Source organism: Mesorhizobium neociceri (genome assembly GCF_013520985.1).
GTDB classification, from domain to species: Bacteria; Pseudomonadota; Alphaproteobacteria; order Rhizobiales; family Rhizobiaceae; genus Mesorhizobium; species Mesorhizobium neociceri.
Genome location: NZ_JACDTY010000011.1, coordinates 1 through 54,782 on the forward strand (window position 1 = coordinate 1; position 54,782 = coordinate 54,782).

The 54,782-nt window shown below is 62.4% G+C and carries 58 protein-coding genes, 2 tRNA genes and 2 pseudogenes (1 of these 62 running past the window's edge); 36 read left to right on the forward strand and 26 right to left on the reverse strand.

Annotation, left to right across the window (positions count from 1 at the left end):
- The first annotated feature begins 293 nt into the window (after window positions 1-293).
- The 6 genes from rpmI to H0241_RS21130 all read left to right on the forward strand — a co-directional run bounded on the left by rpmI (window position 294) and on the right by H0241_RS21130 (window position 5,674).
- Window positions 294-497 carry a 50S ribosomal protein L35 gene (rpmI, locus tag H0241_RS21105; protein ID WP_006201248.1) on the forward strand — a complete coding sequence of 68 codons (204 nt, stop codon included), beginning with the start codon at window positions 294-296 and terminating at the stop codon, window positions 495-497.
- A 38-nt stretch (window positions 498-535) separates the two neighbouring features.
- Complete coding sequence (gene rplT, locus H0241_RS21110) at window positions 536-937, forward strand: 50S ribosomal protein L20 (protein WP_006201247.1); 402 nt, start codon at window positions 536-538, stop codon at window positions 935-937.
- A gap of 161 nt (window positions 938-1,098) precedes the next feature.
- Entirely contained in the window at window positions 1,099-2,184 is a 1,086-nt protein-coding gene (gene pheS / locus H0241_RS21115; RefSeq protein WP_181059784.1) for a phenylalanine--tRNA ligase subunit alpha, read from the forward strand.
- Window positions 2,181-2,615 carry a GFA family protein gene (locus tag H0241_RS21120; protein ID WP_181059785.1) on the forward strand — a complete coding sequence of 145 codons (435 nt, stop codon included), beginning with the start codon at window positions 2,181-2,183 and terminating at the stop codon, window positions 2,613-2,615. Before pheS ends, H0241_RS21120 begins: the two co-directional genes overlap by 4 nt.
- Window positions 2,615-5,023, forward strand: coding sequence for a phenylalanine--tRNA ligase subunit beta (pheT, locus tag H0241_RS21125; protein WP_181059786.1), 2,409 nt, complete (start codon window positions 2,615-2,617; stop codon window positions 5,021-5,023). The genes H0241_RS21120 and pheT overlap by 1 nt, the downstream gene beginning before the upstream one ends.
- A 48-nt stretch (window positions 5,024-5,071) precedes the next feature.
- Window positions 5,072-5,674, forward strand: a complete 603-nt coding sequence (locus H0241_RS21130) for a nucleotidyltransferase family protein (RefSeq protein ID WP_181059787.1) — start codon at window positions 5,072-5,074, stop codon at window positions 5,672-5,674.
- A 231-nt stretch (window positions 5,675-5,905) separates the two neighbouring features.
- On the opposite strand, the gene H0241_RS21135 is transcribed toward H0241_RS21130, so the two are convergent.
- Window positions 5,906-6,901, reverse strand: coding sequence for an aldo/keto reductase (locus tag H0241_RS21135; protein WP_181059788.1), 996 nt, complete (start codon window positions 6,899-6,901; stop codon window positions 5,906-5,908).
- Window positions 6,902-6,997: 96 nt separating this feature from the next.
- Here H0241_RS21135 and H0241_RS21140 point away from each other — a divergent pair, with 96 nt between their 5' ends.
- The 4 genes from H0241_RS21140 to H0241_RS21155 all read left to right on the forward strand — a co-directional run bounded on the left by H0241_RS21140 (window position 6,998) and on the right by H0241_RS21155 (window position 10,480).
- The gene (locus H0241_RS21140) at window positions 6,998-7,888 is read left to right on the forward strand and encodes a LysR family transcriptional regulator (protein WP_181059789.1); all 891 of its coding nucleotides are present in this window, start codon (window positions 6,998-7,000) and stop codon (window positions 7,886-7,888) included.
- 308 nt (window positions 7,889-8,196) lie between these two features.
- The gene (locus tag H0241_RS21145; RefSeq protein WP_181059790.1) at window positions 8,197-8,775 is read left to right on the forward strand and encodes a cytochrome b; all 579 of its coding nucleotides are present in this window, start codon (window positions 8,197-8,199) and stop codon (window positions 8,773-8,775) included.
- Between the two features lie 67 nt (window positions 8,776-8,842).
- Complete coding sequence (locus tag H0241_RS21150; RefSeq protein WP_181059791.1) at window positions 8,843-9,418, forward strand: YceI family protein; 576 nt, start codon at window positions 8,843-8,845, stop codon at window positions 9,416-9,418.
- Window positions 9,419-9,493: 75 nt separating this feature from the next.
- Window positions 9,494-10,480 (forward strand): Gfo/Idh/MocA family protein, encoded by a 987-nt coding sequence (locus H0241_RS21155; RefSeq protein ID WP_181059792.1) that lies wholly within the window; start codon window positions 9,494-9,496, stop codon window positions 10,478-10,480.
- An 86-nt stretch (window positions 10,481-10,566) separates the two neighbouring features.
- Here the strand turns inward: H0241_RS21155 and H0241_RS21160 are convergent, their stop codons facing one another.
- The gene (locus tag H0241_RS21160; protein WP_181059793.1) at window positions 10,567-11,430 is read right to left on the reverse strand and encodes an alpha/beta fold hydrolase; all 864 of its coding nucleotides are present in this window, start codon (window positions 11,428-11,430) and stop codon (window positions 10,567-10,569) included.
- Between the two features lie 46 nt (window positions 11,431-11,476).
- Entirely contained in the window at window positions 11,477-11,842 is a 366-nt protein-coding gene (locus H0241_RS21165) for a VOC family protein (RefSeq protein WP_181059794.1), read from the reverse strand.
- A gap of 148 nt (window positions 11,843-11,990) precedes the next feature.
- Here H0241_RS21165 and H0241_RS21170 point away from each other — a divergent pair, with 148 nt between their 5' ends.
- A complete protein-coding gene (locus tag H0241_RS21170; RefSeq protein WP_210285023.1) occupies window positions 11,991-12,299 on the forward strand; it encodes a hypothetical protein in 309 nt (102 codons plus the stop codon).
- Between the two features lie 59 nt (window positions 12,300-12,358).
- Window positions 12,359-13,249: a sigma-70 family RNA polymerase sigma factor gene (locus H0241_RS21175; RefSeq protein WP_181059795.1), complete on the forward strand. Its 891-nt coding sequence runs from the start codon at window positions 12,359-12,361 to the stop codon at window positions 13,247-13,249.
- A gap of 36 nt (window positions 13,250-13,285) precedes the next feature.
- Here H0241_RS21175 and H0241_RS21180 read toward each other — a convergent pair whose 3' ends face one another.
- A complete protein-coding gene (locus tag H0241_RS21180; protein ID WP_181059796.1) occupies window positions 13,286-14,002 on the reverse strand; it encodes a GntR family transcriptional regulator in 717 nt (238 codons plus the stop codon).
- Window positions 14,003-14,106: 104 nt separating this feature from the next.
- On the opposite strand from H0241_RS21180, the gene H0241_RS21185 reads away from it, so the two are divergent.
- The 3 genes from H0241_RS21185 to H0241_RS21195 all read left to right on the forward strand — a co-directional run bounded on the left by H0241_RS21185 (window position 14,107) and on the right by H0241_RS21195 (window position 16,449).
- Entirely contained in the window at window positions 14,107-14,646 is a 540-nt protein-coding gene (locus H0241_RS21185) for an autotransporter (RefSeq protein WP_181059797.1), read from the forward strand.
- Between the two features lie 284 nt (window positions 14,647-14,930).
- On the forward strand, window positions 14,931-15,629 hold the full coding sequence (locus H0241_RS21190) for a DUF4019 domain-containing protein (protein ID WP_181059798.1): 699 nt from the start codon (window positions 14,931-14,933) through the stop codon (window positions 15,627-15,629).
- 22 nt (window positions 15,630-15,651) lie between these two features.
- Entirely contained in the window at window positions 15,652-16,449 is a 798-nt protein-coding gene (locus H0241_RS21195; protein WP_181059799.1) for a C39 family peptidase, read from the forward strand.
- 83 nt (window positions 16,450-16,532) lie between these two features.
- On the opposite strand, the gene H0241_RS36140 is transcribed toward H0241_RS21195, so the two are convergent.
- On the reverse strand, window positions 16,533-16,664 hold the full coding sequence (locus H0241_RS36140) for a hypothetical protein (protein WP_268926426.1): 132 nt from the start codon (window positions 16,662-16,664) through the stop codon (window positions 16,533-16,535).
- Window positions 16,665-16,769: 105 nt separating this feature from the next.
- Window positions 16,770-17,423: a hydrolase gene (locus H0241_RS21200; RefSeq protein WP_181059800.1), complete on the reverse strand. Its 654-nt coding sequence runs from the start codon at window positions 17,421-17,423 to the stop codon at window positions 16,770-16,772.
- 156 nt (window positions 17,424-17,579) lie between these two features.
- Here H0241_RS21200 and H0241_RS21205 point away from each other — a divergent pair.
- From H0241_RS21205 to H0241_RS21215, 3 genes and pseudogenes are all read left to right on the forward strand, one after another.
- Window positions 17,580-18,472, forward strand: a pseudogene (locus H0241_RS21205) (LysR family transcriptional regulator).
- A 113-nt stretch (window positions 18,473-18,585) separates the two neighbouring features.
- Window positions 18,586-18,951: a VOC family protein gene (locus H0241_RS21210; protein ID WP_181059801.1), complete on the forward strand. Its 366-nt coding sequence runs from the start codon at window positions 18,586-18,588 to the stop codon at window positions 18,949-18,951.
- Window positions 18,952-19,021: 70 nt separating this feature from the next.
- Entirely contained in the window at window positions 19,022-19,723 is a 702-nt protein-coding gene (locus H0241_RS21215; protein WP_181059802.1) for a methyltransferase family protein, read from the forward strand.
- A 43-nt stretch (window positions 19,724-19,766) separates the two neighbouring features.
- On the opposite strand, the gene H0241_RS21220 is transcribed toward H0241_RS21215, so the two are convergent.
- Together H0241_RS21220 and H0241_RS21225 are read right to left on the reverse strand one after the other, a co-directional pair.
- Window positions 19,767-20,651, reverse strand: a complete 885-nt coding sequence (locus tag H0241_RS21220; protein ID WP_181059803.1) for an alpha/beta fold hydrolase — start codon at window positions 20,649-20,651, stop codon at window positions 19,767-19,769.
- A gap of 71 nt (window positions 20,652-20,722) precedes the next feature.
- Window positions 20,723-21,466, reverse strand: a complete 744-nt coding sequence (locus H0241_RS21225; protein ID WP_181059804.1) for an SDR family NAD(P)-dependent oxidoreductase — start codon at window positions 21,464-21,466, stop codon at window positions 20,723-20,725.
- Window positions 21,467-21,619: 153 nt separating this feature from the next.
- Here H0241_RS21225 and H0241_RS21230 point away from each other — a divergent pair, with 153 nt between their 5' ends.
- Window positions 21,620-22,516 (forward strand): LysR family transcriptional regulator, encoded by an 897-nt coding sequence (locus H0241_RS21230; RefSeq protein WP_181059805.1) that lies wholly within the window; start codon window positions 21,620-21,622, stop codon window positions 22,514-22,516.
- Window positions 22,517-22,846: 330 nt separating this feature from the next.
- The gene (locus tag H0241_RS21235; RefSeq protein WP_181059806.1) at window positions 22,847-24,574 is read left to right on the forward strand and encodes an adenylate/guanylate cyclase domain-containing protein; all 1,728 of its coding nucleotides are present in this window, start codon (window positions 22,847-22,849) and stop codon (window positions 24,572-24,574) included.
- 102 nt (window positions 24,575-24,676) lie between these two features.
- On the opposite strand, the gene H0241_RS21240 is transcribed toward H0241_RS21235, so the two are convergent.
- The 3 genes from H0241_RS21240 to H0241_RS21250 all read right to left on the reverse strand — a co-directional run bounded on the left by H0241_RS21240 (window position 24,677) and on the right by H0241_RS21250 (window position 27,079).
- A tRNA-Arg gene (locus H0241_RS21240) sits at window positions 24,677-24,751 on the reverse strand.
- A gap of 55 nt (window positions 24,752-24,806) precedes the next feature.
- Window positions 24,807-25,565 carry an SDR family NAD(P)-dependent oxidoreductase gene (locus H0241_RS21245; protein WP_181059807.1) on the reverse strand — a complete coding sequence of 253 codons (759 nt, stop codon included), beginning with the start codon at window positions 25,563-25,565 and terminating at the stop codon, window positions 24,807-24,809.
- Between the two features lie 581 nt (window positions 25,566-26,146).
- Window positions 26,147-27,079 (reverse strand): hypothetical protein, encoded by a 933-nt coding sequence (locus H0241_RS21250; RefSeq protein WP_181059808.1) that lies wholly within the window; start codon window positions 27,077-27,079, stop codon window positions 26,147-26,149.
- 389 nt (window positions 27,080-27,468) lie between these two features.
- On the opposite strand from H0241_RS21250, the gene H0241_RS21255 reads away from it, so the two are divergent.
- The 3 genes from H0241_RS21255 to H0241_RS21265 all read left to right on the forward strand — a co-directional run bounded on the left by H0241_RS21255 (window position 27,469) and on the right by H0241_RS21265 (window position 28,779).
- On the forward strand, window positions 27,469-27,708 hold the full coding sequence (locus H0241_RS21255; RefSeq protein ID WP_181059809.1) for a hypothetical protein: 240 nt from the start codon (window positions 27,469-27,471) through the stop codon (window positions 27,706-27,708).
- Between the two features lie 250 nt (window positions 27,709-27,958).
- Window positions 27,959-28,213 (forward strand): transposase, encoded by a 255-nt coding sequence (locus H0241_RS21260; RefSeq protein WP_181059810.1) that lies wholly within the window; start codon window positions 27,959-27,961, stop codon window positions 28,211-28,213.
- On the forward strand, window positions 28,210-28,779 hold the full coding sequence (locus H0241_RS21265) for an IS5 family transposase (RefSeq protein WP_235984407.1): 570 nt from the start codon (window positions 28,210-28,212) through the stop codon (window positions 28,777-28,779). The genes H0241_RS21260 and H0241_RS21265 overlap by 4 nt, the downstream gene beginning before the upstream one ends.
- A 220-nt stretch (window positions 28,780-28,999) precedes the next feature.
- Here H0241_RS21265 and H0241_RS21270 read toward each other — a convergent pair.
- Both H0241_RS21270 and H0241_RS21275 read right to left on the reverse strand, forming a co-directional pair.
- Window positions 29,000-29,076, reverse strand: a tRNA-Arg gene (locus H0241_RS21270).
- A 148-nt stretch (window positions 29,077-29,224) separates the two neighbouring features.
- On the reverse strand, window positions 29,225-30,742 hold the full coding sequence (locus H0241_RS21275; RefSeq protein WP_181059811.1) for an ATP-binding protein: 1,518 nt from the start codon (window positions 30,740-30,742) through the stop codon (window positions 29,225-29,227).
- A 324-nt stretch (window positions 30,743-31,066) separates the two neighbouring features.
- Between H0241_RS21275 and rpmH the strand changes: the two genes are divergently transcribed.
- The 4 genes from rpmH to H0241_RS21295 all read left to right on the forward strand — a co-directional run bounded on the left by rpmH (window position 31,067) and on the right by H0241_RS21295 (window position 34,318).
- Window positions 31,067-31,201 carry a 50S ribosomal protein L34 gene (gene rpmH / locus H0241_RS21280; protein WP_008833937.1) on the forward strand — a complete coding sequence of 45 codons (135 nt, stop codon included), beginning with the start codon at window positions 31,067-31,069 and terminating at the stop codon, window positions 31,199-31,201.
- Window positions 31,202-31,217: 16 nt separating this feature from the next.
- Window positions 31,218-31,571 (forward strand): ribonuclease P protein component, encoded by a 354-nt coding sequence (gene rnpA / locus H0241_RS21285; RefSeq protein WP_181059812.1) that lies wholly within the window; start codon window positions 31,218-31,220, stop codon window positions 31,569-31,571.
- Between the two features lie 14 nt (window positions 31,572-31,585).
- Window positions 31,586-33,400 carry a membrane protein insertase YidC gene (gene yidC / locus H0241_RS21290; RefSeq protein WP_181059813.1) on the forward strand — a complete coding sequence of 605 codons (1,815 nt, stop codon included), beginning with the start codon at window positions 31,586-31,588 and terminating at the stop codon, window positions 33,398-33,400.
- A gap of 351 nt (window positions 33,401-33,751) precedes the next feature.
- Window positions 33,752-34,318 (forward strand): fasciclin domain-containing protein, encoded by a 567-nt coding sequence (locus tag H0241_RS21295; protein ID WP_181059814.1) that lies wholly within the window; start codon window positions 33,752-33,754, stop codon window positions 34,316-34,318.
- Between the two features lie 146 nt (window positions 34,319-34,464).
- On the opposite strand, the gene H0241_RS21300 is transcribed toward H0241_RS21295, so the two are convergent.
- From H0241_RS21300 to H0241_RS21310, 3 genes are read right to left on the reverse strand one after another with little or no spacing between them, the layout of a single operon-like run.
- Window positions 34,465-36,012 (reverse strand): DHA2 family efflux MFS transporter permease subunit, encoded by a 1,548-nt coding sequence (locus tag H0241_RS21300; protein WP_181059815.1) that lies wholly within the window; start codon window positions 36,010-36,012, stop codon window positions 34,465-34,467.
- A complete protein-coding gene (locus H0241_RS21305; protein ID WP_181059816.1) occupies window positions 36,009-37,298 on the reverse strand; it encodes an HlyD family secretion protein in 1,290 nt (429 codons plus the stop codon). Before H0241_RS21305 ends, H0241_RS21300 begins: the two co-directional genes overlap by 4 nt.
- A complete protein-coding gene (locus tag H0241_RS21310) occupies window positions 37,291-37,521 on the reverse strand; it encodes a hypothetical protein (protein ID WP_235984398.1) in 231 nt (76 codons plus the stop codon). The genes H0241_RS21305 and H0241_RS21310 overlap by 8 nt, the downstream gene beginning before the upstream one ends.
- 219 nt (window positions 37,522-37,740) lie before the next feature.
- On the opposite strand from H0241_RS21310, the gene H0241_RS21315 reads away from it, so the two are divergent.
- The 3 genes from H0241_RS21315 (at window position 37,741) to yihA (ending at window position 39,366) form a co-directional block, all read left to right on the forward strand.
- Window positions 37,741-37,962 carry a hypothetical protein gene (locus H0241_RS21315; RefSeq protein WP_235984399.1) on the forward strand — a complete coding sequence of 74 codons (222 nt, stop codon included), beginning with the start codon at window positions 37,741-37,743 and terminating at the stop codon, window positions 37,960-37,962.
- A 109-nt stretch (window positions 37,963-38,071) separates the two neighbouring features.
- Window positions 38,072-38,710, forward strand: coding sequence for a CatB-related O-acetyltransferase (locus tag H0241_RS21320; protein ID WP_181059817.1), 639 nt, complete (start codon window positions 38,072-38,074; stop codon window positions 38,708-38,710).
- Entirely contained in the window at window positions 38,707-39,366 is a 660-nt protein-coding gene (gene yihA / locus H0241_RS21325; protein ID WP_181059818.1) for a ribosome biogenesis GTP-binding protein YihA/YsxC, read from the forward strand. The genes H0241_RS21320 and yihA overlap by 4 nt, the downstream gene beginning before the upstream one ends.
- Before the next feature lie 9 nt (window positions 39,367-39,375).
- Here yihA and H0241_RS21330 read toward each other — a convergent pair whose 3' ends face one another.
- On the reverse strand, window positions 39,376-40,119 hold the full coding sequence (locus H0241_RS21330; RefSeq protein WP_181059819.1) for a TetR/AcrR family transcriptional regulator: 744 nt from the start codon (window positions 40,117-40,119) through the stop codon (window positions 39,376-39,378).
- A 146-nt stretch (window positions 40,120-40,265) separates the two neighbouring features.
- On the opposite strand from H0241_RS21330, the gene H0241_RS21335 reads away from it, so the two are divergent.
- Together H0241_RS21335 and H0241_RS21340 are read left to right on the forward strand one after the other, a co-directional pair.
- A complete protein-coding gene (locus H0241_RS21335; RefSeq protein ID WP_181059820.1) occupies window positions 40,266-41,450 on the forward strand; it encodes an HlyD family secretion protein in 1,185 nt (394 codons plus the stop codon).
- Window positions 41,451-41,472: 22 nt separating this feature from the next.
- Window positions 41,473-43,074: a DHA2 family efflux MFS transporter permease subunit gene (locus H0241_RS21340; RefSeq protein ID WP_181059821.1), complete on the forward strand. Its 1,602-nt coding sequence runs from the start codon at window positions 41,473-41,475 to the stop codon at window positions 43,072-43,074.
- 106 nt (window positions 43,075-43,180) lie between these two features.
- Here the strand turns inward: H0241_RS21340 and H0241_RS21345 are convergent, their stop codons facing one another.
- The 5 genes from H0241_RS21345 to H0241_RS21365 form a co-directional block, all read right to left on the reverse strand.
- Complete coding sequence (locus tag H0241_RS21345) at window positions 43,181-44,716, reverse strand: FAD-dependent monooxygenase (RefSeq protein WP_181059822.1); 1,536 nt, start codon at window positions 44,714-44,716, stop codon at window positions 43,181-43,183.
- A gap of 155 nt (window positions 44,717-44,871) precedes the next feature.
- The gene (gene msrB, locus H0241_RS21350; protein WP_181059823.1) at window positions 44,872-45,366 is read right to left on the reverse strand and encodes a peptide-methionine (R)-S-oxide reductase MsrB; all 495 of its coding nucleotides are present in this window, start codon (window positions 45,364-45,366) and stop codon (window positions 44,872-44,874) included.
- Window positions 45,367-45,581: 215 nt separating this feature from the next.
- Window positions 45,582-46,139, reverse strand: coding sequence for a fasciclin domain-containing protein (locus tag H0241_RS21355; RefSeq protein WP_181059824.1), 558 nt, complete (start codon window positions 46,137-46,139; stop codon window positions 45,582-45,584).
- A gap of 224 nt (window positions 46,140-46,363) precedes the next feature.
- The gene (locus H0241_RS21360; protein WP_181059825.1) at window positions 46,364-47,089 is read right to left on the reverse strand and encodes an anti-sigma factor; all 726 of its coding nucleotides are present in this window, start codon (window positions 47,087-47,089) and stop codon (window positions 46,364-46,366) included.
- Entirely contained in the window at window positions 47,086-47,625 is a 540-nt protein-coding gene (locus H0241_RS21365; protein ID WP_181059826.1) for a sigma-70 family RNA polymerase sigma factor, read from the reverse strand. The genes H0241_RS21360 and H0241_RS21365 overlap by 4 nt, the downstream gene beginning before the upstream one ends.
- A 146-nt stretch (window positions 47,626-47,771) precedes the next feature.
- Between H0241_RS21365 and H0241_RS21370 the strand changes: the two genes are divergently transcribed.
- Together H0241_RS21370 and argB are read left to right on the forward strand one after the other, a co-directional pair.
- A complete protein-coding gene (locus tag H0241_RS21370) occupies window positions 47,772-49,268 on the forward strand; it encodes an amidase (protein WP_181059827.1) in 1,497 nt (498 codons plus the stop codon).
- Between the two features lie 110 nt (window positions 49,269-49,378).
- On the forward strand, window positions 49,379-50,272 hold the full coding sequence (gene argB, locus H0241_RS21375) for an acetylglutamate kinase (RefSeq protein WP_013528489.1): 894 nt from the start codon (window positions 49,379-49,381) through the stop codon (window positions 50,270-50,272).
- A gap of 28 nt (window positions 50,273-50,300) precedes the next feature.
- On the opposite strand, the pseudogene H0241_RS21380 reads toward argB, so the two are convergent.
- From H0241_RS21380 to H0241_RS21390, 3 genes and pseudogenes are all read right to left on the reverse strand, one after another.
- A pseudogene (locus H0241_RS21380) lies at window positions 50,301-50,714 on the reverse strand (RidA family protein).
- Between the two features lie 164 nt (window positions 50,715-50,878).
- A complete protein-coding gene (gene bchE / locus H0241_RS21385) occupies window positions 50,879-52,426 on the reverse strand; it encodes a magnesium-protoporphyrin IX monomethyl ester anaerobic oxidative cyclase (protein WP_181059828.1) in 1,548 nt (515 codons plus the stop codon).
- A gap of 112 nt (window positions 52,427-52,538) precedes the next feature.
- A complete protein-coding gene (locus H0241_RS21390; protein ID WP_181059829.1) occupies window positions 52,539-53,015 on the reverse strand; it encodes an Lrp/AsnC family transcriptional regulator in 477 nt (158 codons plus the stop codon).
- 139 nt (window positions 53,016-53,154) lie between these two features.
- On the opposite strand from H0241_RS21390, the gene phhA reads away from it, so the two are divergent.
- Complete coding sequence (gene phhA, locus H0241_RS21395; protein WP_181059830.1) at window positions 53,155-53,991, forward strand: phenylalanine 4-monooxygenase; 837 nt, start codon at window positions 53,155-53,157, stop codon at window positions 53,989-53,991.
- 73 nt (window positions 53,992-54,064) lie between these two features.
- Here phhA and H0241_RS21400 read toward each other — a convergent pair whose 3' ends face one another.
- On the reverse strand, window positions 54,065-54,469 hold the full coding sequence (locus H0241_RS21400) for a VOC family protein (protein ID WP_181059831.1): 405 nt from the start codon (window positions 54,467-54,469) through the stop codon (window positions 54,065-54,067).
- A gap of 102 nt (window positions 54,470-54,571) precedes the next feature.
- Between H0241_RS21400 and H0241_RS21405 the strand changes: the two genes are divergently transcribed.
- A protein-coding gene (locus H0241_RS21405) for a TetR/AcrR family transcriptional regulator (protein ID WP_181059832.1) crosses the window boundary here: on the forward strand, window positions 54,572-54,782 show its 5' end (the start). 422 nt of this gene lie beyond the right edge of the window; only the first 211 of its 633 coding nucleotides appear in the window; its start codon is at window positions 54,572-54,574; its stop codon lies beyond the right edge, outside the window.

Consider the following 54,782-nt stretch of genomic DNA (forward strand, 5'->3'; position numbering starts at 1 on the left):
CCGAAACTTCCGCATTCTCCGGTCCTGTAGCCATGCTGCCCGTCTCATCCCCAGCCTCCGTTCGCTGGCGATAAAACCGGACAACTCATCTGCTACCTAATCCGGACAACTCGTGTGCTTACGACACGCAGCGCCTGAGGTGTTGCGCGCGCGCCTGCTTTGACGTATAGGACCGCGTTCCAAAAAACCGCCCGGCAGGGCATGCCGTGGCGGTTTCATTTGCTTTTCGGGCTTTTGGTCCGCCCGAAGCGAACAAGAAGCGCGATTGTGCGCCACCAATACGGAGTAGCAAAATGCCCAAGATGAAGACCAAATCGGCCGCCAAGAAGCGGTTCAAGATCACAGGTACGGGTAAAGTCCTGTCGGCTGCGGCCGGCAAGCGTCACGGCATGATCAAGCGTTCCAACAAGTTCATTCGAAATGCCCGCGGCACGATGGTTCTGGCTGAACCGGACGGCAAGAAGGTCATCAAGAATTTTCTGCCGAACGGCCTCTGAGCATTCGGTCGGAACAGCGTTTTTAAGGAGATCATGACATGGCACGCGTAAAGAGAGGCGTCACCTCGCACGCCAAGCACAAGAAGGTCCTGAAAGCCGCGAAAGGCTTCTACGGCCGCCGCAAGAACACCATCCGCATCGCCAAGCAGGCGGTCGAAAAGTCGCTGCAATACGCTTACCGCGACCGCAAGAACCGCAAGCGCTCGTTCCGCGCACTGTGGATCCAGCGCATCAACGCCGCGACCCACGAACATGGCCTGACCTATGGCCGCTTCATCGACGGCCTCAACAAGGCCGGTATCGAGATCGATCGCAAGATCCTGTCCGACATGGCCATCCATGAGCCGCAGGCTTTCGCCGCTCTGGTCGCCAAGGCCAAGGTCGCGCTCGAATATCTGAAGAACACCACGCCGAATGCTTTTGAAAGCGCTGTCGCCTAAGACCAGCGCTTCCCAAGCTATTCAACACTTGATTTGGGGAACCCGCGCTGGCACGGCTGGCGCGGGTTTTTCTTTTGCCTAGAGCGTCTTTGTTTTTGCGCAATTCCGGACGGAAAACCGTTTCACACTTTTCCTGGAATTGCTCCAATCGGATCCGGAACATGAGTGACATGGATACTCTCGAAAACTCCCTGATGGCCGACATCGCATCGGCCGGCGACGAGGCGTCGATCGAGGCGGTTCGCGTTGCCGCACTCGGCAAGAAGGGCTCGGTCTCCGAAATGCTGAAGACGCTGGGCGCGATGAGCGCCGAGGAACGGCAGGTCAAGGGCCCGGCGATCAACGGCCTGAAGAACCGCGTCACCGAGGCGCTAACGGCACGCAAGGCCGAACTGAAGGACGTGGCGGTCACTGCCCGGCTCGCCGCCGAAACGGTCGACGTAACGCTGCCGGTGCGGCAGTCACCGGCCGAGCGCGGCCGCATCCATCCGATCAGCCAGGTCATCGACGAGATCGCGGCGATCTTCGGCGATCTCGGCTTCGCCATCGCCGAAGGCCCTGACGTCGAGAGCGACTATTACAATTTCACCGCGCTGAATTTCCCCGAAGGGCATCCGGCGCGCGAGATGCACGACACCTTCTTCTTCCAGCCGGACGAGAAGGGCGAGCGCAAGCTGCTGCGCACGCACACCTCGCCCGTGCAGATCCGCACCATGGAGAAGCAGAAGCCGCCAATCCGCATCGTCATCCCCGGCAAGACCTACCGGCAGGATTCGGACGCCACCCACTCGCCGATGTTCCATCAGGTCGAGGGGCTGGTGATCGACAAGTCGGCCAACGTCGCCAACATGAAGTGGGTGCTGGAGGAGTTCTGCAAGGCGTTCTTCGAGGTGCCGCAGGTGAAGATGCGCTTCCGGCCGTCCTACTTCCCGTTCACCGAGCCGAGCCTCGAGGTCGACATCCAGTGCGACCGCTCGAAGCCGGGCGAAGTGCGCTTCGGCGAAGGCTCCGACTGGATGGAGATCCTCGGTTGCGGCATGGTGCACCCCAATGTTCTGCGCGCCGGCGGGCTCGATCCCAACGAATATCAGGGCTTTGCCTGGGGCATGGGCATCGACCGCATCGCCATGTTGAAATACGGCATGCCGGACCTGCGCGCCTTCTTCGACGCCGACGTGCGCTGGCTGTCGCATTACGGCTTCAGGCCGCTGGACATGCCGACACTGTTCGGAGGGCTCTCCGCATGACGGCGCCACACACCGGTGGTTGCCGCTGCGGCGCGGTGCGGTTCGAGGCTTCGGCCGAACCGCACCATGTCAGCTATTGCCATTGCGGCGATTGCCGGCGGGCCAGCGGCGCGCCGGTATCGGCCTTTGTCGGCTTTCTGACCGAGCAGGTGGCTTTCACCGGCAAGGCGCTGAAGATGTATGAGAACGGGCCGGTGACGCGCTCGTTCTGCGGCATTTGCGGCTCGCCGATCGCCTATGTCGATGAGCGGCTGGAAGACCATATCTATTTCATGCTCGGCGCCATGGACATGCCGGCCTATTTCCGGCCGACGCACCATGCCTATGTGCGCGAGCAGCTGCCTTTCCTGCATATGCCCGACGACCTGCCGCGCCATTTGAAGACAAGCGTACCCAGACCTGACGGGTACAGACAAAACGGAACACAGTGATGAAACTCACCCTCTCCTGGCTCAAGGATCATCTGGAGACCGACGCCACGCTCGCCGAAATTGTCGAGCGGCTGACTTCGATCGGCCTCGAAGTCGAGCATGTCGACGACAAGGCCAGCCTGAAGCCCTTCGTCATCGCCAAAGTGCTGACGGCCGTCCAGCATCCCGATGCCGACCGGCTGCGGGTGCTAACGGTCGACACCGGTGACGGCAAGGCCCCTGTCCAGGTGGTATGCGGCGCGCCGAATGCCCGCGCCGGCCTGATCGGCGCCTTCGCCGCGCCTGGCACCTATGTGCCCGGCATCGATGTGACGCTGACCGTCGGCAAGATCCGCGGCGTCGAAAGCCGCGGCATGATGTGCTCCGAGCGCGAGCTGGAGTTGTCCGACGAGCATAGCGGCATTATCGACCTGCCCGCCGATGCGCCTGTCGGCACCAGCTTCGCCGCCTATGCGCATCTCGACGATCCGGTGATCGAGATCAATCTGACGCCGAACCGGCCGGACGCGACAAGTGTGTATGGCATCGCCAGGGATTTGGCGGCAAGTGGCCTTGGCCGTCTCACCGGCGGTGGGATCATGCCGCATGTCGGCGACGGCTTGTGTCCTGTCAAGGTGACGATCGAGGCGCCGGAGCTCTGCCCGGGCTTCGCGCTAGCGCTGGTGAAGGGCGTCAAGAACGGCCCGTCGCCGAAATGGCTGCAGCAGCGGCTGATCGCCATTGGGCTGAGGCCGATCAGTGCCCTGGTCGACATCACCAACTACGTCACCTTCGACCGCGGCCGGCCGCTGCATGTGTTCGATGCCGCGAAGGTCGCCGGAAACCTCACCGTGCGCCGCGCGCGGGACGGCGAGAAGGTGCAGGCGCTCGACGGGCGTGAATACACGCTGACGCCGGAAATGTGCGTGATCGCGGACGACGACGGCGTCGAATCGATCGCCGGCATCATGGGCGGCGAACATTCCGGCTGCGACGAGAACACCACCGACGTGCTGATCGAATCGGCACTTTGGGACCCGATCACCACCGCGCGCACCGGCCGCACGCTCGGCATCATCACCGATGCGCGCTACCGTTTCGAGCGCGGCGTCGATCCTGAGTTCATGGTTCCAGGGGTCGAGCTGGCGACCAAGCTGGTGCTCGATTTCTGCGGCGGCACGCCGAGCGAGATCGAGGTCGCCGGCTACGCTGGCCATAGCCCGAAGATCGTGTCCTTGCCGCTGTCGGAGGTGAAGCGGTTGACCGGCATCGAGGTGCCCAGGGCGGAAAGCCTCGACATCCTGTCGCGTCTCGGCTTCGCGCCGCGGGGTTCGGGCGATATTGTCGACGTCAAGGTTCCGTCGTGGCGGCCGGATGTCGATGGCAAAGCCGACCTTGTCGAGGAGATCATGCGCATCCACGGCGTCGACAACATCGCACCGCAACCGCTGGGTGCCCATGACGCGGTCAATTCCAAGATTCTGACCACGCTGCAGGTCCGCACCCGCACCGCCAAGCGCTCGCTTGCCGTGCGCGGCATGATGGAGGCCGTCACCTGGTCGTTCATTCCGGCCAGGCACGCCGAACTGTTCGGCGGCGGCCAGACGGCGCTGAAGCTCGCCAATCCGATCGCCGCCGATATGTCGGATATGCGGCCTTCGCTGCTGCCGGGCCTGATTACGGCCGCGCAGCGCAATGCCGACAAGGGCATTGGCGACGTCGCGCTGTTCGAGGTCTCCGGCACCTATGAGGGCGACGGCCCCGACCAGCAGCGGCGCGTTGCCGCCGGCGTGCGCCGCGGCACGGCAAAGCTCGACGGCTCCGGCCGCAGCTGGGCCGGCAATTCGGGCCCGGTCGGCGTGTTCGACGCCAAGGCCGACGCGATTGCCGCGCTCGAGGCCTGCGGCGCCCCGGTCGACCGGCTGCAGATCGAGCCCGGCGGCCCGGCCTGGTATCATCCCGGCCGCTCCGGCACGATCAAGCTCGGGCCGAAGACGGTGCTGGGCACATTCGGCGAATTCCATCCGAGGACGCTGGAAGTGCTCGACGTTTCCGGGCCACTCTGCGGCTTCGAGGTCTATATCGACGCCGTGCCGGAGCCGAAGGCCAAGCCGACGAAGACCAAGCCGAAGCTGGAGCTTTCCGCCTTCCAGGCGGTGAAGCGCGATTTTGCCTTCGTCGTCGACAAGACGGTGGAAGCCGGCACGCTGGTACGCGCGGCTTTGGCCGCCGACAAGAAGCTGGTCACCGGCGTTTCGGTGTTCGACGTCTTCGAAGGCGCATCGCTCGGTGCCGCCAAGAAGTCGATCGCCATCGAAGTCTCGATCCAGCCGGTCGAAAAGACGCTGACCGACGAGGATTTCGAGGCGCTGGCCAAGCGCATCGTCGACAATGTCGGCAAGCAGACGGGCGGCGTGCTGAGGACGTAGAGCGGCGAAGGGATTGCCGAGCAATGGCGAATCGCCCTCCAAAGGGCGATGGACCATTTGCGCTATTCCGGGCTGCCATTCGAAACGCAACGGGCCGCTTTTTTCGATATCGTGTCGGCCGACCCGCTGGTCCGCGACGCGCTGACGCGGGCTCGCGCGCTCAACCTGCCGGACTGGCTGGTGGTGTCCGGCGCGCTCTACAACAGCGTTTGGAACCATCTGACCGGCAAGCCTTCGGGCTACGGCATCAAGGACGTTGATCTATTCTACTTCGATGACAGCGACCTGTCCTACGAGGCCGAGGACGCGGTTATCCGCCGGGCGGCGCCGCATTTCAAAGGGCTGGCGCTGCCGGTCGAGGTGCGCAACCAGGCGCGGGTGCATCTGTGGTATCCGCAGAAATTCGGGCAGCCCTGCCCGCGCTATACGAGTTCCAGCGAACCCATCAGCCATTTTGCCTCGAAGACGCATGCGGTCGGGGTTCGATACGATGCCGGCGGGCAGCTGGAGCTGGTGGCGCCGTTCGGGCTGGATGACCTCTTTTCGTTTCGCATCACACCGAACCGGGTGACGGATAATCAGCGCACGCATGAGGCGAAGGGGGCGCGGGCGAAGGAGTGCTGGCCGGAGATTACGGTGGTGCCTTGGTAGGGGGCTCGGAGATAAGAAATGTCGGCGCGAGGCGCCCCCCTCTGTCCTGCCGGACATCTCCCCCACTTGGGGGGAGATTAGCGGCTTCGGCGCCCCCGCCCATTTCTCCAACGTCGGCGATTAGCGAAAGCCGGGGCGACATCCAATCTCCCCCCTCGTGGGGGAGATGTCCGGCAGGACAGAGGGGGGCGCTGTCCCGCCAGCGTCTCAACGCAAGCTGATGTTGAAGGCCTAGCCATTCACCAGCGCCAGCAACTCCTCCGGGTAGCGCTTGCCGACCACCTTGTCGGGCGACAGCGCATCGCCGATCGCCGCCACTTCAGCCGCGCTCAGTTCGATCCCCGCCGCCGCCGTGTTCTGCTCGAGATGGCGGATTTTCCGTGCGCCGGGGATCGGCACGATGAAATCGCCCTGGTGCAGCACCCAGGCGAGCGCCAGCTGCGCCGAGGTCACGCCCTTTTCCGTTGCCAGCTTTTCCAGCGTCGCGATGGCCTTGGCATTGGCGGCCATGGCGTCTGCCTGGAAGCGCGGCAAGGTGCGGCGCCAGTCGTCGTCGCTCAAGGTTTCTGGCTTGGCGATGGTGCCGGTGAGCAGCCCGCGGCCGAGCGGGCTGTAAGGGACGAAGCCGATGCCGAGTTCGCGGCAGACATCGAACACCTCGTCTTCGGGGTCGCGGCTCCACAGCGAATATTCGCTCTGCACGGCAGCGATCGGATGCACGGCGTGCGCCCGGCGGATGGTGGCGGCACTGACCTCCGACAGGCCCAGCGCCCGCACCTTGCCCTCGCGCACCAGTTCGGCCATGGCGCCAACCGTGTCCTCGATCGGCACGTTGGGATCGACGCGGTGCTGGTAGTAGAGGTCGATGACATCGGTATCGAGCCGCTTCAGCGAGGCTTCCGCCACCGCCTTGACGTGCTCAGGGCGGCTGTCGACGCCGACCATGCGCTCGATGCCTGAGCCTTCCTCGGAAATCTTGAAGCCGAATTTGGTGGCGATCGTGACCTTGTCGCGCACAGGCTTCAGCGCCTTGCCGAGCAGAATCTCGTTCTCATAGGGGCCGTAGACTTCGGCCGTGTCGAAGAAGGTGACGCCGATGTCGACGGCGCGGCGCAGCGTGGCGATTGCGTCGGCCTCTGCCTGACCGCCATAGGCGAAGCTCATGCCCATGCAGCCGAGGCCGACGGGATAGACCTTCAATTCTGTTCCTAGCTTGCGGGTTTGCATCACGTGTCTCCTTGTTGCGATGCGACTGAGGTAATGCCTTGAACCATGTTCGATAATCGCCTCTTATTCGTACAGGCTGTTCCAAGAGATAGATCAATGAATCGCGCTCATCTTTCGCAACTGGCGGTGCTGGCCACCGTCGCCCAATGCGGCAGCTTTCGCGGCGCCGCCAGGGAACTGGCCATTGCGCCATCGGCGGTCAGCCATGCGGTGTCCAGCCTGGAGGCGCGGCTTGGCGTGCGGTTGCTGGCGCGCAGTACGCGCAGCGTAGCGCCGACCGAGGAGGGTGCGCAGTTGCTCGAGCGGCTGCGGCCGGCGCTGTCGGAGATCGATCTGGCGCTGGAAACGGCGATCGAGGCGCGCGACCAGCCGGCCGGCAATCTCAGGCTCAGCGTGCCGCGCACCGCCGCCCATCTGGTGCTGACACCACGGCTCGGCGCCTTTGCATCGGCCTATCCCGATATCGTGCTGGAAATCGTCATCGAGGATCGCTTCACCGATGTCGTCGAAGGCGGCTTCGATGCCGGCGTGCGGCTCGGTGAGAGCCTGCAGCGCGACATGATCGCGGTGCGCATAGGACCAGACCTTCGCGGCGCCGTGGTCGGCGCGCCGTCCTATTTCGCGACCATGCTTAGACCGCAGCATCCGCGCGATCTTGCCGATCACCGCTGCATCCGCTTCCGCTTTTCCAGCGGCATTCTCTACCGCTGGGAATTCGAAAAGGATGGCGAAGCGATCGAATTCGCCGCTCAAGGGCCGCTGATCCTCGACGAAGACCATCTGATCGCCCAGGCAGCGGTCGACGGCGCCGGGCTCGCCTTCGTCTTCGAGGATTATGTCCGCGCGCCGCTCGCCGACGGCCGGCTGATCCGCGTTCTGGAAGACTGGTGCCCGCCCTTCGACGGTTTCTTCGTCTACTACCCAAGCCGCCGCCAGATGCGCCCGGCGCTGCGGGCGTTTGTCGATTTCTTCAGGGTCGGTGGATGAGAGCGAGTAGGAGCGAAATGGTCGCTTCGGCTTGAACTCACACAGCCGACGTCAGCGCTGCCCCTCACCTGCCTGCCGGCATCCTCTCCCCGTAAACGGGGCGAGGGACGCTCTCCTCGATGATTTCGCCAATCACCAGCGTTGCAGAAAGAGCGGTGCCGGGGCAGCTCTGCTTCTTTCTCCCCGTTTACGGGGAGAAATGCCCGGCAGGGCAATGAGGGGCGGCGCCGGCATCGGAAATTGTCTCGCCTCATAGACGGTCGCCGCCTCACACGGAAGAAAGGCCACCTGCCATTCGTTTATTTGCCATGCAGGCATCGATCACCAACAACGCAACCCGCTACGGCTGGGCGGCCATCGTCCTTCACTGGCTGATCGGTATCATCTTCATCGGCCAGTTCGCGCTCGGCTTCGTCATGGTACGATTGACCAGCCAGCGCACCGCGTTCGAGCTCATCCAGCTGCACAAATCCTTCGGCTTCCTGCTGCTCGGCCTCATCATCCTGCGCATTGCCTGGCGGCTCGGCAATGCGGCGCCGGCACTGCCGGCCTCGGTCGGAGGCCTGGAGCGCCGCACCGCGCCGCTGGCGCATCTGGCGCTCTATGCCTTCCAGCTCGCGCTGCCGCTGTCCGGCTGGGCACTGGTTTCGGTGTCGATGCTGGAGATCCCCAGCATGCCGTTCAACCTGTTCGTGATGCCCAATCTGCCGCTCGTCGAATCGGATGCCGCGGAAAGCTTCTGGGCAGCCGCGCACTGGTATCTCGCCTATGCCGGCATTGCGCTGGTCGCGCTGCATGCGCTGGCGGCGCTGCGCCACCATTTCTGGCTGCGAGACAGCGTGCTCACGCGTATGATCACGCCTTCGTCAGATGGCGATGTGGAATAGGGCACGCCGCGTATTCGTTCATGGAGGAAAGACGCAGGACTTTGCCTGCCCCAGAAGGACAAAACCCATGTATGCGCGCATCTTCGGATTGGCGGCGGTTGCCGCTTGCCTTGCCATGCCTGTCCTGGCCGCGGTGGACCTTAACGACGCCGCCGGCAGCTACACGGTCAATCCAGCCAGCTCCAGCATCCGCTTTTCCATCGGCAAGGTCGGCGGCGGCGGCCTCGACGGCGCATTTGGCCGCTTCAAGGGCTCGATCCGCATCGACAACAGCGATGTCGGGCGTTCGCAGGTCAACTTCACTATCTATCCCGAAAGCGTCGGCACCGGACAGGGCCGCATCGACGCCTTCCTGCGCTCGGACGCGGTGTTCGACGCCGCCAACAGTCCCGAAATTCAGTTCCGCTCGACCAGCGTCACGCGCACCAGCGATACCACGGCGCTGGTCAGCGGCCGGCTGACGGCGCGCGGCAAGACGTTTGCGGAAAAGTTTACAGCCGAACTCGGTGGGCTGAAGGGCGGCACGATCAAATTCCACGTCACCGGCAAGGTGCTGCGCTCTCGCTACGGCATGGATGTCGGCACGCCGATCTATTCGAACATCGTCGACTTCGACATGACGCTGACGGGGAAAAAGGGCTAGCGCGCCTGTCGCTAATTGGCTTTTCCCCCAAATTCGGGCAAACCTCCTCGCCTATAAATCGATAGGAGAAGCCTGATGTTCCGATGGGGTGTTTTGTCGACGGCCAAGATCGGCCGCGAGCAATTGTTGCCGGCAATCGTCGAGGCCGAGAATGGTGTTCTGTCGGCCATCGCCAGCCGCGACCTGTCGAAGGCCAAGGCCTTGGGCGAGCGGTTCGGCGCCAAACATGCCTTCGGCTCTTATGAGGAACTGCTGGCGTCGAAAGAGGTCGACGGCGTCTACATCCCGCTGCCGACCTCGCAGCATGTCGAATGGACCGCCAAGGCCATCGAAGCCGGCAAGCACGTGCTGGTGGAAAAGCCGCTGGCGCTCGACGCCAAGGATATCGCGCCGCTGATCAAGCTGCGCGACGCCAAAAAGGTGCTGGTGTGCGAAGCCTTCATGGTCATCTACCACCCGCAATGGATCAAGGTGCGCGACCTCATCGCCGACGGCGCCATCGGTCGGCTGCGCCATGTGCAGGGCGCTTTCTCCTATTACAATGTCGACCCGACCAACATGCGCAACCAGCTCGATCTCGGCGGTGGCGCGCTGCCCGACATCGGCGTCTATCCGACCGTGTCGACGCGCTTTTGCACTGGCAAGGAGCCGCTGCGCGTGCAAGCGACGATCGAGCGAGACAAGAAATTCGGCACCGACATCTACTCCTCGATCCGCGCCGATTTCGGCGATTTCGAACTGTCCTTCTATCTGTCGACGCAGATGGCGGCGCGGCAGGTGATGGTGTTCCACGGTGAGAAGGGTTTCATCGAGGTGTTCTCGCCGTTCAATGCCGGGCTCTACGACCATCACCGCATCGAACTCCACAACCAGAACCACACCGAGGCGCAGGTGTTCCGCTTCCCCGGCACGCAGCAATACCGGCGCGAAGTCGAGACTTTTGCGCGCGCGGCACAGGGCGGCAAGGAACGCGTCTTCACGCTGGAGGAATCCGTGCTCAACCAGAAGGTCATCGACGCCATCTTCCGCGCCGGCGGCAAGGAAGGCTGGGAGACAGTCTGATCCTGACGTATTTAGCCGGTTAATCTCATGGAAGAAGGGCGCCCGCATCATGCATGCGGACGCCCTTTGCTACTGAACTGACTATCTCACGCGCCGCTGAGCGCCAGGTGCAAGGTCTCGGCGAAGCGGCCTGGATAAGGGGCAAAGCCCATATGGTCGCCGGGAAAGGCTGCGCGCTTGGTGCCGAGCCTCTCGGCCAGCGCCTTACCCATGCCGTCGATCGGCTGGCCGATGGATTCTTCTCCGATGCCGACCACGACAGGACGGCCGCGCAGCGCCTCGACATCGGGCCGGTAGAGCGACAGCGGAATGACGCCATGCGCCAGCCAGTATTCGAAATTGCCGCTGACCCTGGCAAAGGTCTCGGCCTCTTCGGGTGACGGTTCGAACGAAGGCGGCCCGTCCTGCGACCCGGCATCGTGCGACCCGGTGTCGACGTGATCCGGCCCTTCCGACAGGCCATTCTCGCTAAAGAACTTCTGCATCGCCGCCTCGACGCTGTGGCTGCGATAGGTGTCGTGGAGGTCGCGCATTCCGGCCAGCGCCGGCGACGGGTCGTCGAGCAGCATCATGCTGGGCGGCTCATGCGCCACCAGCGCACGCACCCGGCCGGGATGACGGGCGGCGAGGTTGAGGCCGATCTGGGCGCCGCCGCTGGTGCCGAACACATAGGCCGGCCCGGCGCCGAACGCCTCGATCAGCCGCGCCGCATCGTCGCCATGGACGTCGAGGTCCTGTTCTTGCGGCTCCCCGTCGAAGGTGCTGCGCGAATTGCCGCGCGGGTCGTAGGCGACCACCGTGTAGCGGTCGGCGAGGTGGTGCGCGACATCGGCGAAGACGCCGGCGTCCTGCGGTCCGCCGGGGATGATCAACAGCACGGGGCCGGAGCCGCGCATCTCATAGTAGAGACTGGCGCCAGGTACTTTCAGCGTCGACGATTTGTATGTCATGTCCATCTCTCCTGTTGGTTTTCGGAATCGGTCTGGCGCGCGCCGCTCATTTGCTGGCGACAACCATGCGATTGCCCTCGCTGTCGCGGAACTCGGCGACGGTGCGGCCCGGCTGCCAGGGCGCTTCCTGCGGCTCGGTGATGATTTCGACGCCGCGCGCCTTCAATGCAGCGATCGTCGCCTCGACATTGTCGTCGACCAGCACCAGAACCGGCTCTGTGCCCGGCGCGTCATCATCCCGCTTGGTGAAATGCAAATTGGTGACCGCGAAGGGGAACGCCAGTTCGATCCAGCGCCAACCGCTGTCGCCCATAGGCTGGTCGGCTATGAGCTGGCAGGCAAGGTGTTCGGTGTAGAAGGCCTTCGCGCGGTCCTGGTCGATGACAGGCAATTCGGCAAACTGGATGTGCATGATGGTCTCTCCTTGCTCCTGCTGGCTGCCGCGCAGCCGTCCACGGGGGAAAGACGATATGGACGATCGAAAAGATTCGCGGCGGTGAGAATCTTTTCGACGCCGCAGAACGTCTTCTCCATGCAGACTTGAAAAACAGGAGACGACAATGGGCTACAATCTCATCCGCTACGGCGTGAAGGATGAAAGCATCGCCGAGAACCGTATGCTGGTGGCAAAGGTGTTCGAGGCGCTCGACGAAACCAAGCCGCAATCCGTGCGCTACCTCGTGCTGGAACTGGAGAATGGCGAATTCGTCCATCTTGTCAGCCAGGACGGCGACGGCCTGACCGGGCTCGCCGCCTTCAAGGCCTTCAGCGCCGACCATGCCGGGCGCCGCTCGACGCCGCTTGCCAGATCGCCGGCAAAGATCGTCGGCAATTATCGTATGCTGGCCGGCGAGGTCGTGCCGGCCTGATTGCAACCACAGGCACGGCGTTGGCGCCGTGCCAGAGCGGCCCTCTTGGGGATGACGGGATGAACGCAGCAAAACTCGACCGGCCGGCACTGGAGGCGATGCTTCGCGACTTGCGGCCGAAGCTGCACCGCTACTGCGCCCGCATGGCCGGCTCGGTGATCGATGGCGAGGACATCGTCCAGGAGACGCTGATCAAGGCGCTGCAGGCCATTGACGGCGACGCCTCTGTCGAGCGGCCCGAGCAATGGCTGTTCCGCATCGCCCACAATGCCGCGCAGGATCATCTGCGCCGGCGCCAGCGGGAGCAGGCGCGCATGAGCGAGACCGACATGACGACGATCGAAGACCCCTCGGCAAACGCCGATGCCAGGCTCGCCACCGCCGCCAGCCTGCGCAGGTTCATGCAGCTGGCGACGGCGCAGCGCAGTGCCGTGATCCTGGTCGACGTGCTTGGCCTCAGCCTGCACGAGACCTGCGAGGTCTCGGGCGCGACGCTGGCCGCGACCAAGGCGGCGCTGCATCGCGGGCGGGCGCAGCTGCGACTGCTGGCACTACAAGATGAACAGACGCCCGCCCCAAAGCTCGACGCCGAGGACGAGCGGCGCCTGCGCCGTTATGTCGACCTGTTCAACGCGCGCGACTTCGACGCCGTACGCGCCTTGATTGCCGAGGACATCCAGCTCGACCTCGTCAACCGCACCCGCATGCGCGGCAAGGCGCAGGTTTCCATCTATTTCGGCAATTACGACCGCGCCAGCGACTGGGCGCTGTCGCTCGGCTTTGTCGACGGCAGGCCGGCGATCCTGATCCGCAACCCGGAGACGCCGGAAAGCGGTGTGCGTGGCTTCATGCTGGTCGATTGGCAGGACGGAAAGGTTAGCGAGATCCGCGATTTCCGCTATGCGCCCTATTGCCTTGCCGACGCGGAAATCCGCGTCATCGACGAATGAGCGAAGCGGCGGCTGGAGAGCATAGGCCTCACAGCTTCAGGCGAAGCTTTGCAGATTAGCGTCCTGCAGCTTGGAGCCTGCGAGCAAAGCTTCGAGCACCTGCTTCTTGAGCGACAGGCACTGCGAACGGGCAAGCTTTGCGATGGCCGAGACCTCGGCCACCTCGCAGGCAAGCACGAGTTCCTTCTGCTGGCCGATGATCGCTTGCGTGAAGTCGCGCGATTTGAAGCCGAGATGGAGAACGCGCTCCGACTGGTCGAGGATCTGGTCGAGCAGCCGCGCCAGCCGCAGGTTTCCCGAAAGCTCGGCCAATGCCAGGCGAAAGGCGCGATCGGCGGCAAGGAAGGCGACATGGCTGCGCAACGTCTCCGGCTTTAGAACCTTTTGCGCCGCCAGCCTGATATCGTCGAGCCCACGCTCGGTGAGGTTTGCCGCGGCCACCCGGAACACTTCCGGCTCGATCAGGCTGCGAACGTCAAAAATCTCGTTGACGTCGCGCAGGCTGAGCGGTGCGATGACATAGCCCCGCCTAGGCTCGCTCTTGATCAGCCCTTCCTGCGTCAGCCGGGCAAGTGCCGAGCGGATCGTCGCCTTTCTGATCTGGTAGCGATCGCCGATCTGCTTTTCGGTCAGGCTTTCGCCGGGGCGCAATACGCAGGCGACGATGTCGCTCTTCAGCTGCTCATAGGCCTCCTCGCTGCGCAAAATATCGGCGGTCGAGGGTGATGCGGCTGCGGATTTCGGGGCGATCATGTCAGGTCTTCCGTTCGGGCGATCCAGTTGACGCTGGTTCCGGCATTCGCTAGCCTGAGCATCTCAGTCATAAGTATTAAGCTTCTTAAGAGGGATAACTGACAATGCCTCTTGCCGCCAACTCGCCTCTCTACGCCGTAACCGCCGATATCGTCAACGCAGCCAAAGGTCCTGATGCCTTCGATCGAGTGAAGGCGGTGTTGCGCGAGCACACCGACCGTTTTCACGCCTCGGGCGAGCTTGCCCATGAAGAGGAAGACGATGAGGTGCTGCTGCACGCCAGCCCCGACTTGACCATCTACCACATCACGCTGTCGCCCGGCCTGCAGTACCCGGCGCACAACCATCTGATGGATGCGCTGATCGGCATCTACAAGGGCAGCGAGACCAACTTCATCTACCCCGTCGACGGCAGCGAGATCGATACACCGGAACGCCAGGACATCGCAGCGCCCGCCGTGGTGCACATGACGCCGGACACGGTGCATGCCGTCGCCAACACCGGCAGCGCCCGCTCCGGCGCGCTGCATGTCTATCTCGGCAATCTGACGGAAACCCACCGCCATATGTGGAGCCCGGACAGCACACAGGCCGAACCGTTCGACAATGAGCGGTATCTGGCTGGGGCGAGACCGATCGGGTAGGCAACGTTGAAGAATTGCCAATTATGGCTCTTCGCCGTTTCTGGCGAAATATTTCGATGCCTACTGCATAGGCCTAACAAAACTTGGAACTTGGTATCCTTAAACCATTCTTGAGCCAAAAACTTTTACTTGCGTATTAACTATACAGAGCTGCCTCATTTTCTGGTCGCAATTTCATCCAGGAATACACCTCGCTCTTTATCCAACAAATCCCAAGTAGGCTATTGTAAATCTACTACGAAACGCTATCGTCCTGCATATTCAATAGCACCGGGGGGTGTATTTTGGTTGAGGTACGCGCGCGCGCGCCACGCCGTTTTGTCAAAGGTCAAATAACCATCGACATCGCCATCGCTTTCGCGTTTGGCGTTGCTTTCCTTTGTATAATGCTCACTTTTGCTGTCTTTTTTCCAAACCCAGAACCATTCCAAGCAAGAGTTTTCATTACAACGCTCGCTTTAGCCGCTGGCGGCGTTGGCGCGATGCTCCCCGGATCCATCGAGGTTCGGTTCAAGGGCGTGCTCCGCGCAGGAGGGGCCTTGGCGCTAATGGCTTTGGTATATTCTCAAGAACCGGCGATCACTCGCTCCGCTGTGACGCTCATTGAACCTAGCGCTGACGCCAAACCTCTTGCGCTTTCATTTGTCGCCGACATCGACAGTGGAGATGTAACTGGTTCCTGGGCTGAAATGGATCAGGAAGTGATCGGCAAGTCACCTGCTGATTTTGAAAACTGGAAAACAATCTACGAGAACTTTCGAAAGCCACTTGGCGCCGTAGATTCACGTGTCTTGGTGGGAACGAACCGGGCTGAATCACCGCAGGGATACCCAGTTGGTCTGTATCAATCCTATCTCTTCAGAACTAGATTCCATGTTGATACACAGTGCCGTAGCGAGCAAGTCGTCTTGCGGGCGACCCAAAACAAGACGTGGACAGTCACCAGCTATCAAATCAGCCCAACGACTATACCGTGCCAATAGGTGTTTTATGAGCCGGCTTTTAATGCTTGCAACGATCGTGGCAATGTTCGCGCTACCCGCTCGAAGCGAAACGCTCCCGATTGATCCGGTAGCGCAGGAAAGCCCAGTCTGGTGCTGGATCGCTGTGACGGAAATGCTGATGAAGCACTATGACGTTCCGAACGCGAATGGCGGCGGCGACTATCAGTGCGGGATTGTAGGTACAATTGCATTTGGCACACGTGCGCAGATGTGCGTGTCGAATTGCGCTCTTTGCCAGGTACCCGCCGGCAGTGCCCAAACACTGGTTGAAGCAATTGAAGCATATCCTAAGCGCGTTAGAGCGCTCCTAGGGTTGAATGCGGACGACGTTTCCGCAACCCATCGAGCACGTGCATTGACAGAAGACGAAGTGGTCGAGGAAATAGACGATGGAAACCCGATGATTGCTGGCATATCGCCGTCTGGAGGCAGTCCCGGCGTCTCTCAACACGTTGCCCTTATTGTAGGCTATGATGACGATGGCGCTACCTTGATCGTCAACGATCCTTTTCCTTTTGACCCATCTCATAATCCTTACCTCGCGGCCGGAGCGAACGAGTTGGAGCCTGGCCAGTATGAAATCAGCAGGACGACTTACAAAAGTGCCCTCCGCTGGAGGGAGACGATACTTGTTAAGAGTTCGGCACCAGGAGAAGACACGCAATCCCCTCCCCATTTTTGCTGTACCGCCGCAGGGCGTCTCGGACCTTATCCAAATGATGGGAGCACTCTGTCTGGAGGCGCTTGCTTCGGCACAAACGCATTCGGAATAGCCTTTCAGGGTACCGCCTGCCTCTGAGGCTCGTCGTACCAGCAACGGCGAGAAGCAAGCGTGCAATGAGCGGTATTGGCTGGGGCGAGACCGATCGGGTAGGACGGTTCCTAAATCGAGAAAGGGCGAGAGTGCCGCGCCGATCTCGGCCTGCTCTCGCGCGCCGGGTCGATGCGTTGCGCGGGATCGCGCTCGCCGAAGACCCGTTCGAGGTTGGACTGCACGATCGTTTCGTAGTCCATCGGTGTCTTCCTGAAGGTGGGACTGCAAAACGTCCGGGGATGACTTGGTCCGACAAGAGTCGCGAGCGCTTCAAGCCTGTCGGGCCCCCGCCATGCCCGCTCAGATCAGCCTGCGGCGCTAGGCACCGGCGTGTTGAGCAACTGCTGCTCCCAAAGATACGCGACGCCGCTGCCGCCAAAGTGCTGGATGAGAATCTCGGTCAGCTCCTCGACATGCTCGGTGCGCGCCCAATCGCGTTGCCATTCGCCAGCGAGCGCCATCACGGTCATCACGTTCGCGCCGGCCGCGATCATGCGCTGGATGGCAACTTCGTGAGACTCTTTCGAAATCCCACCCGACGCGTCGGTGATCACGGTCACGTCCCAGCCTTCGCCGGCGGCCTGGATGGCAGGCATGGCGACGCAGACCTCGGTCCACAGGCCGGCGATGATCAGCTGCTTGCGGCCGGTCGCCTTGACGACGTTCACCACATTCTCGTCCTGCCAGGTGTTCACCCAGGTGCGATCGATGACTTCCTGGTCCGGAAATACGTCGGTGATCTGCTTAAAGAGAAGTCCACCGCGCGCCGCGATCACGCTGGTCAGAATGGTCGGAACATTGAAGGCTTTTGCCAGCTTCGCCAGCGCGGTCGTGTTGTTGACCACCATGTGCGGGTCGTGGCTGTTGAGGTTTGCGAGTTGATAAGGCTGGTGGTCGATCAGAACGAGGACCGAGTCTTCAGGACGAAGAAGCGAATCAAGGCCGTTACGAGGGGTCATCAAGACTTCCTTTCTCTGCCGCCATGGGCGGCAATGGGTTTCACGGAAGACATGCGCCGGCAGGCGACGTTGCCTGAGGCGCAATTTGCTGTTCCTCTTGGCGATGCGGTAGTGCCATAATCAAGCAAGCTGTGTCGCGAAACGAGGAACGCCCAATTGGACATCGAAGATCTGCAGACATTCGTCGCTGTGGCCGATGCAGGAGGCGTATCGGCCGCCGCGCGCCGGCTCGGCGTCTCCAAGTCAATCGTCAGTCGGCGCTCTTTCGGGTTGAAGCGGAGCTTGGCGTCCAGCTTCTTGCACGAACGACCCGCGGCGCCGCGCTTACGGAAGCGGGGATCACGTTCAGGGATCACGCAGCCCGAGCCACCGCCGAGATCGACACGGCCAGGGAAACGATCCTCCCCACCGGTGATCTGCGCGGTCGTCTGAGAGTTGCCATGCCGCTTTCTTTCGGCCCGACCCACTTCGCCCCGGTGCTTGCGGAAATGGCGCATGAGCACCCGCAGCTCCAGATCCATACCTCCTACAGCGATCGCTTCGTTGATCTCATCGCAGAGGGCTTCGACTGCGCGATCCGGGTCGGGTACCTTCAGGACTCCAACCTGATCGCCAAGCGCGTCGGACCGATCTATGGAAAGCTCGTCGCAAGTCCGGATTATATCAAAACACAGGGTTCACCTCAGACGCCAGATGAACTCGTCACCCATCAGGCACTCATGCAGGGGACGGAAGCCTGGCAGTTCATGGATGGTGACAAGATCGTCACGGTTCAGCCGCAGGGCAGGTTCAAGGCCGACAACGCCACGGCGCTCGCCGCCGCCGCAGTGGCAGGACTCGGTATCGCTTGGCTCCCCGATTGCATCACGTATGAACATGTGGCCTCCGGCGCGCTCATTCCAATCATGACACGCTATCCACCACCTTCGGCAGGTGCGTATGTCATCCGCCCGCCTGGTCAGCATCCCGCGCGGAAAGTACGAGTTCTCACCGAGATGCTGATCAAGAGCTTCGAACTGAATCCATACCTTTGGGGGCTCAGCCGCTGAACGCGACGACATCGACGGCGCGTCCAGGGGCTCTGCGCGATGTGAAGGGGCGGCAGGCCTTTGGTAGGAACTGAATATACCGTCGCGGGTTATCGGAGACGGGAGGAGTTTGAATGATTTCCGTCCGATATATCGTTGCCGACGTCGACGAGGCGGTCGACTTCTATCAAGACAATCTCGATTTCAAGGTCGACAAGCACAATCCGGGCAAGTTCGCTGCGCTGTTGCGCGACGAATTCACGCTATATCTCAGCGCCCCAGGCGCGGGAAGCGGTGGTCAGGCGGGCGGCATTCCGAGGCCTGGCGGGTGGAACCGGTTCATGATCGTTACGAACGAGCTCGACGTTCTGATTGAGCGGTTGCGTCGGGCTCATGCACGATTCCGCGGCGATATAAGCGACGGCGGCGCCGGCCGTGCCATCTTGCTCGAAGATCCATCGGGCAACGTCATCGAGCTATTCGAATTCAAGAAGGACTGAAGCTGCAGGCGCGGCTGACGCTGCGATTGACAGGACTTGGCTGGGATAGAATTCTCCACCGGCAAGGAGAATGGCCATGGCCGATGTCTCGCGCGGCGCCTTGATCCAGGCGGTTGTGTCGCTTGCGGTGACCCTGCTGCTGATGGGCGCGGCGCTGTTCCTGTCCGCCGGCACGCTGCAATGGCCGCATGGCTGGTGGTTCATGGCGGCGTTTCTCATATTGACCATCATCTCCATGATCTGGCTGTGGCGCGTGAACCCCGAAATCTTCGTCGCCCGCAGCCGGCCGACCGGCAAGGGCACCAAAAGCTGGGATATTCTGCTGCTGTGGATCCTGCTCGCCAGCTTCCCGGCGATCCTGATCGTGGCCGGCCTCGACGACGGCCGCTTTCGCGGGGCGCCGGCGCCGACATGGGCTGTTGTGCTTGGTCATTTGCTGCTGATTGTCGGCTATCTCGGCACCGGATGGGCGCAAGCGGTCAACCGGCATTTCGAGCCAAGCGTGCGCATCCAGTCCGACCGCGACCACCATGTGGTCACCACCGGTCCATATGCTTATGTCCGCCACCCCGGCTATGTCTTCGGCACAATTCTTTTCATCGGTGTGGCGCTGGCGCTGGGCTCGCTATGGGCGCTGGCGCCGGTCGCACTGGCAACGCTCGTCCTAGTGATCCGCACCCGCCTCGAGGATGCGACCTTGCAGTGCGAACTGCCCGGCTACGCCGAATATGCGGCGCGCGTGCGCTACAAATGGATACCGGGCGTCTGGTAGCGTCCTTTGCCGGCGACGAGGGCGCGGCGGCCTTGATGAACAACTACGCGGCACTACGCTCTTCGGTTGGAAACGGAACCTCGGCGTTCAGGAAACGCGTCACGTCTGCGACAAACAACGCCGGATATTGGAACAGAGAGCCGTGTGCCGAGTCAGGGTAGATGATCAGCTGGGCATTGGGCAGGTTCTGCTGCAGGATGTAGGAGTTGATCGTATAGATGATGACGTCGTTGCTGCCGTTGATGACCAGGGCAGGCTGTTTGATGTCCTTCAAGTAATCCCAGGCGTTTTCGCGCTTGGCGCCCCATTTGGCGATAGCGGCGCGCTGTGCCAGCGCAGCGATCTCGGCGACCTGAGGATCGCGATCTTCGGTGCGGAGCTGAGAGCGTTTAAGAAACCGACGTCCGGCAGCCTGGCTCGCTTGCGAAGGCGTAAAGTGAACACGAAGCCACAGGTCGTCAGGGTTCTCATAGGTCGCACCGAATATCTGGGCGCCTTCGGGCGTACCGGTATCCATGCTCTCGCCGCTTCGTGGTCCAGTGCCGACCAATACCAGTCGGCGAACGATATCCGGGGCCTGTAGCGCAATTTCCTGGGCGACCAGCCCTCCGATGGAGAAGCCAAGCACATCGGCCTGCTTGAGCCCGAGCGCTCTGATGAAGGCAATCGCGTTGGCACCCATCTCGGCAAACGTCTCCGGAACATCGCCTGAACTGCTGGAGACGCCGGCATTGTCGAACAGGATGACTTCGCGCTCCTTGGCAACACCATCTGTCACCGCCGGATCCCAATGGTCCATCGTGCCCATGAAATGCATGTTGAAGACAAGCGGAACGCCGCCTGGTTTGCCGAAGCGGCGGTAGGCGAAGCGGATGCCGCCGACTTCCACGATCTGGGTCGGCGCGGTTTGGTGAGTGTATTGGGTCACTGGGATTTACCTCATAAAGCAGTGCGATGTCGCCAGCCGGGCGCGGAGCAACTTCCGCGCCCGGGACAGGATCAGCGGGACTTGCCGCCGTCGACGTTGAGGACATGGCCGGTGATGAAGGAGGCTTCGTCCGATGCGAGGAAGACGATCGCGTCGGCGAGTTCCTCGGTGAGGCCGAGACGACCCATCGGAACGGTTGTCACCAGAGCCGCCTTGTTCTCCGGGGTGCCGGTGAAGCGCGTCAGCATGCCGGTGTCGGTTGGTCCGGGCGCCACAACGTTGACACGGATACCCGCGTTGGCGATTTCGAGCGCCACCGACTTGGTGATGCCTTCGACGGCGTGCTTGCTGCCGACGTAGACCGACGCCCCCTGCGCCCCCTCATGTCCGTAGGTAGAGGAGATGTTGATGATGCTGCCGCTGCCCTGTTCCTGCATCACGCGCACTTCGTGCTTCATGCTCAGGATGACGCCGAGAACATTCGTGTCGAACGTCGCGGCATAGCTTTCGGCGGTCTGGTCTGTAATCGGGCCAACCTGGCCTTCGGTACCGGCATTGTTCACCGCAACATCGAGACGACCAAACTTTGCCACGGTCTTGTCGACCAGGGCGCGGACATCATCCTCCTTGCGGACGTCGGCGTTGATGAATTCAGCTTCCGAACCGAAGGAGCGCAACTCCTTGGCGAGCGCCCTGCCGGCCTCATCGCGCCGGCCGGCGACGACCACCTTCGCACCCTTCCTGGCGAAGGCGACGGCGGCGGCGCGTCCGATACCTGTCAGTCCACCTGTGATCAAAACAACGGGGTTGGTCATATATCCAGTCCTTTGAGATATGGCGTCCGTGTAAGGCGGATGCCTGATTGGGAAGCGAAGATCGTTTTCTTCTCCGCTGATTTGGGTTCTGCTGGCGTGACTGAAAAAGACTTTGTAAGTTGCGGCCCATGCCTCTGAGGCATGGGGTCCATCATGGAATTGAGACATCTTCGTTATTTCGTCGCCGTCGCCGAGGTGGGCAGCCTGACGGTCGCGGCAAAGCGCCGGCTGCACACGGCGCAGCCGTCCTTGAGCCGTCAGATGAGTGATCTGGAGTATGAGGTCGGCGCCCAGCTCATGGTCCGCACGGCACGAGGCATAGAACTGACTGCCGCCGGCCGCGTCTTCCTCGACCATGCCCGGCTGGTGCTGGCCCAGGTCGAGGCGGCCCGTGAAGCGGCACGTCGCGCCGCGGAGCCTTCCAAGCCATCCTTTGCCGTGGGCTTCCTGACCGGACAGGAGATGGACTGGCTGCCCGAAGCCATGCGCATTCTTCGCGATGAGCTTCCCAACATGGAGGTCACCGTTTCCAGCCAATATTCGCCGCAACTCGCCGACGCGCTTATGCGAGGCAGACTTGACGTCGCCTTCATGCGGCCGGAGGCACAAACGCCTGATCTGGTCTACAGGCTGGTCACCAAGGAGCCGCTGGTCGCCGTCTTGCCTGACGATCACCGCCTCGCCGCGCGCGATGTTATCGACCCGCGCGACATTGTCGGCGAGACGTTTGTCAGCGTATCGAATACGGCGCCGGCGCTGCGGGTCGTCATCAACGACTATCTGGAGCGATCCAAGCTGAATATCACGCCGGATCACGAGGTGGACAATCTGGCAATGGCCATGTCCCTGATCGCCTCGACGCGGGGCGTGGCGTTCTTGCCGGCCTATGCTCGGAACTTCATGCCCCGGTCCGTGGTCAGCCGCCCCCTGAAGGGCGATGCACCAACGATTGATCTGGTGGTCGGCTATCACAAAGCCAACGCATCGCCGACCCTCAAGCTATTCCTGTCAAGAGTGGACGAGTTGATCACTCGCGGTCGAAGAAGCTAGGGGGATCTGTCGGAGTGCGCGCATCGCTCGCTATGGGTGCCGGCCGCGCCGGCCACCTAGCCCGGTTGCGCAACAAGCGACGATGATTAGCTCAGCGGCTCAGATGGCAGAGTGACCGATCTCGATCATGATCTGAAGCGTCACAGCGGGCAAAGGTTCAAATCCTGTCCCCGCACTCAAGGTGCTAGCGGCGGGATCGCCGCCAAAGTCGCAAGTGCGCGAATTCCGGACTTTTACCTGCGATCCCGCGAAAGCAAGATCTCGACTTTCAGACACCAAGAATAGCTCGTACAGTCTAACTTTCCTCAGCACATCGACTGTGGGATCGGTATGGCGGAACAGCAGACGACGCGCCGGCTATCGGCCATCCTCGCAGCCGACGTTGTCGGTTACTCCAGCATGATGGGAACCGACGAGGCAGGTACCGTTGCGGCGCTGCGGGAGGTTTGGCAGGAGACCTTCAATCCCGCTGTCACCGCGCGTCACGGCCGCATCGTAAAGATGATGGGCGACGGAGCGCTAGTCGAATTTCCAAGTGTGGTTGGCGCTGTGGAATGCGCAGCGGCGATCCAACGTGCGATGACGCAGCGCAATCTCGTCGCTGGCGTCCCAATTCAGTTCCGCATCGGCATCAATCTTGGCGACATCATCGTTGAGGGCGATGACATTTTCGGTGAGGGCGTGAACATCGCGGCGCGAATCGAGGCCATCGCCAAGCCCGGTGGCGTGTCGGTGTCCGCTTCTGTTCGTGAAAATGTCGGCAACAAGCTCGAACTGGCTTTCGACGATACCGGCGAGCACGGCCTCAAGAACATCGAGCAGCCGATACGCGTGTACAATGTCGTTTTGGACGCTGTGTTGCCCAAGGCCGCCGCCAGCGTGCGCGGTTCGGGGACGCGGACCAAAGGCAGCGTAGCCGTGCTGCCCTTCTCCAACATGGGAGGAGATCCGGAGCAGGATTATTTCGCTGAAGGCATCGCGGAAGACATTCTGACTGAGCTCTCGCGTTTCAGAAACCTGTTCGTGATTGCCCGGAATTCATCTTTCTCATTCAAGGGGAAGAACCTTGGTACTCAGGAGATCGCAAAGGCACTGAATGTCGAATATATCGTAGCTGGCGGCGTGAGGCGCATTGGCAAACGCGTCCGCGTGGCGGCACAACTTATCCATAGCACTACTGGTCAGGAACTCTGGGCCGAACGCTATGATCGCGAAGTTGAAGATATCTTCGTCGTCCAGGACGAAGTTGTCCGGACCATCGTTGTCACGCTCGAATCGCGACTTCAGTTGGCAATAGCCAATGATGCGAGCAAGCGGGACCTCCCGAGCTTGGCGGCCTACGAATGCGTTCAATTGGCAAAAAAGTATGTTGCCCTGCACGACGCTCCACGGGCGATGCCATTTGTGGAGAGGGCTCTCCAACTAGATGCTGAATATGCCGTTGCTCATGCTATGCGAGCCGCCACGTTCTACGTGCAATACCTCGGAACCGCGCGAGCGGACACACTCGACGAAATGGCGGCCGCCGCTCGAACCGCAATTGGCTTGGATGACGGCGACTCCTCTGGCCATGCGCTGCTCGGAATGGCGCTGATTCTCAAGCGGCAATACGAGTTGGCAGCCTCCCATTTGGAACGTGCCATCAGCCTAAACCCCGCCAATGCCACTGCGATGGCATACCAGGCAGAGTTGTTTCTTCGAAACGGTGATTTCGCGATAGCGCTCAAGACGATGGATGAGTTGCTTCAACGCGATCCAATTCCGGCGACATGGCACTGGGAAATTCGAGGCATGGTTCTGCTAATGCTTCGACGATATCAGGAAGCGATCTTGGCATTTTCTCGGCAGGCCCACCCGTTTTGGTACATTCATGGCTATCTGGCGATGTGCCAGGCACGCCTTGGGCATCTAGGTGAGGCGAAGGCTGAGATACAGAAGCTACTATCCGAGATGCCCGAGATGACCATTGGCCGGTATCCCGAGATCGAGCCATTTCGAAAACAGGAGGATCGCGACTTTATGGCTGAGAGCCTTCGGCTGGCTGGACTGCCGGAGTAGCGATGCCAAGGTTGGCGCGACCACTCGCAATGTCGTCTAGGTCAAACCTTCCCGCTCGACACGGCGCTGTCTTAGGTGGACGATTTTCGTTGATACTGGATCGGCTCCCCGAAGAGATTCGAACTCCTGACCCCCAGATTCGTAGTCTGGTGCTCTATCCAGCTGAGCTACGGGCGCGCAACAGGCCATGACTTGCATGAACCCCATCGTGAACGACCGGTCGTTTTCGCATTCAGCCCTTGCGCTCCTGAAGGCTGTTGCCGCCGTCGACCACCAGCAGGGCGCCATTGACGTAGCTGGCGCCTTCCGATGCCAGGAACACCACCGCTGCGGCAACCTCGTCGGGCCGCCCGGCCCGCGCCGGTGGCGTGTGCAGGGCAGCTTGCCGCTCCATTGCGCTCGACGAGCCCGTTTCGATCCAGCCGGGGGCCACGGCATTGGCCGTGACGCCGCTTTTTGCCGCTTCGAGCGCCAGCGTGCGCGTCAGGCCGACCATGCCGGCCTTGGCGGCGGAATAGGCGGCGGTGCCTTCGAAAGACACCAGCGGCCCGGTAACCGACGCCACATTGACGATGCGCCCATAGCCTGCCTCTACCATCGCCGGCAGAAACGCGCGGGTGACCAGGAACGCGGTCTTCAGGCTGACGTCGATCCCCTGGTCCCAGTCGGCCTCGGTCATGGCGAGAAACGCCCTGTCAACCGAGGGCGATGCCAGCGAGCCCATGCCGGCATTGTTGACCAGGATGTCGACAGCGCCGACATCAGCCCGCAGCCGCGCGACTTCGGCTGCGATGGTGAGATCGGCGACCGCGGCTTTGGCATTGATGCCTTCGGCGCAAAGCTCGGCGGCGCGGTCGAGTACACGCGCGCTGGCACCGTTCAGGAAAACGGCATGACCGGCAAGGCCGAGCTGCCGCGCAATGGCAAAGCCGATGCCGTCGGCAGCACCCGCCCCGGTGATCAGCGCACGCTTGGTGGGAGAAGAAGGCATGGTCAAATCAGGCTCCGCTGGTTCCGCCGTCGCGGTCTTACCACGCACATTGAGCGATGACGCTGCGAAGATTTACTCTGCAACATTCCGCTCCGCTCTACGTTCTCGAAATGCGGAAGTCGGGGGCGTTGGTGCATCGCGGTCGGTCAAGTGATATCTACCAGCGGTTTGTAGCGTAGCCGGCACGCTCACCGCCGGACATTGTCATCCCGCCGAGGGAGCCATCCATCCCCGACAAGGGCGATCCACATGGCGGAAGCGAGCGCGAACTGCACGCCGCCGAGATCGCTCTCCACGGTCGAATGGCCTGGCAGAAGCGACACGGTTACGGCAGGCGCTCCCTTGTCGAAACGGCAATCTCACGCATCAAGAGGATCAACGACGGACGCCTGAAATCCCGGACCTTCGGGCCTCAGCAGAACGAGATCGCCATCCACATCAAGATTGCCAACCGCAACATGATCATTGCGAGGCCGCTCTCCGAGCGCGTCCGCTGACACCGCTACAAAGTCAGACGATTATCCGGTTGCCTCTGCGCACCAAAGTCGTCGCCGTCGAGAGCTTGTCAAGTTCGCGCGCTTTTAGCCCGCGTGCTGCAGCCAATGGCGGTCGAACACGTCGAGGATGGCGCGGTATTCGGACGGCGGGATCTGGTTGACGCCGCCGTCGCTGTCGGCACCGAGGAATTGGCCGAACTGGCGGTCGACCGCTTCCGGGTGCTCCATGACGATGCCGAGACTTGCTAGGTCGGCGGCGATCGAGATGCCGGGCGGCAGGGGCCCGCCCCATTGTTCGGCGGCGGGCGCATCGCGCAGGCGCACCAACAGGATCCTGGTGGCCGAGGGCTGCGCTTCCGGGGCGAAGATGGCGGTGCCGACCATATAGCCGCCGAGCACGCTCACCGGCTGCGTATGCGGGAACAGGCAAAGGAAGGACTGCGCCTCGCCGCCCACCTCCTTCAGATGCAGATAGAGGCTGCGCTTTGCCGGCGTGACCGGCCCGGAGAGCTGCAACTGCCCGGTCGGCAATGTCTCGCGATATGTGGCGGTGAAGGCATGCGCACCCGGCCCCGCCTCGATCGCCAGGCGGCCCCTGATGAGTTGGCCGCGATAATAGGGCGACCAGGCGCGAGAGTACCAGGCATAGGTCCCGGCGAGCGCCAGTCCGATGCCTTTGTCGTCATGCCCGGGCGAGGCAGCGGACTGCGCGTGGGCGCGGCGTTCGAGCTCCGCCGCGTCGATGCCGTGGCGGGCGGCGATCGCGGCCGCGAAGCTCGGCAGATCGCTCTCGGCGATCCAGGCGCCGGGCTGCTCGATGCGCAGCACTTTCGCCCAATCGTCGTAGACGCTGTGCTCGCGAGGCTGTGCGCGGCCCTGCAGCCATTTGTCGGCGCGCCCAACATCGAAAGCCGTCTTCGGGTTAACGGCGCGGAACGCCGCCGCCAGATCCTTGCGGCTGGCGGTTCCCAGCACGACCGAGGTCATTCGTAACTTCTGCGCGATGTTCAGTGCCATCCGGCTGCACCTGTTCCATCCCGATGGAATCGGGATTGGCTTCTTGTTCGAGCGAAGATCATGCTTTCACGCTCCCCGCTGCAACCTGAGCAAGCAAGCCATGTCGCAGGCTCCACGTCCGGTCGCTTTATTTCTACTGGCTAATATTCCAGGAATTCCAGAGAATTCCATGCCGTTCCGCACGTAGCCCCTTTTCGCGCCATCGACCAGCGCTAAGCTCGACATGGGCAAGGGGCAGATCGTCAGGAAGAACGCGCTGAATGTGGGGCTTGAGTTCCCCTTCCTTCGTAGGGCTGTGACACGCTCGATGTCGAGCAACGGCGAAACCCGGCTGCGAAGACCGGGAACAACCGAACCGTAATGCCACCTCATCAAGAAGGAACTACCAGATGACCTCAACCGCCTCTTCCAGACTCACCTTCGTTATGTTCACCGCAGGATGCATCGCACTGGCGCTGCTTTTTGCAAACGCGCCGGCCGGAGGATTTCCGTCGAAATATGTCAAGGCGCCCGCGCCGCAGGCCCTCCAGCCCACGCGTATCGCGGTGGACAACGAGGCGCACGCGATACGCTTCTATATCGACGGCAAGCAGGTCGCCCTGCTCGACGCGTCCGGTTTCAAGCAATGAGGAGGCAGCAGAGCCAAGAGGGAAAACCGTCGGCGTTGGTGCATCGCGGTCGGTCAAGTGATATCTACCAGCGGTTTGTAGCGTAGCCGAGTTTTTTCATGCCGTTCAAGTTCCATGATCCGCACCGTCATCGCGTGCCGAAGGCGCGGTATAGGGTTCGAAATTGGAGCGAATACGATCGCGGCCTTGTGGCGCGCGGCGATGTCCGGATGTGGATATCGGCGGATGCAATTGACGCCTGGAAGGCCGCATGCCGAACACGCCTGGCGGGCAGAGACGCTTCTCCAACCTGGCGATCGAGACCGTTCTTGTAATGGGATCGCTTCACAAGATGGCGCTTCGCCAGACGGAGGGATTTGTCCGCAGCGTCATTGAGTTGATGCGTCTCGATCTGACTGTTCCTGATCATACGACACTGTCGCGGCGACGAAGAACTGTTGCGGTGACCGACTTCCGCTGGCCGCGCAAAGGCCGGTTGACCTTGTTATCGACAGCACCGGGCTGAAATTCTACGGCGCAGGCGAATGGGCAAGGCACAAACACGGCGAAACACGCCGTTCCTGGCGAAAACTGCACATTTCGGTCAACCCGGATGACAATGAGATCATCGCCTTTGAGTTGACCGACGATGATACCTCGGATGCGTCGATGATCGGCGAACTCGTCGCCAATTCCGGCGGTAACATTCGTCGCGTCATTGCCGATGGAGCTTATGACGGTGAGCCAACATATAAGGCGATCCGCGCTGCCCGCCCGGCACGCTCACCGCCGGACATTGTCATCCCGCCGAGGGAGCCATCCATCCCCGACAAGGGCGATCCACATGGCGGAAGCGAGCGCGAACTGCACGCCGCCGAGATCGCTCTCCACGGTCGAATGGCCTGGCAGAAGCGACACGGTTACGGCAGGCGCTCCCTTGTCGAAACGGCAATCTCACGCATCAAGAGGATCAACGACGGACGCCTGAAATCCCGGACCTTCGGGCCTCAGCAGAACGAGATCGCCATCCACATCAAGATTGCCAACCGCAACATGATCATTGCGAGGCCGCTCTCCGAGCGCGTCCGCTGACACCGCTACAAAGTCAGACGATTATCCGGTTGCCTCTGCGCACCAAAGTCGTCTGGTTCGATCGCTAGCTGGCGGCCAGAGCGAAAGCCTGAAGGTTCAATATCCGCCGAGCGAAGCGGTGACGAAACGGTCGCAGGATGTCGGCAAGCATCCGATTGAACGGATCGCACATTTGAGCGTCTATCGGCAGCGCCGAGGTGGCGTGGAAAAGCGTAGATTTTGGCGCGCCCGAAGAGATTCGAACTCCTGACCCCCAGATTCGTAGTCTGGTGCTCTATCCAGCTGAGCTACGGGCGCGCAACAGGCCATGACTTGCATAGCCCCGCGATCCGATCCTGGCGACCGGCCGCGACGAGACGTGTTCCCTAACGACTGAATTTCCGAAAAGCAAGCCGATCCGGCAAAAGTTTTGTCGCAGGCAGATCGAGGTGTGTTGCGATTCGGCTCAGGCCGGGCGGCGCAGGCCGGTGCGGGCCTGGTCGAGGCGGACCGGCTGGTCGGGGATGGTGACGGCGAAGGTGGTGCGGCCGCCGATCGATTCGACCAGCTCCACCGTGCCGCCATGGGCGCGGATCAGCTCGTGGGCGATGGCAAGGCCAAGGCCGGTGCCGCCGCTGCGGGCCGAACCGCGAAACGCCGCGAACAGGTTTTCGCGCGCCTTGGGCGGCAGGCCGGGGCCGGAGTCGGTGACGATGATGCGGCTGACGCTGCCGATACGCTCGGCCGATACGGCGAGCCGGCGCACCAGCGCGCTCTCAGAGTCCGCCGCCATCGCCTGCACGGCGTTGCGGCACAGATTGGTGAGCACGCGAAACAGCTGGTCGGAATCGGCATCGACCTCGAAAGCGAGCTCGACAGCGTTGACGAATTCGATGCCGTCCTCGATGTCGAGCAAGCCGTGGACGTCGTCGACCAACTGGCGCAGCCGCAAGCGTCGGCGCGAGGGCGCCGGCTCCTGGGTGCGGCCATAGGCCAGCACACCTTCGGAATAGGACACGGCGCGGTCGAGCGCCCGCAAAAGCTTTGGCGCGAAGGCCTGCACGGTCGGGTCCTTGACCAGGCGCAGACGGTCCGACATCAGCTGCGCCGAGGCCAGGATGTTGCGCATGTCGTGGTTGATCTTGGAGACGGCGAGGCCAAGATCGGCAAGGTGCTTCTGCTCGGCCAGCATCTTTTGCAGCCGTTCCTGCATTTGCGACAGTTCGCGTTCGGCGACGCCGATCTCGTCGGCGCGGGCGGCCGGATGGATGATGCGCGAGGGATCGTCGGGCGCCTCGGAGAAGGACAGCATCGAGCGCGTCATGGTGCGGATCGGGCCGATCATAATCAGGTCGATCGCGGCATAGACCAGCATGGCGGTGAACAGCGAGATCAGCAGCGAGACGAAGGCGACGTTGCGCGAATAGCGCAGCATGGCGTTGCGCAGGGAATAATCGGGCATGATCAGCTCGAATTCCTTGTCGCTGTCGCCGACCGGGCCGAAAACCCTGAGCATGCGCTTGCCGCCGAAGAACAGCGTGTCGAGCGCCCCGGTCATGCCCTTGATCATGCCGACATTGGCGATGTCGATATGCTCGTCGACCTGCGGCGGCATTTCGGCCACCACCAGCAGGCGCGAGACGCCGCCGTCGCGCACCGCGATCGCCTTGGCGCCGATCGCCATCAGCACGTCGTTCTGGGCGGCGCGGGATAGCGAATTGGGCTCACCCTGCACCAGCACGATCGACACCGCGGCAGCGGTGCTCAGCCTCTCCTTCAGCCAGGCCAGGCGGTAGCTGGCGATCCAGGGCAGGAAAATAAGGACTTCGGCCAGGAGCACGAAGACGATGGTAAGCAGCAGCAGCTTGGTCGACAGGCCGCGCGCCAAGGATACCGAGCGGCTTGGAACTGGGCGAACGGTTGCCGGGCTGGCGTCGGCTTTCGCCGGGCCGGTCCCTTCATCCGCTGAGGCAACTTCGCTCATTAAGGCCTGTCTTCACAAACGCTTGATCGGTTCAGATTAGGCGATTGCGGCTTTTTTGCCAATTTCATCCTTCGTTGGACGATGGTACCAGCCAGTAAAACCGCCTCGAACTGGTCGTTCGCGCCGCGACGAACTGTTGGTTCGCGCCGCGACGAACTCATAGTTCGCGCTGGATTGACTCCCAAAGACCTTCTTTCTATAAGCCCGCTCACGCTCGGGCCATTCGTCCCGGCGCGGTTTCGATCGCGCCAATACCGGCCCGGCAAAGCTCCTGTTACACAGTGACAGAATCAAGAAGGGCCGCACCCCGCGGTATTAAAACAAATGAAGCGTACCTACCAACCGTCCAAACTCGTCCGCAAGCGCCGGCACGGTTTCCGTGCTCGCATGGCCACCAAGGGTGGTCGCGGCGTCGTCGCAGCTCGCCGCAACCGCGGCCGCAAGCGGCTCAGCGCCTGAACGGAAGACGAGATCGTTGCCCGCAACCGGCAAGCCAGTGGGACCAAACCCCAAGCGGCTTCTGAAACGTGCGGAATTTCTGGCCGTCCGCCGCGGTGAAAAGCGGCGCGGGCGGCTTTTTCTCGTTGAGGTTCTCGACCGCAATGACGGCCTGTCGCCGCGTGTCGGCTTCACCGTCACCAAGAAAGTCGGCAATGCAGTCGTGCGCAACCGCGTCAGGCGGCGGCTGAAAGAAGCCGTGCGCACCCATGCCGCAAGTGACATGGCGCCCGGCAATGACTATGTCATCGTCGGGCGTGAAGACGTGCTTACCATTCCGTTCGGCCAGTTGAAGGCCGAACTCTCCCGCCGTCTCAGCGGATCACGATAGGCCAAGGGCTTTCGATGGAAAACAACCGGAACTTCTACATCACCATCGTCTTGTCGGTGCTGATCCTCGGGCTGTGGCAGATTTTTTACGTCATGCCGCGCAGCGAACAGCAGCGCGAGGCGGCCCGCATCGAAGAGCAGCGGGTGGCGGAGCAGAAGAAGGCGGCCGAGGCCGCTAATCCCGGCGGCACGACGGCGCCGGCGGCGCCCGGCGCCATCCCGAACGCGCCCGGAACCTATGTCACGACACCGGAAGGCCGTGCGCAGGAAGTGGCCAAGACCGCCCGCGTCAACATCGATACGCCGAGCCTGTCGGGCTCGATCAACCTGACCGGCGGGCGCCTCGACGACCTCAAGCTCAAGCACTACACCGAGACCGTCGACAAGACCTCGCCGCAGATCCAGCTGCTCAACCCGCAGGCGCTGCCCACCGGCTATTATGCCGAGATCGGCTTTGTTGGCAGCGACACGACCGGCGCGGTGCCGGGCCCGGAAACCGTCTGGAGTGTCGACGGCAATGCGACCCTGACGCCGGCGACGCCGGTGACGCTGACCTTCACCAACGACAAGGGCCTGACCTTCAAGCGCACGGTTTCGGTCGACAACGACTACATGTTCACCGTTTCCGACGCGGTGCAGAATTCGGGCTCGGCCCCTGTCACGCTGTCCAACTACGGCCGCGTCATCCGTTTCGACAAGCCGGCGATTGCCAGCTCCTATGTGCTGCATGAAGGCCTGATCGGCGTCACCGGCACGGAAGGCCTGCAGGAGCACAAATACGCCGACATCGAGAAGAACAAGCTCTACACGCCTGGTAAGTCGACCGACGGCTGGCTTGGCATCACCGACAAATACTGGGCGGTCACCCTGGTGCCGACCGAGAAGCAGCCGTTCCAGCCGCACTATGCCTATTACGACAATGGCCGCCCGCGCTACCAGTCGGACTTCCTCACCGACCCGATCACCATTGCCGCCGGTCAGTCGGCGACGGTGGAGACCGAAATCTTCGCCGGCGCCAAGGAAGTCAACAAGATCAATGCCTACGCCCAGGACCGCCAGATCAGGCTGTTCGACCGGCTGATCGATTGGGGGTGGTTCATCTGGATCACCAAGCCGATGTTCTACCTGATCGACACGCTCTACAAATTCTTCGGCAATTTCGGCCTGGCCATCCTGGCCACCACCGTCGTCGTCAAGACCATCTTCTTCCCGCTCGCCAACAAATCCTACGCGTCGATGGCGAACATGAAGAAGGTGCAGCCCAAGATGCTCGAGATCCGCGAGAAATACGCGGACGACAAGATGAAGCAGCAACAGGCGATGATGGAGCTGTACAAGACCGAGAAGATCAATCCGCTCGCCGGCTGCTGGCCGGTGGCGCTGCAGATCCCGGTGTTCTTCTCGCTCTACAAGGTGCTCTACATCACCATCGAGATGCGGCACGCGCCGTTCTTCGGCTGGATCCAGGATCTGGCGGCGCCCGATCCGACCTCGATCTTCAACCTGTTCGGCCTGCTGCCTTTCGCGCCGCCGGCCTTCCTGCCGCATATGGGCGCCTGGGCGGTGGTCATGGGCATCACCATGTTCCTGCAGATGCGCATGAACCCGACGCCGCCGGATCCGACCCAGGCGCAGATCTTCACCTGGATGCCGGTGATCTTCACTTTCATGATGGGCAGCTTCCCAGCCGGCCTCGTCATCTACTGGGCCTGGAACAACACGCTGTCGATCCTGCAGCAGGGCGTGATCATGAAGCGCCAGGGCGCCAAGATCGAATTGTGGGACAATCTGGCGGCACTGTTTCGAAAGAAACCATCGCCGGCTGAGTAGCCGGCGCCCCTTCTGGCCAACTCGAAAAGCCCCGGTTCGTCCGGGGCTTTTTTGTTGGGCGACATGTGCATCACGTTCCCGTGAGGCGCGAAACTTGAAGCACGTGAAGGGCGTGTCTCATCCTGTATCCCCCAGGACGTTCAGGACGGATCACCCTTCATTCGAAAATAGCTTCGCTGGAGCCGCATCCTCTTGGCTTAGGTCGCGGGGACATTGGTTCCGGGCGGCCGACTTGTCTTTAAGTATTTGTTTATATTATATTTTCACGATCGTTTCGAAACTTTCCCTCCGCCGCCGCGTAACTCTCCCCGACAATCGAATCAACAATTGTCGCAATGGAAGGGTTCTCCAATGGCACAGTCCATCCTCAAAGCTCTCTGTATCTCGGCCGTCCTCACGGTCTCCGGCCTCACCGCCACGAGCGTCTACACGTTCGCCAATCCCGCCGTCGGCGGCGCCGCGATGTCGACCACGAAGAACATCGTCGAGAATGCGGTCAACTCGCCGATCCACAAGACGCTGGTCGCAGCCGTCAAGGCAGCCGGTCTTGTCGACACGCTGCAGAGCGCCGGTCCGTTCACCGTGTTCGCGCCGACCGATTCCGCCTTCAAGAAGCTGCCCGCCGGCACCGTCGCCACGCTGGTGAAGCCCGAGAACAAGGACAAGCTGACCAAGATCCTGACCGCACATGTCGTTTCCGGCAAGATCTCGGCCAAGGAGATGATGACCAAGGCCAAGGCGATGGGCGGCAAATATGAAATGAAGACCGTTTCCGGTGACACGCTGACCGCTGAGGTCAAGGGCGGCTCGCTCTACATCGTCGACGAGTCCGGCGGCGCCGCCAAGGTGACGATCGCCGACGTCAACCAGTCGAACGGCGTCATCCACGTCGTCAACAAAGTGCTGTTGCCGAAGTAACGGCTTCCGGAAAAGGGGATGTCGGCAAGTCCGCGACGGCTTTCTCGGCTTGCCATCCCGCCTCATGACGAGGTGCCATGTGTTGCGGAAGCCGCCTTCGACACGACCGGGGTCCTGCTTGTCCTTCGCGGGGCCCCGGTTTCGTTTTACTCGACGACGGCGCTGTGGTCGATCTTGGCCGGGGTTGCCGGCTTGCGCAGCAAGAGCACCAGCGGGATGGCCGCCAGCGACAGGATCATCATCAGCTTGAAGTCGTTCATGTAGCTGATGATCGTTGCCTGCAGCGTGACCACGCCGTCGAGCGCGGCGCGACCTGCAGCGCTGTAGGGGTTCATCGCCTGGAATATCGCCGGATTGCTGAACGCCTGGTTGTAGGGCGTGACATAGGTGGCGATGTTGGCGTGGTTGATCTGCACATTCTGCGTCAACAGCGCGGTGACGACCGAGATGCCGACGCTGGAGCCGATGTTGCGTGAAAGATTGTAGAGGCCGGTGCCTTCGGCACGGCGCTCCGGCGCCAGCGTGGCGAAGGTGATGGTGGTCAACGGCACGAACAGGAAGCCGAGGCCCGCACCCTGGATGAAGCCGGTGCTGATGATCGTCCATTGCGAGACATCGGGGGTCCAGCCGGTCATGTCGTACATCGCCCAGGCGGTGATCGCGAGGCCGGTGAACAGCAGCCAGCGCGTGTCGACCTTGCCGACCAGCCTGCCGACCAGGAACATGCAGGCCATGGTGCCGAGGCCGCGCGGCCCCATGACGATGCCGGCCGTGACGACGGGATAGCCCATCAGCGTCTGCAGATAGGGCGTCATCAGTGCCAGCGAGGCGAGGTAGGTGATGCCGATGATGAAGATGAAGACCATGCCGACGGCAAAGTTGCGGTCGAGGAACAGCCGCGGGTTCACGAAGCTGTTGCGGGCGGTGAAAGTGTGGACGAGGAAGATGTAGAAGGCCGACGCGCAGATCAGCGCCTCGACGATGATCTCGGATGACGAGAACCAGTTGAGCTGCTCGCCCCGGTCGAGGAACATCTGCAGCGCGGCAATGGTGATGCTAAGCGCCCCGAAGCCCAGCCAGTCGAGCCTGGCCTTGAGGTCCATCTTGGTTTCCATGACGAACATCGACACGCCGGCAAAAGCCAGCGCCCCGATCGGCACGTTGATGTAGAACACCCAGCGCCAGCTGACATTTTCGGTCAGCCAGCCACCGATGACCGGGCCGAGCACCGGGCCGACCATGACCGAAACGCCGAACAGCGCCATCGCCGAGCCGCGCTCCTCGACGCTGTAGATGTCGAGCAGGATGCTTTGCGACAGCGGCACCAGAGCGGCGCCGAACAGGCCTTGCAGCAGCCGGAAACCGACGATCTGCGGCAGCGACTGGGCGAAGCCGCACAGCACCGAGGCGACGACGAAGCCGGTGATCGAGGTCAACAGGATGCGCTTGCGGCCGAAACGGTTGGCGAGATAGCCCGAAGGCGGCGTCATGACGGCGGCGGCGACGATATAGGAGGTCAGCACCCAGTTGATCTGGTCGGCGCTGGCCGAGACGCTGCCCTGGATATAGGGCAGCGCAACATTGGCGATGGTGGTGTCCAGCGCCTGCATGATGACAGCCAGGATCACGCAAGCGGTGATGGCGCCGCGGTTGGCGACCACCGGCGTGGCACCTGTCGCGGCAGCGCTGCTCATGACTTCTGCTCGAACCGGTTGATGAGGTTGGTGACGAAGTCTGGCAGACCGCGCGCATGGCCGGTGTCGACGTCGACGACGACGCTCATGCCGCCGCGCAGCGGCGGCTTGCCGGCGAGATCGTCGACTGTCACCCGCATCGGGATGCGCTGCACGACCTTGACCCAGTTGCCGGTGGTGTTCTGCGCCGGCAACAGCGAGAAGCTCGACGACGAGGCCGGGCTGATCGAGGCGACCGTGCCGTGCCACACAGCGCCCGGATAGGTGTCGACGCTGATCGTTGCCGTCTGCCCCGGCCGGACATAGGTCAGTTCAGTTTCCTTCGGCTCGGCCTCGATCCACAGATCGGTCGCCGAAATCAGGCTGAAGGCCGGCTGCGAGGCCGGCAGGTACTTGCCGACCTGCAGCGCGTCGACATTGGTGACGATGCCGTCGAACGGCGCCTTGACGGTTGCATCGCCGAGGTTGCGCTCGGCGTCGTCGACCGCCGACTGCGCCTGCAGATAGAAAGGGTTCTTCTCCACCGGCTGGCTGGCATCGCCGCCAAGCTGGGCAAGGGTCGCCTGCGCCGTCGCCTTGGCCACCGACACTTTCTGGCGGGCGGCGACGAGATCATGCTGGGCGCTGTCGAAGCTTGCCTTGGAGGCTGTCGAGGTCTTGAGCAGATCCTGCTGGCGCTGGAAGGCGGCCTCGTAATAGGGGATGTCGGCTTGCGCCTGGTCGATCTGCGACAGCGACTGCTGGTAGCTCGCCTGCAGGGTCAGCACCTGGTTGCGCACTGTGCCCAGCTGCGCCTGGGCGGCAGCAAGCGCGGTCTCGAAAGAGGCAGGCCGCAGGCGGAAGAGCACATCGCCCTTCTTCACCGCCTCGTTCTCGTGCACATCGATCTCCTGCACGGTGCCGGAGACGTCGGTGGAAACGCCGAGCGACTGCGCCTGGATGTACGCATTGTCGGTGGTCATGACCTGGCCGCCGATGACGTAGTAATAGCCGCCGACGATCAGCGCGATCGGCAGCAGGGCAAACAGGACCGGCCGCGTCAGGCTGCGCTTCGGCTTGACTGGGGCCGGCGGCGCGGCAATGACCGGAGCCGGCAGCGGTTGCGGCTCCCTGGTTGGCGCCTCGAGCGCTGCCGGTTCAAGCGCAACCGGCGTTTCCAGCTCGCCATCGTCGATGACCGCGCCGGCGCGCCTTTGTTCGCGCTCGCTGTCCAGCCGGATGATCTGGTCGCGCGGCCGATCCGTGGCGTCTTCCGCCGGTTTCTTGGGTGATGTCGATTCAGCCATGGGTTTTCTCCCGGTCGACGGCTGGCTGGGTACAAGCCTCGAGCAGATTGGATTGGATCAGGGTCAGGGTTTGCAGCCGGGGCTGCCCGATATTGGACGGGCGCGAACGCTGCTCAGGCCGCCGCCTGCGAAACAGGCGCGCGGCATCGTGCAGCACGAAGCTGATGTTGGGTGAGGAGGACATGGAGGAGATCAGGGTCTGCGGGCAACTTTTCGTGAGCATGCTTATTATCATCATGCACATAATCCTGCTGGACGCCGTGCGCAAGATGGATTAGGCCGCCTGGAGCAAATGTCCCATCGGCGTGGCGCAACAGAAGGACCGGCACGAGCCGGTGAAACAATGACGATAAATTGGCTCCGGATCGCTGCTGTGGCTGTCCTGTCGGGATGCGCGTTTCCGGCCGCCGCCAAGGACGCCGTCAGCTGTGGCGGAGCCGCCATGCTGGGCGGTGCGCAACTGAACTGCAGCCATGTCGAAGCCAAGGCGCCGCCGCAATTCTGCAGCTTCAGCTGGGCTTTGCACATGGCGACCGGCGATCAGAAGATCGTCGAAGGCAGCTTCCTGCTGCCGCCTGGGGCCGCGAATGTCCAAGTCTATCAGGGCGGTGGTTTCGACCGCGCGATGTCCGATCCGATCGTCATCTGCCGCGGCACGAAGTGAACGTCGAAGCCCTGCAGGGCTCGCTCATCGGGCGATTAGTGCTATAGGGCGGATCACGCTATTTTGAACGGCGCACGCACCCGGCTGCCACTTCTCGACGGACCTCGCCATGGACGGACCCAACCCAGACATCAAGCACCCGATTCCGATGCACACCCGCGTCGGCTTCCTGAAGCCGCTGGTCACCGCGCCGAATATCGAGATCGGCGACTTCACCTATTATGACGATCCGGACGGACCGGACAAATTCGCCGAGCGGTGCGTGCTGCATCATTATCCGTTCATCGGCGACAAGCTCATCATCGGCAAGTTCTGCGCCATCGCCGAGGGAGCGCGCTTCATCATGAACGGCGCCAACCATGCCATGTCCGGCTTCTCGACGTACCCGTTCAACATTTTCGGCCATGGCTGGGAACAGGGCTTCGATCCACAAACGTGGTCGCAGGAAGTGCGCGGCGACACAATGGTCGGCAATGATGTATGGATCGGCATGGATGCGGTGATCATGCCAGGCGTGTCGATCGGCCATGGCGCCATCGTGGCAGCGAAATCGGTGGTGACGCATGACGTGCCGGCCTATGCGATCGTGGCCGGCAATGCGGCAAAGGTGGTGAAGATGCGCTTCGACGACAGGACCGTGCGGCGGCTGCTTTCGGTGGCGTGGTGGAATTGGCCGGTGGACAAGATCGGCCGTAACCTCAATGCCATCAGGGGCGCCGATATTTCCAGGCTGGAGGCAGCGGTTTGAACGCGTTGGGCAACACTGTTATCGGCGTCGAGCTGTTCACCAAGGGTTGGATCTTCATCCGCGGCGTGCCGGCGATGAAATTCCTGCCGCCGGAAGGGCCGCCGGAAATCGCTTTCGCCGGCCGCTCCAATGTCGGCAAGTCATCGCTGATCAATGCATTGGTCGGTCATAACGGGCTGGCGCGCACCTCCAACACACCAGGGCGCACGCAGGAGCTCAACTATTTCGTTCCGGGGGGGGTTTCCGGCGAAGGCACCGACCTGCCGCCAATGGCGCTGGTCGACATGCCGGGCTACGGCTATGCCAGCGCGCCGAAGGAGAAGGTCGACGACTGGACCAAGCTGGTCTTCGACTACCTCAAGGGCCGCGTGACGCTGAAGCGGGTCTATGTGCTGATCGATGCCCGCCACGGCATCAAGGCCAAGGACGACGAGGTGCTGTCGCTGCTCGACAAGGCGGCGGTGTCCTACCAGATCGTGCTGACCAAGACCGACAAGATCAAGGCGGCGGGCGTGCCGCGGCTGATCGAAGAGACGCTGCTGAAGATCAAGAAGCGGCCGGCGGCGTTTCCATTCGTTCTGGCGACGTCGTCGGAAAAGGGCGAGGGTCTGGACGAGCTACGGGCGGCGATCGTGCTGGCCGCCAATGGCGGCTGAACAAGCCGACTAGGCCTTTACCTTGGCCTTCGCTTCCAGGGCGATCAGCTGGTGGCTTTCTTCCTCGGCAAGCTTTTCGGTGCCGTAGTACTTCAGGAACACGTCGACGCCCGACCGCACGATGTGGTCGATTTCATCCTGGCTCGGCGCCTTGGTGCGGTAGGCGAAGATGCACTGGCGAAACAGGCCGGCCAGGCACAGTTCGGTGAACTGATAGGCGGCAAGGTCGACATCGTCGATCTTGAGCAGGCCGCGGTCAACGGCGGCATTGAGGAACTGCGCCACCTTGTCATGGCCGCGTTTGGGGCCACGCTCGTAAAACCGCGCGCCCATGTCGGGTATCCTGTCGGAAGCGCCGATCACCGTGCGTTGTGCCTGGATCACCTTGGCCGAGGTGATCTTCATCGACAGCACCTTGCCGAACTTCACCAGAGTCTGGCGCAGATCGTCGGCGCGGTCGAGCATGTCATACATGTTCTTGAAGATGGTGCCGCGCTCTTCCTCGATCAGCGCCTCGAACAGCTCTTCCTTGTTGGCGAAGTAGACATAGATCGTGCCCTTCGACACGCCGGCCTCGCGGGTGATGTCGTTCATCGACGCCGCTTCGAAGCCCTTGTCGATGAAGACGCGGCGCGCGCCCTCGATGATCTGGCTGCGCTTTACCGGATCCTGGCCCGCTGCCGGGCGGCCGCGACGCGCGCTGTCCAGCACATCGCACGGATCATTTTCGGCGTCGGCTAACGTGTCGGCCATAAAAGTCACACCTCGCAAAATAATTCGAACCGATCGGTTCGATTGCCCTTGATATGGGCCCACTTTGACGCTATGTCAACGTCCACATCGAACCGAACGGTTCAGTATAACACGAATTCCTTATATAGCGACAGTAGCGAGATATCATGTCCTCGAACACCCCAACCACGACCGCTGAAGTCCGGCCTTTTCCCACCGCCAAGGTCTCGCCGGTCATCGAAGCTCCGGAAGCGCCTCCCAAGCCTGCCGCCGAAGTTCTGGCCGAGACCCCCGCCAAGAAGAAGCGGTCGGCGCGATCGCTGATGCTGCCGATTATCGGCCTGGCGCTGCTCAGCGCCGGTGCCTGGTATGGCTATAACTACTGGACCGACGGCCGGTTCCTGATCTCGACCGACGACGCCTATGTGCAGGCCGACATGTCGTTCGTGTCGCCGAAGATTTCCGGCTATGTCGACCAGGTCAAGGTCTCGGAGAACCAGCAGGTGAAGGCCGGCGACCCGCTGCTGACGATCGATGACGGCGACTACAAGATTGCCGTCGCCCAGGCCGAGGCGCAGATCGCCACGCTGGCCAAGACGCTCGACCGCATCGACGCGCAGACCAAGGCCGCGCAGGCCTCGTTGCAACAAGCGCAAGCACAGAAGGTCGCCGACCAGGCCGCCGCGGATAATGCAGCACGTGCGCAGCAGCGCGCGGCGCAACTGGTCAAGACACATGTCGGCACCCAAGCGCAGCTCGACGACGCCCAGACCGCTCTCGACCAGGCCAACGCCGCTCTTGTCGGCGCCGACGCGCAGATCGCCGCCGCACAGGCCAATATCGGCGTGTTCGAGGCGCAGCGCGCCGAATCCGCCAGCACGCTGGCCTCGCTGCAGTTGAACCGCGACAAGGCCGCGCGCGATCTTTCCTTCACCGTGCTCAAGGCGCCCTATGACGGCGTCGTCGGCAACCGTTCGGTCGAGCAGGGCGATCTCGTCAGCCCCGGCCAGAAGCTCGCCGTCGTGGTGCCAATGGACAAGCTCTACATCGTCGCCAACTTCAAGGAGACGCAGCTGGCCAAGCTGGTGCCCGGCGAAAAGGTGCGGGTCTCGGTCGACGCCACGGACGGCCATGATTTCGAAGGCACGGTGTCGTCGTTGGCGCCGGCGTCGGGTGCGGTGTTCTCACTGCTGCCACCGGAAAACGCCACCGGCAACTTCACCAAGGTGGTGCAGCGCGTCCCGGTTCGCATCGAGGTGCCGGCCGATGTTTTGAAGGCAGGCAGGCTGCGTGCCGGCCTGAGCGTCATCGTCGCCGTCGACAGCCGCACGGCTCCGGCCGCGGCGAACTGAGCGGCCGCAAGGGGATAACGCCATGGCAACTGCAACCATAACAGCAGGAGCGGCGCCGGCGCCTGCCATGCCGGCGGTGCCGACCACCATCTCGACGCGCCGCCTTATCGCCTTCCTGGCGATGGTGTTCGGCATGTTCATGGCGATCCTCGACATCCAGATCGTGTCGGCCTCGCTGGCCGAGATTCAGGCCGGCCTGAGCGCCAGTTCCGATGAAATCCCGTGGGTGCAGACCGCCTACCTGATCGCCGAAGTGGTGATGATCCCGCTATCCGGCTTCCTCAGCCGGATGCTGTCGACGCGCGTGCTGTTTGCAGGTGCCGCGGCGGGCTTCACGGCGGCAAGCGCGCTGGCCGCGACCGCCACTAATATCGACCAGATGATCGTCTACCGCGCTATCCAGGGCTTTATCGGCGGCGGCATGATCCCGAGCGTCTTCGCCGCTGCCTTCACCATCTTCCCGCCGTCGCGCCGCGCCATGGTGTCGCCGATGATCGGCCTGGTGGCGACGCTGGCACCGACCATCGGCCCGACGGTCGGCGGCTATATCAGCCACGCCCTCTCCTGGCACTGGCTGTTCCTGATCAATGTCGTGCCCGGCATTCTGGTAACGGCCGCGACCTGGTCGCTGATCGATTTCGACAAGCCCAATCTCGGCCTGTTCAGCAAGTTCGACTGGTTGGGCCTTGCCGGCATGGCGGCTTTCCTCGGCTGTATGGAATATGTGCTCGAGGAAGGTCCGAACCATGACTGGCTGCAGGAGCAGGCAGTGTTCATCTGCGCCATCATCATGGTTGTCGGCGCGGTGCTGTTCTTCTGGCGCGCCTTTACCGCCGAGGAGCCGATCGTCGATCTCAGGGCCTTCACCAACGTCAACTTTGCCTTCGGCTCGCTGTTCTCGTTCGTGATCGGCATCGGCCTCTACGGTCTGACCTATCTCTATCCGGTGTTCCTCGGGCGCATCCGCGGCTACGATTCGCTGATGATCGGCGAGGCGTTGTTCGTCAGCGGCCTGGCGATGTTCGTCACCGCGCCGATTTCCGGCATCCTGTCGAGCAAGATGGATTTGCGCGTCATGATGATGGTCGGGCTGCTCGGCTTTGCCGCCGGCACCTGGTGGATGACGCATCTGACGGCCGACTGGGACTTTTATGAGCTGCTCATCCCGCAGATCCTGCGCGGCTGCTCAATGATGCTGTGCATGGTGCCGATCAACAACATCGCGCTCGGCACCTTGCCACCGGACAGGCTGAAGAACGCGTCAGGCCTGTTCAACCTGACCCGCAACCTCGGCGGCGCGGTCGGCCTTGCCGTCATCAACACCGTGCTGATCGACCGCAACGCCTTCCACTATGCAAGGCTGGCCGAGCATGTGGAATGGGGCAGCGCGGCGGCGCAGCAGAAGCTGCAGAACATGACGCTCGACTTCCAGCAGACCCCTGGCCTCGACGCCACCAAGGCGGCGATCTCCAAGCTGTCGGGCATGGTCCAGCAGCAGGCGTCGCTGCTGTCGTTCATGGATGTGTTCACCATGCTGACCGTGCTGTTCGCGACCATGGCTCTGTTCACCCTCGTCATCGCCAAGCCGGCGCCGCCGGCGGGCAGTGGCGGCGGAGGCCATTGAGCGCGCCGGACCCCCCGCCTGGCGCCCTCATACATGACCCTGGAAATCACCCCCGATTTCCGGGGTCATGCTTAAGCATCAAACGATATCAATGCTTTGAATGCAGCTATGCCGCAGCTGGCGGCCCGAACCATTTGGCCAACGCATCTGTCAGTCCCGCCGACGTCGGCCCACCAACCCATGCCACATAACCGTCAGGCCGGACCAGCACGGCGCCGGGTGCTTTGACCTCGCCCAGCACCGGAAGCTCCCATGGACCATCATGGCTGGCGTCGACCAACCGAACCCGGTCCGCCCATGGGCCGATGTCGAAAGCGCCCGGTTTTCCGAAGTTGAGCAGCAGCGGTCGCGCGTCGTGCAGCAGCGCAAAGACCCGTTGCGGGCCGTCTGCGGTGACGAGGTCGAGATCCGCCATGCGACGCCCCAGCAGTTCGTGCCCTTCGCCAAGATCGTAGTGTATGTCCAGACCGGACATCATGCCTGCAAAGCGCTTGCGCGGCTCCTCCATGGCGAGAAGCTCGGACATCGTGTCTCGCAGCGCCTTGGTGCGCTCGTCTTCACGACGCAGCACGACCGCAGACATGGTGTTCTGCAATACCCGGGCAGCAACCGGATGACGCTCAGCGTGATAGGTATCGAGCAGGCTTTCCGGCGCCGTTTTTCTGACCACCTGGGCGAGCTTCCATCCCAGGTTCACCGCGTCCTGCACGCCAAGCTGCATGCCCTGTCCGCCGTCCGGCGGATGTACGTGCGCGGCGTCGCCCGCCAGCAGTACCCGTCCCTTGCGGTATGACGCTGCCTGCCGGGTCATGTCGGTGAAACGGGACAGCGATGTCGGATTGTGGACGCCGTAGTCGGTGCCGAAGACTGCAATGAGCGCGTCGCTCAGATCGCGCAGCGTGGGCGGTGCGACAGCCCCGACCTCGCGTTCGGTCACCATCACCCGCACGGTCCCGTCGTCCAGCTTGCTGAGACCATGAATGCCTGTTGCATCGCGGTGGATGCCCCATTTCGGCTCCTCTGTTACCTCGACCTCGCCAATCAGGTTGCTGGTCGTCGGATCCGAACCCGGGAACTCTATGCCCAATGCCTTGCGCACGAGACTTCTGCCGCCGTCGCAGCCGACGAGGTAATCGGCACGAAGCGACCGACCATCGCTCAGCGCGACGTCGACGCCGCTGTCGTCCTGCACGAAAGCCGTCACCTCGCAGCGACGGTAGATCGTGACGCCAAGCTCCTCTACCCAGTCGGTAAGGATGCGCTCTATGTGCTTCTGCCACAAAGCGAGCCCGTAGTTGTGGCGGGTGGGAAAGTCGCTGATATCGAGGGAAACGCCGGCAAAGCCCGCGACCTGGGCAATCCGCCCTTGCGCCAGAAACCGGTCTGCAATGCCGCGCTGGTCGAAGATTTCGATCGTGCGTGCGTGCAAACCGCCTGAGCGCAGCCCTTCGAGCTCTTGTCCAACGCGCCGCTCGACGATGGCGGCATCGATGCCGGCCAAGGAAAGCTCGCCGGCCAGCATCAGTCCGGTCGGCCCGCCTCCGACGATCACGACAGGATGGGAGATTTGCGACCGGTCGGCATCAGCACGACCGGTCGATTTGCGCTCGCCCTGGCGAGCCTGTTCTTGCACTCGTTGCATAGGTTCTGGCCCTCTCATTAAGGGCTGCGGAATCTACGCATAAAAAGCCGTCTGCCAATTCTTGAAATTAAGTGTTTTCGCCCCATTTCAAGAGGTAGGAGGCAGTTGTAACGCCGCCTCCCAAATCCCCGACATTGCAGAGAGACGCTGAACGGTCAGGCAGTCGCCGGCTTGAAGGTCAGCGCGACGCCGTTGATGCAGTGGCGCAGGCCGGTCGGCGCGGGGCCATCGTCGAAGACATGGCCGAGATGGCCGCCGCAGCGGCGGCAGTGGACCTCGGTGCGGGTCATGCCGAGCGAGCGGTCCTCGGTCTTGCCGACGGCGTTGGCGATCTCCTGCCAGAAGCTCGGCCAACCGGTGCCGGAATCGAACTTGGTGTCTGAGGGGTAGACCGGCAGGTCGCAGCCGGCGCAAGCAAAGATGCCCTTGCGGTGCTCGTTGAGCAGCGGGCTGGTGCCGGGATATTCGGTGCCTTCCTTGCGCAGCACGTTGAAGGCTTCGTCGGACAGGATGGCGTGCCATTCGGCGTCGGTCTTGGTGACCTCGAAGGTTTCGGCAGCTCTGGCCGGCCCGCCCATACGCAGCGTTGCCACCGCGCCGGCGACGGCCGCGAAGGCGACGCCGCTGAGAAGTAAATCGCGACGGTTCATGACAGAAATCCTCCTGCAGTTTGTTTTGCCAAATTTTGCCGCCACAGCAAAATCAAAAGCCGGTGACGGTTGCCCTGCAAACGAACGCTCCACACCGGTTCCGCGCCTGTCGCGGACGGAATGGAGCGCTCGGTCGTTTGCGCGGCCCACGGGGGCGTGAGCCGCGCAATCTTCAGGGAGCCTTGACCAACTGTTCGTCGGCGGCAGGCGCTTTGTTACATCTTCGGCAGCAGGACCTTGTCGATGACGTGGATGACGCCGTTGGACTGCTCGACATCGGCGATCGTCACATTGGCGACATTGCCGTTTTCGTCGGTGACGGTGACCTTGCCGCCATCGGCCTTGAGCGACAGCTCGCAGCCGCCGACCGTCTTGACCTTGTGGGTGCCGCCGTCGGCCTTGGCCATCGCGGCGACATCAGCGCCCATCGCCTTGGCGCCGATGACATGGCAGGTCAGGATCTTGGTGAGCTTGTCCTTGTTTTCGGGCTTGAGCAGCGTTTCGACCGTGCCGGCCGGAAGTGCGGCAAAGGCTTCGTTGGTCGGCGCGAAGACAGTGAACGGGCCGGCGCCCTGTAGCGTCTCGACCAGGCCCGCAGCCTTGACGGCGGCGACCAGCGTGGTGTGGTCCTTCGAATTGACGGCGTTCTCGACGATGTTCTTGTTGGCGAACATGGCGGCGCCGCCAACCATCGGATTTTCGGCATAGGCAGCGGTGGCGAGCGCGGAGACGGCAATCGTACCGGCGAGCAAAAGGGTGGCGAGTTTACGCATAGTGTTCGGACTCCTCGGGTTATTGTTCCTCTTTCGGGAACACAAGGAGATACGGAACAGAACTGCTTGAGTTTCCGCGCGACGAGAAAAATTATTCTTTATTTTGTCGGCGAATTAAGTTTTCGGAGATCGAACCCACAACTTCCAACCGCATGGACAAAACGACAACAGCGGAAGATGCACTTCCGCTGTTCTTCATGATCACGTCATGGCCTTGAGGTCTATCAGATGCCCTTCAGATCGCCCGCGGCAACGACCGGCCCGGTCGGCTGTCCGGTCGGCGAACCGCCCGTCGGCTCGACGCTGACGGCGAGCACGGCGCCTTGCGCCAGCTTCTGCTGCACGGCCGGTGTCACGGCGATGTGCGTGGTCTGGCCGGTGGGAATGACACCCATCGAGACCGGCGCATTCTTGCCTTCGATCATCCACAGCTCGAAGTCCTTGCCGGCGGCACGCTCGCCCGAAACCAGCGACAGGCCGACATCGCGGCGTCCGGCGTCGTAGACGACGAGATATTTGACATCGCTGCCATCGGCAGCCAGCGAGGCGACAAGGCGCTCCTGCGGCACGACGACCGGCGGCCTGAGGTAAGGCACGGCGACGTAGAGGACCAGGGCGGCGAGAGCCGCTGCGGTGAGGCCGCGCCAGAAGGCAAGGCTCGCCCACAGGCTGCCGCTCGGCGCCGCAGTAGTCGACGCCGCGGTGGAGGAGAACAGCCGGCGATCGATAGCCGGCTTGACCGTGGCTGGCGGCTCTACTTCCGCATAAGCAGCGGCCATCGGCGAAAGGTGAACCTCCCAGGAATCGACGAGACGGGCAAAGCCGGTCTCCGCGTCGATGCGTCCGGAGGCTATCTGGCGTTCGTCCGCTGGCAGCACGCCGAGAACGTATTCGGCTGCGAGCAGGTCGTCGCCTCCACGTTCCGGTCCATTTTCTTCTGCCAGGGTCATCTTTCCAGACATTCTCTAAGTTTCAACAGGCTGCGCCGCAGCCATGTCCGCATCGTGTTCAGCGGAACCTTGTGACGTTCCGCCAGGTCGGCATAACTCTCGCCGTTCAAATAAGCGCCCCGGACGGCTTGCGCCCGGTCTTGTTCCAACTCTTCGAGGCACTGGTAGATGCGCTCGGATTCACCGCCCGCAACAACCATGGCCTCGGGCCCCGGACCCGGGTCAGCCACGTCGAGCGCGGCACCGATATCGGCAGCAGGCTTGCGCCGCGATCGGATGCGATCAATCGCATGATTGCGCGCTATGGCCACCAGCCAGGAGATTGGGCTGAGATCAGAAACCGCGAAACGATCAGCCTTCGTCCACACTTTGACGAAGACCTCTTGCAGCGCTTCTTCCGCATCTCCCCGATCCCTCAATACACGAAGGCACACGCCGAAAAGTTTCGCGCTGGTCTGCCGGTAGAGCAGATCGAACGCAGCCCTGTCCTTCATCGAAGTCCGGACAATCAGGGTGGAGATGTCCTGCGGCGTCATGCCGATAGGCTAGGCGATTGCGATTTATTTGCAAAGGCGGAAATGTTGATCTCCACGCTACGTCCTCCGAGCCGGATCGCCAGTAATTGTCGGTCAGTTGCCAAGGAAATCCGCTGTCGTTAGCCTCTCGCCAAAAGGGGAAAGCAATGTCGGCCGAACGGATGCTTTGGGACAACGATGCAACCGGCCTGGCGGAGCTGGTACATAGCGGCGATATCTCGCCGCAAGACCTTGTCGATGCGGCCATCGCGCGCGCCGAGGCCACCCGCCCCGACATCAACGCCATTGCCGAGCCGCTTTATGATTTCGCCCGGACGCGGGCGAAATCCGTCGACCGCACCCTGCCGCTGGCCGGGGTGCCGTTTGCGCTGAAGGATCTTGGCATCGCCATCAAAGGCGTGCCGACGCATACCGGCAGCCGCATTCCGGCTTTCACCGCCGACTTCAACTCGGTGATGACCGAGCGCTATCTCGCTGCCGGGCTCATTCCGATCGCCACCAGCACCTCGCCCGAACAAGGGCTGAGGCTGATGACCGAATCGGCCGCCTTCGGCATCACCCGCAATCCGTGGAACATGGGCCATACCAGCGGCGGTTCGTCGGGCGGTGCGGCGGCACTGGTGGCGGCCGGCGTGGTGCCTGCGGCGCATGCCTCGGATGGCGGCGGCTCGATCCGGGTACCCTCGGCCTGTACCGGGCTGGTCGGCCTGAAACCCTCGCGCGGCCGCGTTCCGCAGACGCCGCTGATCAGCGAAGCCTGGTACGGCATGGTGGTCGACCACGCCGTCAGCCGCTCGGTGCGCGACTGCGCGCTGCTGCTCGACCTGACGCATGGGTCCGACCCGCTGGCGCCCTACGCCGCGCCGGCGCCGAAAGGCAGTTTTGCGGCCGCGGCGGCGCGCGATCCAGGCAAGCTCAAGCTCGCTGTCTATCGAAAATCGCCGCTCGGCCTGCCGATCTCGGCCGAGACGCTTGCCGCGCTGGACACGGCGATAGCGCTGGCGCGCGATGGCGGCCACACGGTGGAGGAGATCGACCTGCCCTATATCGATCGCGATTTCATGGCCGATTTTGCAAAAACTGTCGCCTCGGCTGTGGCCGGCACGATGCGTGGCGAGGCCTTGCGCGTCGGTCGCCCGGTTCTGGGCGATATCGAGCGCGCCACCCGCGTCATTGCGCGCTTCGGCGAAATCGTCTCTGCCGGCGAGATCTATGCCGGCCTGCAGCGGCTCAATGCCGTTTCGCGCCGGTTGATCACCGAGACCGCGCAATATGATGCCGTGCTGATGCCGATCATCGCGCATCCGCCGCTAGCCTGCGGCGCCATGGATCCGAAGGGCGCCGACGAGCTCATCGAAAATCTGCTCGACAAACTGCGTCTCACCCGATTGCTGAAACTCAAGCCGCTGCTCGGCCAATTGATGGACAAGAGCCTGTGGTTCACCCATTGGCCGGCGATCCAGAACGTCAGCGGCCAGCCGTCGATCGCGCTGCCTGTCCATGTCACCGATGCCGGCCTGCCGCTCGGCATCCAGGCCGTCGGCCGCCCGGGTGACGAGGAGACGCTTTTGTCGCTCGCCGGACAGATGGAAAAGATTTCGGGCTGGCTGACGCGGCGGGCGCCGCTCAAGGTGCCGGGCTAGATATCGCACTCTCTCCTGATTTTATCATTGTGACAGCAAAGCCGTTTGCGGCCTGCGCCAATTCCCGCTAAGACGCCGCCGTCCTTACCCACATCCAGGGAACCACGCCGATGACGGAGATCACCGCCACCGCTGAAATGCAGGCCGCCCTGCTTTCGCGGGCACTGCCCTATATGCAGCGCTACGAGCACAAGACGGTGGTGGTGAAATATGGCGGCCATGCCATGGGCGATATCGAGCTCGGCAAGGCGTTCGCCCGCGACATCGCACTGTTGAAGCAATCCGGCGTCAACCCGATCGTCGTCCATGGTGGCGGCCCGCAGATCGGCGCCATGCTGGCCAAGATGGGCATCGAATCGAAGTTCGAAGGCGGCCTGCGCGTCACCGACCAGAAGACGGTCGAGATCGTCGAGATGGTGCTGGCGGGCTCGATCAACAAGGAGATCGTGGCGCTGATCAATGCCGAAGGCGAATGGGCGATTGGCCTGTGCGGCAAGGACGGCAACATGGTGTTCGCCGAAAAGGCGCGCAAGACCATGATCGATCCGGATTCCAACATCGAGCGCGTGCTCGATCTGGGTTTCGTCGGCGAACCTGTCGAGGTCGACCGCACGCTGCTCGACCTCTTGGCGCGCTCCGAGATGATCCCGGTGCTGGCGCCGGTGGCGCCCGGCCGTGACGGCCATACCTACAACATCAATGCCGACACCTTCGCCGGCGCCATCGCCGGCGCCTGCCAGGCGACGCGGCTTCTGTTCCTGACCGACGTGCCCGGCGTGCTCGACAAGAACAAGAAGCTGATCGACGAGCTGACGGTGGCCGAGGCCAAGGCGCTGATCAAGGACGGCACGGTGTCGGGCGGTATGATCCCCAAGGTCGAGACCTGCATCGAGGCGATCGAGCGCGGTGTCGAAGGCGTCGTCATCCTCAACGGCAAGACGCCGCATGCGGTGCTGTTGGAACTGTTCACCGAACACGGCGCCGGCACGCTGATCGTGCCCTGAACCGCAGCTGCTTGCCGCGGCCCGTCGATCAGGCTTGCAATCTATCAGGCGGGTTGGGCAAGCGGGCGATGACCTTTATCTCGAAGTCGAAGCCGGCTAACCAGTTGACACCGACCGCGGTTCAATTGGTGTAGGGCGGTTCACCGAGCACCTTCAGCCGGATGGCATCGATCGCGCCCCACTGCGCTGCCGGATCGGTGTGGAAGGTGGTCACGTCGACAATATCGTCGAATGTGCAGCCGGCAGCTTTCAGCACGGCCGCGAGATTGTCGAAGGCGAGTTGGACCTGCTTCTCGAAGACCGGCTCGGGTGACCCGTCCTCGCGGCTGCCGACCTAGCCCGAGACGAACAGAAAGTCGCCCGAGCGGATCGCCGCCGAATAGCGGTTGATCTCGTAGAGAGCCTGCCTGCCGGCAGGGAAGATCGCGTCACGTTTGGTCATTGTCACTCCATTCAGACGTGGCAGGCCGGATCTCCCGACGATCGCGGCTTGCGTTCCATTGTCCGGGGCAATTCACATACGCCCCCTATGTCTGAAATGAGTGCATACGCTGCGTATGTCAATACACATACATCACGTATATTTGTGAATAACAGCGGAACCGGTCAGGCGCCGGGCGAGCTCGCAACGGTCGCTTCGGCCGGCTTGCGCGGCGGGCGTATGACGACCATCGATTCTTCTTCGGCATCCTGCGGCGCGCCCCAGAATTCAGCCAGTGTCGGGCCATCCTTGAGGCGGCGGTCCCAGGCCAGAAAGCCCCAGACCTCGCGGAACCAGACACGGCGGCCCATCTGCGTGTACCAGCGCATCGAATGGCGCTGTTCGGGATCCTCGTGAAACAGGATGCGGGCCAGTGCCTTCGGCCGCGACTGCACCGCGACCTCGATCAGCTTGACCGAGAAGAACAGCATCCACGGCTTCAGCCGGGTCATCTGCAGCACCTGGTGCTTGTAGTCCCACAGCCTTGCGTCCGTCTGGATCACCTTGCGGCCCCTGGCGATGCGGAAGAACGGCGTCCAGCGATGCGGGGTGACGTAAAGCGCCTGAATCTGGTCGGGGTCATAGGCAAGCAACTGACGAAAGCCGCGCCACAAATCGCGAAAAGTTTCGTCCTCGAAACCGGCCACCCAGGTCGCCATCGACAAGATGCCATGCTGGCGCAGCAGCCTGATCGCCTCGCGGTCGGACGAGGTGCTGCCGCCCTTGCGGATCAATTGAAGCGTCTGCTCGTCGGTGTTTTCCATGCCAAGCAGCCAGCGGATGACGCCCGCCTTGCGGTAGAGATGCAGGATATCGGCATCGCGCACGATGTCGTCGGCGCGGGTCGAGCCGACGATCAGCACCGGCACGTTCTCGGCGATCAGCGCGTCGAGAAAGGCGCGCCAGGCCTTCTTTGACACCGTCGGATTCTCGTCGGCGAGGTTGATCAATTCGACGCCGTGCTCGCGGTGCAGCCAGGCGATTTCCTGCGCAAACTTCTTGGGGTCGCGATGCCGCCAGCGGGTCCAGAAACCGCGCTGGCCGCAATAGTTGCACAGATGCGGACAGCCGCGCGAAAACTGCATCACCACGGCGCGCTTGCCGCCCCAATAGCTGTAGCGGCTGTGATCGATCAGCTCCCAGCCGACGCGGTAGTCATCAAGGGTGGCGATGGTGCCTGCCGGCCGCGTCGCGAACGGACGGCCAAGATCGTCGCGATAGGCGATGCCGGCGACATCAGCCAGCGGCCGGCGGTTTGCCAGCGCCTCGATCAGGGCAACGATGGTTGCCTCACCCTCGCCGCGCACGATGAAGTCGAAGACATCGCTCGCCGCCAGTATGTCGCGCCAGTGATAGGTCGGGAACACGCCGCCATAGATCACAAGCGTCGCCGGTTCGAGCGCCTTGACCATGCGCGCGATGGCGAGCGCGGTCGGATGCGCCGAGGTCGAGCCGGAATGTCCGATCAGGATGCAGTCGGGCTGACCGCTCAGGGCATCCCGCACCAGCGTGTCCAACGGCATTGGCCCGAATTCGGCATCGGCCAGCCGCACCTTGTGGCCGGAGTCGAGCAATGGACCACCCAGCGCGAGCAGACCGAGCGGCGGCAGATGGTCGTCGGGCACCCGGCTGCCGATGGCGGTGTGCGGCGGATTGATCAGCACGATGTTCATGACGGACCTCAGAGCAGTGGTCCGCATGGCGTAGCCGGCATTTCAGATCGGCAATTGGGCTCCGTTCAGCAGTTTGCGTGCAGCTTTTCGGCAGAAATGGCGATGCCGAGCCTTACCGTCTGAGATGGGCGAGCGGCACGTGGCCCGGGCCCTTGATGTTCTGCAGCACCAGTTGCGTGTGGACGTCGCGCACGCCGGCAAGCCGCATCAACCGGTGCATGACGAAGGCGTTGAGCTCGTCGACCGACGGCACCATCACATGCAGCAGGAAATCGTGCTCGCCGGTCATCGTCCAGCACGACGAGACCTCGTCCATGCGCTGCACGGCGGCGATGAAGGTTTCTGGCGAACCGTCGCTGTGGCTGGAGAGCCGCACCTCGATGAACACCTCGACCATCAGGCCGACGGCGCGACGGCTGAGCACGGCGGCAAAGCCCTTGATGATGCCGGCCTCCTGCAGCGCCTCGAAGCGGCGGGCACACGGCGTCGTCGACAGGCCGATCTCCTGCGCCAGTTCGGAGACGGGCTTGCGCCCATCGCGCTGCAGCACATCCAGCATCTTGATCTCGAAATCATCGAACTGAGGCATTTTCACTCTCCTGAGGCAATTATTGAGGGAATATTATCTCGAATTGCCTGGTTGATCCATCATCAAAACCGATTTGCCTCGACAAACCGGGCTAGCCTTTAGGCACGTCAGCCGTTGATGATTTGCAGGGAGAAGAACCATGACGACGATGAGCGTTGCCGAGTATGCCCGCGACTGCGCGGCTCAAGGCCTGCGTGGCGACTATTCGGTCTGCCGTTCCGATTTCACCGTGGCGCAAGGCTACGGCTACAGCGCCGAGGAACAGGCGGTGTGGCGCACGCTGTGCGACCGCCAGACCAAGCTGACGCAGAAGCTGGCCCACCATTCCTATCTCGATGGCGTCGCCACGCTCGGCCTGCTCGACAAGATTCCGGATTTCGGCGCGGTCAGCGATAAGTTGCGCAAGCTCACCGGCTGGGAAATCGTCGCCGTGCCCGGTCTCATTCCGGCAGCGCCCTTTTTCGACCATCTCGCCAACCGGCGCTTTCCGGTGACCAACTGGCTGCGCACCAAGGAAGAACTCGACTACATCGTCGAACCCGACATGTTCCACGACTTCTTCGGCCATGTGCCCATCCTGACGCAGCCGGTGTTTGCCGATTTCATGCAGATGTATGGCGAGAAGGCCGAGAGCGTGATTGCGCTGGGCGGCGACGAGATGATCACCCGGCTCTATTGGTACACGGCCGAATACGGACTGATGCAGGAGAAGGGCCAGCCGCTGAAGGCGTTCGGCGCCGGGCTGATGTCGTCCTTTACCGAATTGCAGTTCGCCGTCGACAGCAAGGATGCGCACCACGTGCCCTTCGACCTCGAAACGGTGATGCGCACCGGCTACGAGATCGACAAGTTCCAGCGCGCCTATTTCGTACTGCCGTCTTTCGACGTGCTACGCGACGCGTTCCGGACCGCCGATTTCAAGGCCATCGTCGCCCGCCGCAAAGGGCAGCCGGCGCTCGATCCGGCGACAGTCTAGTAAATCCGGCACCAGTGTTTAAGGCACGTCGCATGTCGACGCGACGCGCTTTAGACGCTTTGACCCCGACAGGCTATTGCATGGCAGACGGGTTCATCCACAGGAACTCCCAGACGTTTCCGTCTGGGTCTTCGATGTGGCGGTTGAACATGAAACCGAGATCCTGCGCTGGATTGGGATCAGCGCGGCCGCCTGCCGCCACGCCCTTCTCGATTACGGCATTGACCTCGTCCCTGCTGTCGGTGGTGAGCGCGATCAGCATCTGGCTGTCACGCTTGGGGTCGCCGATCTGCCGCGCTGTGAACTGGCTGTAATGCTGGTGCGTGAGCAACATGACACCAATGGAGTCTGAGAACATAATCGAGCTGGCCTGGTCGCTCGAGAACTGCGGATTCAGCGTGCCCCCGATCGCGAGATAAAAGTTGGTCGCTGCCTGCAGATCGCGCACCGGCAGATTTATAAAGATCATCTTGGTCATCGTTCTAAGCCTTGCCTTCGTTGACAGGTACTAGTCAGTCCAGTACCGTTTCATGGCTATCATGCAGGAACGGTACCGTCTAGTACTTGTTGAGGAGGTGCCATGGGAAACGACGGTGAGACCAGATCAGCACGCAAGGATCGTGAAATCATCCAAGCGGCCACGGCGGCGTTCATCGGCAAAGGCTATGATGGAACCAGCATGGAAGAAATCGCCACCAGGGCGGGAGCTTCCAAGCAGACCGTCTACAAGCATTTCACCGACAAGGAGACGCTGTTCGGCGAAGTCGTTCTGTCGACCGCTACACAAGCCA

Bases quoted from the DNA above. Each gene is read 5' to 3' on its own strand.
- rpmI (WP_006201248.1), top strand. From the start codon at position 294: ATGCCCAAGATGAAGACCAAATCGGCCGCCAAGAAGCGGTTCAAGATC.
- rplT (WP_006201247.1), top strand. From the start codon at position 536: ATGGCACGCGTAAAGAGAGGCGTCACCTCGCACGCCAAGCACAAGAAG.
- pheS (WP_181059784.1), top strand. From the start codon at position 1,099: ATGAGTGACATGGATACTCTCGAAAACTCCCTGATGGCCGACATCGCA.
- H0241_RS21120 (WP_181059785.1), top strand. From the start codon at position 2,181: ATGACGGCGCCACACACCGGTGGTTGCCGCTGCGGCGCGGTGCGGTTC.
- pheT (WP_181059786.1), top strand. From the start codon at position 2,615: ATGAAACTCACCCTCTCCTGGCTCAAGGATCATCTGGAGACCGACGCC.
- H0241_RS21130 (WP_181059787.1), top strand. From the start codon at position 5,072: ATGGACCATTTGCGCTATTCCGGGCTGCCATTCGAAACGCAACGGGCC.
- H0241_RS21135 (WP_181059788.1), bottom strand. From the start codon at position 6,901: ATGCAAACCCGCAAGCTAGGAACAGAATTGAAGGTCTATCCCGTCGGC.
- H0241_RS21140 (WP_181059789.1), top strand. From the start codon at position 6,998: ATGAATCGCGCTCATCTTTCGCAACTGGCGGTGCTGGCCACCGTCGCC.
- H0241_RS21145 (WP_181059790.1), top strand. From the start codon at position 8,197: ATGCAGGCATCGATCACCAACAACGCAACCCGCTACGGCTGGGCGGCC.
- H0241_RS21150 (WP_181059791.1), top strand. From the start codon at position 8,843: ATGTATGCGCGCATCTTCGGATTGGCGGCGGTTGCCGCTTGCCTTGCC.
- H0241_RS21155 (WP_181059792.1), top strand. From the start codon at position 9,494: ATGTTCCGATGGGGTGTTTTGTCGACGGCCAAGATCGGCCGCGAGCAA.
- H0241_RS21160 (WP_181059793.1), bottom strand. From the start codon at position 11,430: ATGACATACAAATCGTCGACGCTGAAAGTACCTGGCGCCAGTCTCTAC.
- H0241_RS21165 (WP_181059794.1), bottom strand. From the start codon at position 11,842: ATGCACATCCAGTTTGCCGAATTGCCTGTCATCGACCAGGACCGCGCG.
- H0241_RS21170 (WP_210285023.1), top strand. From the start codon at position 11,991: ATGGGCTACAATCTCATCCGCTACGGCGTGAAGGATGAAAGCATCGCC.
- H0241_RS21175 (WP_181059795.1), top strand. From the start codon at position 12,359: ATGAACGCAGCAAAACTCGACCGGCCGGCACTGGAGGCGATGCTTCGC.
- H0241_RS21180 (WP_181059796.1), bottom strand. From the start codon at position 14,002: ATGATCGCCCCGAAATCCGCAGCCGCATCACCCTCGACCGCCGATATT.
- H0241_RS21185 (WP_181059797.1), top strand. From the start codon at position 14,107: ATGCCTCTTGCCGCCAACTCGCCTCTCTACGCCGTAACCGCCGATATC.
- H0241_RS21195 (WP_181059799.1), top strand. From the start codon at position 15,652: ATGCTTGCAACGATCGTGGCAATGTTCGCGCTACCCGCTCGAAGCGAA.
- H0241_RS36140 (WP_268926426.1), bottom strand. From the start codon at position 16,664: ATGGACTACGAAACGATCGTGCAGTCCAACCTCGAACGGGTCTTCGGC.
- H0241_RS21200 (WP_181059800.1), bottom strand. From the start codon at position 17,423: ATGACCCCTCGTAACGGCCTTGATTCGCTTCTTCGTCCTGAAGACTCG.
- H0241_RS21210 (WP_181059801.1), top strand. From the start codon at position 18,586: ATGATTTCCGTCCGATATATCGTTGCCGACGTCGACGAGGCGGTCGAC.
- H0241_RS21215 (WP_181059802.1), top strand. From the start codon at position 19,022: ATGGCCATGGCCGATGTCTCGCGCGGCGCCTTGATCCAGGCGGTTGTG.
- H0241_RS21225 (WP_181059804.1), bottom strand. From the start codon at position 21,466: ATGACCAACCCCGTTGTTTTGATCACAGGTGGACTGACAGGTATCGGA.
- H0241_RS21230 (WP_181059805.1), top strand. From the start codon at position 21,620: ATGGAATTGAGACATCTTCGTTATTTCGTCGCCGTCGCCGAGGTGGGC.
- H0241_RS21235 (WP_181059806.1), top strand. From the start codon at position 22,847: ATGGCGGAACAGCAGACGACGCGCCGGCTATCGGCCATCCTCGCAGCC.
- H0241_RS21245 (WP_181059807.1), bottom strand. From the start codon at position 25,565: ATGCCTTCTTCTCCCACCAAGCGTGCGCTGATCACCGGGGCGGGTGCT.
- H0241_RS21250 (WP_181059808.1), bottom strand. From the start codon at position 27,079: ATGGCACTGAACATCGCGCAGAAGTTACGAATGACCTCGGTCGTGCTG.
- H0241_RS21255 (WP_181059809.1), top strand. From the start codon at position 27,469: ATGACCTCAACCGCCTCTTCCAGACTCACCTTCGTTATGTTCACCGCA.
- H0241_RS21260 (WP_181059810.1), top strand. From the start codon at position 27,959: ATGCCGAACACGCCTGGCGGGCAGAGACGCTTCTCCAACCTGGCGATC.
- H0241_RS21275 (WP_181059811.1), bottom strand. From the start codon at position 30,742: ATGAGCGAAGTTGCCTCAGCGGATGAAGGGACCGGCCCGGCGAAAGCC.
- rpmH (WP_008833937.1), top strand. From the start codon at position 31,067: ATGAAGCGTACCTACCAACCGTCCAAACTCGTCCGCAAGCGCCGGCAC.
- yidC (WP_181059813.1), top strand. From the start codon at position 31,586: ATGGAAAACAACCGGAACTTCTACATCACCATCGTCTTGTCGGTGCTG.
- H0241_RS21295 (WP_181059814.1), top strand. From the start codon at position 33,752: ATGGCACAGTCCATCCTCAAAGCTCTCTGTATCTCGGCCGTCCTCACG.
- H0241_RS21300 (WP_181059815.1), bottom strand. From the start codon at position 36,012: ATGAGCAGCGCTGCCGCGACAGGTGCCACGCCGGTGGTCGCCAACCGC.
- H0241_RS21305 (WP_181059816.1), bottom strand. From the start codon at position 37,298: ATGGCTGAATCGACATCACCCAAGAAACCGGCGGAAGACGCCACGGAT.
- H0241_RS21310 (WP_235984398.1), bottom strand. From the start codon at position 37,521: ATGCTCACGAAAAGTTGCCCGCAGACCCTGATCTCCTCCATGTCCTCC.
- H0241_RS21315 (WP_235984399.1), top strand. From the start codon at position 37,741: ATGCTGGGCGGTGCGCAACTGAACTGCAGCCATGTCGAAGCCAAGGCG.
- H0241_RS21320 (WP_181059817.1), top strand. From the start codon at position 38,072: ATGGACGGACCCAACCCAGACATCAAGCACCCGATTCCGATGCACACC.
- H0241_RS21330 (WP_181059819.1), bottom strand. From the start codon at position 40,119: ATGGCCGACACGTTAGCCGACGCCGAAAATGATCCGTGCGATGTGCTG.
- H0241_RS21335 (WP_181059820.1), top strand. From the start codon at position 40,266: ATGTCCTCGAACACCCCAACCACGACCGCTGAAGTCCGGCCTTTTCCC.
- H0241_RS21340 (WP_181059821.1), top strand. From the start codon at position 41,473: ATGGCAACTGCAACCATAACAGCAGGAGCGGCGCCGGCGCCTGCCATG.
- H0241_RS21345 (WP_181059822.1), bottom strand. From the start codon at position 44,716: ATGCAACGAGTGCAAGAACAGGCTCGCCAGGGCGAGCGCAAATCGACC.
- msrB (WP_181059823.1), bottom strand. From the start codon at position 45,366: ATGAACCGTCGCGATTTACTTCTCAGCGGCGTCGCCTTCGCGGCCGTC.
- H0241_RS21355 (WP_181059824.1), bottom strand. From the start codon at position 46,139: ATGCGTAAACTCGCCACCCTTTTGCTCGCCGGTACGATTGCCGTCTCC.
- H0241_RS21360 (WP_181059825.1), bottom strand. From the start codon at position 47,089: ATGACCCTGGCAGAAGAAAATGGACCGGAACGTGGAGGCGACGACCTG.
- H0241_RS21365 (WP_181059826.1), bottom strand. From the start codon at position 47,625: ATGACGCCGCAGGACATCTCCACCCTGATTGTCCGGACTTCGATGAAG.
- H0241_RS21370 (WP_181059827.1), top strand. From the start codon at position 47,772: ATGTCGGCCGAACGGATGCTTTGGGACAACGATGCAACCGGCCTGGCG.
- argB (WP_013528489.1), top strand. From the start codon at position 49,379: ATGACGGAGATCACCGCCACCGCTGAAATGCAGGCCGCCCTGCTTTCG.
- bchE (WP_181059828.1), bottom strand. From the start codon at position 52,426: ATGAACATCGTGCTGATCAATCCGCCGCACACCGCCATCGGCAGCCGG.
- H0241_RS21390 (WP_181059829.1), bottom strand. From the start codon at position 53,015: ATGCCTCAGTTCGATGATTTCGAGATCAAGATGCTGGATGTGCTGCAG.
- phhA (WP_181059830.1), top strand. From the start codon at position 53,155: ATGACGACGATGAGCGTTGCCGAGTATGCCCGCGACTGCGCGGCTCAA.
- H0241_RS21400 (WP_181059831.1), bottom strand. From the start codon at position 54,469: ATGACCAAGATGATCTTTATAAATCTGCCGGTGCGCGATCTGCAGGCA.